This window comes from Acidimicrobiales bacterium (genome assembly GCA_034521975.1).
Lineage (GTDB): Bacteria > Actinomycetota > Acidimicrobiia > Acidimicrobiales > SKKL01 > SKKL01.
In genome coordinates this window covers 56,388-111,211 of record JAXHLR010000010.1, presented here as the reverse complement: position 1 = coordinate 111,211, position 54,824 = coordinate 56,388, and the positions used below count along the sequence as shown (strand labels likewise).

Annotated in this window: 64 protein-coding genes (2 of these 64 cut by a window edge); 28 read left to right on the top strand and 36 right to left on the bottom strand. The window is 70.2% G+C overall.

Annotation, left to right across the window (positions count from 1 at the left end):
- Positions 1–4 carry the 3' portion of a hypothetical protein gene (locus U5K29_15625; protein ID MDZ7679969.1) on the top strand. 1,091 nt of this gene lie to the left of the window's left edge, so only the last 4 of its 1,095 coding nucleotides appear in the window; its start codon lies beyond the left edge, outside the window; its stop codon occupies positions 2–4.
- 20 nt (positions 5–24) lie between these two features.
- Here U5K29_15625 and U5K29_15620 read toward each other — a convergent pair whose 3' ends face one another.
- Together U5K29_15620 and U5K29_15615 are read right to left on the bottom strand one after the other, a co-directional pair.
- Positions 25–627 (bottom strand): class I SAM-dependent methyltransferase, encoded by a 603-nt coding sequence (locus U5K29_15620; GenBank protein MDZ7679968.1) that lies wholly within the window; start codon positions 625–627, stop codon positions 25–27.
- Between the two features lie 40 nt (positions 628–667).
- Positions 668–1,150, bottom strand: coding sequence for a GtrA family protein (locus U5K29_15615; protein ID MDZ7679967.1), 483 nt, complete (start codon positions 1,148–1,150; stop codon positions 668–670).
- A gap of 76 nt (positions 1,151–1,226) precedes the next feature.
- Here U5K29_15615 and U5K29_15610 point away from each other — a divergent pair, with 76 nt between their 5' ends.
- Positions 1,227–2,087 (top strand): acyl-CoA thioesterase II, encoded by an 861-nt coding sequence (locus U5K29_15610; protein ID MDZ7679966.1) that lies wholly within the window; start codon positions 1,227–1,229, stop codon positions 2,085–2,087.
- Positions 2,084–3,367: a PQQ-dependent sugar dehydrogenase gene (locus tag U5K29_15605; GenBank protein ID MDZ7679965.1), complete on the top strand. Its 1,284-nt coding sequence runs from the start codon at positions 2,084–2,086 to the stop codon at positions 3,365–3,367. Before U5K29_15610 ends, U5K29_15605 begins: the two co-directional genes overlap by 4 nt.
- A gap of 12 nt (positions 3,368–3,379) precedes the next feature.
- Here U5K29_15605 and U5K29_15600 read toward each other — a convergent pair whose 3' ends face one another.
- Positions 3,380–3,709 carry a DUF952 domain-containing protein gene (locus U5K29_15600; GenBank protein ID MDZ7679964.1) on the bottom strand — a complete coding sequence of 110 codons (330 nt, stop codon included), beginning with the start codon at positions 3,707–3,709 and terminating at the stop codon, positions 3,380–3,382.
- Between the two features lie 48 nt (positions 3,710–3,757).
- Between U5K29_15600 and U5K29_15595 the strand changes: the two genes are divergently transcribed.
- Together U5K29_15595 and U5K29_15590 are read left to right on the top strand one after the other, a co-directional pair.
- Complete coding sequence (locus U5K29_15595) at positions 3,758–4,672, top strand: TIGR03564 family F420-dependent LLM class oxidoreductase (protein ID MDZ7679963.1); 915 nt, start codon at positions 3,758–3,760, stop codon at positions 4,670–4,672.
- A 1-nt stretch (position 4,673) separates the two neighbouring features.
- Positions 4,674–5,903, top strand: a complete 1,230-nt coding sequence (locus tag U5K29_15590) for a PQQ-dependent sugar dehydrogenase (GenBank protein MDZ7679962.1) — start codon at positions 4,674–4,676, stop codon at positions 5,901–5,903.
- Positions 5,904–5,943: 40 nt separating this feature from the next.
- On the opposite strand, the gene U5K29_15585 is transcribed toward U5K29_15590, so the two are convergent.
- The 3 genes from U5K29_15585 to U5K29_15575 all read right to left on the bottom strand — a co-directional run bounded on the left by U5K29_15585 (position 5,944) and on the right by U5K29_15575 (position 8,792).
- Positions 5,944–7,248, bottom strand: a complete 1,305-nt coding sequence (locus U5K29_15585; protein ID MDZ7679961.1) for an acyl-CoA dehydrogenase family protein — start codon at positions 7,246–7,248, stop codon at positions 5,944–5,946.
- A gap of 152 nt (positions 7,249–7,400) precedes the next feature.
- Entirely contained in the window at positions 7,401–7,739 is a 339-nt protein-coding gene (locus tag U5K29_15580; GenBank protein MDZ7679960.1) for a hypothetical protein, read from the bottom strand.
- A gap of 78 nt (positions 7,740–7,817) precedes the next feature.
- Positions 7,818–8,792, bottom strand: coding sequence for a 2-dehydropantoate 2-reductase N-terminal domain-containing protein (locus tag U5K29_15575; protein ID MDZ7679959.1), 975 nt, complete (start codon positions 8,790–8,792; stop codon positions 7,818–7,820).
- A 39-nt stretch (positions 8,793–8,831) separates the two neighbouring features.
- Between U5K29_15575 and U5K29_15570 the strand changes: the two genes are divergently transcribed.
- Positions 8,832–9,344, top strand: a complete 513-nt coding sequence (locus U5K29_15570) for a carbonic anhydrase (GenBank protein MDZ7679958.1) — start codon at positions 8,832–8,834, stop codon at positions 9,342–9,344.
- A gap of 16 nt (positions 9,345–9,360) precedes the next feature.
- On the opposite strand, the gene U5K29_15565 is transcribed toward U5K29_15570, so the two are convergent.
- Positions 9,361–10,398: an LLM class F420-dependent oxidoreductase gene (locus tag U5K29_15565; protein ID MDZ7679957.1), complete on the bottom strand. Its 1,038-nt coding sequence runs from the start codon at positions 10,396–10,398 to the stop codon at positions 9,361–9,363.
- A 161-nt stretch (positions 10,399–10,559) separates the two neighbouring features.
- Here U5K29_15565 and U5K29_15560 point away from each other — a divergent pair, with 161 nt between their 5' ends.
- The gene (locus U5K29_15560; protein ID MDZ7679956.1) at positions 10,560–11,894 is read left to right on the top strand and encodes a DUF4349 domain-containing protein; all 1,335 of its coding nucleotides are present in this window, start codon (positions 10,560–10,562) and stop codon (positions 11,892–11,894) included.
- 15 nt (positions 11,895–11,909) lie between these two features.
- Here the strand turns inward: U5K29_15560 and U5K29_15555 are convergent, their stop codons facing one another.
- Positions 11,910–13,097, bottom strand: a complete 1,188-nt coding sequence (locus U5K29_15555) for a nucleotidyltransferase family protein (protein ID MDZ7679955.1) — start codon at positions 13,095–13,097, stop codon at positions 11,910–11,912.
- Between the two features lie 105 nt (positions 13,098–13,202).
- Here U5K29_15555 and U5K29_15550 point away from each other — a divergent pair, with 105 nt between their 5' ends.
- Positions 13,203–14,111: a hypothetical protein gene (locus U5K29_15550; GenBank protein ID MDZ7679954.1), complete on the top strand. Its 909-nt coding sequence runs from the start codon at positions 13,203–13,205 to the stop codon at positions 14,109–14,111.
- Between the two features lie 10 nt (positions 14,112–14,121).
- Positions 14,122–14,397, top strand: coding sequence for a PqqD family protein (locus U5K29_15545; GenBank protein MDZ7679953.1), 276 nt, complete (start codon positions 14,122–14,124; stop codon positions 14,395–14,397).
- Here the strand turns inward: U5K29_15545 and U5K29_15540 are convergent.
- Positions 14,384–15,460 (bottom strand): hypothetical protein, encoded by a 1,077-nt coding sequence (locus U5K29_15540; GenBank protein MDZ7679952.1) that lies wholly within the window; start codon positions 15,458–15,460, stop codon positions 14,384–14,386. The two genes, U5K29_15545 and U5K29_15540, sit on opposite strands and share 14 nt — an antisense overlap.
- A gap of 94 nt (positions 15,461–15,554) precedes the next feature.
- Here U5K29_15540 and U5K29_15535 point away from each other — a divergent pair, with 94 nt between their 5' ends.
- The 10 genes from U5K29_15535 (at position 15,555) to U5K29_15490 (ending at position 21,691) form a co-directional block, all read left to right on the top strand.
- Positions 15,555–15,683, top strand: coding sequence for a hypothetical protein (locus tag U5K29_15535; protein MDZ7679951.1), 129 nt, complete (start codon positions 15,555–15,557; stop codon positions 15,681–15,683).
- 10 nt (positions 15,684–15,693) lie between these two features.
- On the top strand, positions 15,694–15,834 hold the full coding sequence (locus tag U5K29_15530; protein ID MDZ7679950.1) for a hypothetical protein: 141 nt from the start codon (positions 15,694–15,696) through the stop codon (positions 15,832–15,834).
- An 8-nt stretch (positions 15,835–15,842) separates the two neighbouring features.
- Entirely contained in the window at positions 15,843–15,983 is a 141-nt protein-coding gene (locus U5K29_15525) for a hypothetical protein (protein MDZ7679949.1), read from the top strand.
- 173 nt (positions 15,984–16,156) lie between these two features.
- Entirely contained in the window at positions 16,157–16,984 is an 828-nt protein-coding gene (locus tag U5K29_15520) for an enoyl-CoA hydratase-related protein (protein ID MDZ7679948.1), read from the top strand.
- A 45-nt stretch (positions 16,985–17,029) separates the two neighbouring features.
- A complete protein-coding gene (locus U5K29_15515; GenBank protein MDZ7679947.1) occupies positions 17,030–18,223 on the top strand; it encodes a hypothetical protein in 1,194 nt (397 codons plus the stop codon).
- Positions 18,224–18,318: 95 nt separating this feature from the next.
- Positions 18,319–19,485 (top strand): ATP-binding protein, encoded by a 1,167-nt coding sequence (locus U5K29_15510; GenBank protein MDZ7679946.1) that lies wholly within the window; start codon positions 18,319–18,321, stop codon positions 19,483–19,485.
- A 5-nt stretch (positions 19,486–19,490) separates the two neighbouring features.
- The gene (locus tag U5K29_15505; GenBank protein MDZ7679945.1) at positions 19,491–19,808 is read left to right on the top strand and encodes an HNH endonuclease; all 318 of its coding nucleotides are present in this window, start codon (positions 19,491–19,493) and stop codon (positions 19,806–19,808) included.
- A gap of 68 nt (positions 19,809–19,876) precedes the next feature.
- Positions 19,877–20,911 (top strand): pirin family protein, encoded by a 1,035-nt coding sequence (locus tag U5K29_15500; protein MDZ7679944.1) that lies wholly within the window; start codon positions 19,877–19,879, stop codon positions 20,909–20,911.
- Positions 20,908–21,399: a DUF427 domain-containing protein gene (locus U5K29_15495; protein ID MDZ7679943.1), complete on the top strand. Its 492-nt coding sequence runs from the start codon at positions 20,908–20,910 to the stop codon at positions 21,397–21,399. Before U5K29_15500 ends, U5K29_15495 begins: the two co-directional genes overlap by 4 nt.
- A 4-nt stretch (positions 21,400–21,403) precedes the next feature.
- The gene (locus U5K29_15490; GenBank protein MDZ7679942.1) at positions 21,404–21,691 is read left to right on the top strand and encodes a hypothetical protein; all 288 of its coding nucleotides are present in this window, start codon (positions 21,404–21,406) and stop codon (positions 21,689–21,691) included.
- 41 nt (positions 21,692–21,732) lie between these two features.
- On the opposite strand, the gene U5K29_15485 is transcribed toward U5K29_15490, so the two are convergent.
- The 3 genes from U5K29_15485 to U5K29_15475 all read right to left on the bottom strand — a co-directional run bounded on the left by U5K29_15485 (position 21,733) and on the right by U5K29_15475 (position 25,703).
- Positions 21,733–22,197 carry a GNAT family N-acetyltransferase gene (locus U5K29_15485; GenBank protein ID MDZ7679941.1) on the bottom strand — a complete coding sequence of 155 codons (465 nt, stop codon included), beginning with the start codon at positions 22,195–22,197 and terminating at the stop codon, positions 21,733–21,735.
- 27 nt (positions 22,198–22,224) lie between these two features.
- Complete coding sequence (locus tag U5K29_15480) at positions 22,225–22,911, bottom strand: M15 family metallopeptidase (protein MDZ7679940.1); 687 nt, start codon at positions 22,909–22,911, stop codon at positions 22,225–22,227.
- Between the two features lie 236 nt (positions 22,912–23,147).
- Positions 23,148–25,703 (bottom strand): FtsX-like permease family protein, encoded by a 2,556-nt coding sequence (locus tag U5K29_15475; GenBank protein ID MDZ7679939.1) that lies wholly within the window; start codon positions 25,701–25,703, stop codon positions 23,148–23,150.
- A gap of 140 nt (positions 25,704–25,843) precedes the next feature.
- On the opposite strand from U5K29_15475, the gene U5K29_15470 reads away from it, so the two are divergent.
- Complete coding sequence (locus U5K29_15470; protein ID MDZ7679938.1) at positions 25,844–26,893, top strand: TauD/TfdA family dioxygenase; 1,050 nt, start codon at positions 25,844–25,846, stop codon at positions 26,891–26,893.
- A gap of 282 nt (positions 26,894–27,175) precedes the next feature.
- On the opposite strand, the gene U5K29_15465 is transcribed toward U5K29_15470, so the two are convergent.
- The 5 genes from U5K29_15465 to U5K29_15445 all read right to left on the bottom strand — a co-directional run bounded on the left by U5K29_15465 (position 27,176) and on the right by U5K29_15445 (position 31,860).
- Positions 27,176–28,303: a CoA transferase gene (locus U5K29_15465; GenBank protein MDZ7679937.1), complete on the bottom strand. Its 1,128-nt coding sequence runs from the start codon at positions 28,301–28,303 to the stop codon at positions 27,176–27,178.
- A complete protein-coding gene (locus U5K29_15460; protein MDZ7679936.1) occupies positions 28,300–29,304 on the bottom strand; it encodes a metallophosphoesterase in 1,005 nt (334 codons plus the stop codon). The genes U5K29_15465 and U5K29_15460 overlap by 4 nt, the downstream gene beginning before the upstream one ends.
- Before the next feature lie 19 nt (positions 29,305–29,323).
- Positions 29,324–29,524, bottom strand: coding sequence for an acyl-CoA carboxylase epsilon subunit (locus tag U5K29_15455; protein MDZ7679935.1), 201 nt, complete (start codon positions 29,522–29,524; stop codon positions 29,324–29,326).
- Positions 29,521–31,077 carry an acyl-CoA carboxylase subunit beta gene (locus U5K29_15450; GenBank protein ID MDZ7679934.1) on the bottom strand — a complete coding sequence of 519 codons (1,557 nt, stop codon included), beginning with the start codon at positions 31,075–31,077 and terminating at the stop codon, positions 29,521–29,523. The genes U5K29_15455 and U5K29_15450 overlap by 4 nt, the downstream gene beginning before the upstream one ends.
- Before the next feature lie 66 nt (positions 31,078–31,143).
- Complete coding sequence (locus U5K29_15445) at positions 31,144–31,860, bottom strand: dienelactone hydrolase family protein (GenBank protein MDZ7679933.1); 717 nt, start codon at positions 31,858–31,860, stop codon at positions 31,144–31,146.
- Between the two features lie 41 nt (positions 31,861–31,901).
- On the opposite strand from U5K29_15445, the gene U5K29_15440 reads away from it, so the two are divergent.
- Positions 31,902–32,966 carry an ATP-dependent DNA ligase gene (locus U5K29_15440; protein ID MDZ7679932.1) on the top strand — a complete coding sequence of 355 codons (1,065 nt, stop codon included), beginning with the start codon at positions 31,902–31,904 and terminating at the stop codon, positions 32,964–32,966.
- Between the two features lie 139 nt (positions 32,967–33,105).
- Here U5K29_15440 and U5K29_15435 read toward each other — a convergent pair whose 3' ends face one another.
- Together U5K29_15435 and U5K29_15430 are read right to left on the bottom strand one after the other, a co-directional pair.
- On the bottom strand, positions 33,106–33,846 hold the full coding sequence (locus tag U5K29_15435) for a GAF and ANTAR domain-containing protein (GenBank protein ID MDZ7679931.1): 741 nt from the start codon (positions 33,844–33,846) through the stop codon (positions 33,106–33,108).
- Positions 33,847–33,940: 94 nt separating this feature from the next.
- A complete protein-coding gene (locus U5K29_15430; GenBank protein ID MDZ7679930.1) occupies positions 33,941–34,672 on the bottom strand; it encodes a GAF and ANTAR domain-containing protein in 732 nt (243 codons plus the stop codon).
- 316 nt (positions 34,673–34,988) lie between these two features.
- Between U5K29_15430 and U5K29_15425 the strand changes: the two genes are divergently transcribed.
- Positions 34,989–36,710, top strand: a complete 1,722-nt coding sequence (locus U5K29_15425) for an EAL domain-containing protein (protein MDZ7679929.1) — start codon at positions 34,989–34,991, stop codon at positions 36,708–36,710.
- An 801-nt stretch (positions 36,711–37,511) separates the two neighbouring features.
- On the opposite strand, the gene U5K29_15420 is transcribed toward U5K29_15425, so the two are convergent.
- On the bottom strand, positions 37,512–38,390 hold the full coding sequence (locus U5K29_15420) for a 5'-3' exonuclease H3TH domain-containing protein (protein ID MDZ7679928.1): 879 nt from the start codon (positions 38,388–38,390) through the stop codon (positions 37,512–37,514).
- A 55-nt stretch (positions 38,391–38,445) separates the two neighbouring features.
- Between U5K29_15420 and U5K29_15415 the strand changes: the two genes are divergently transcribed.
- The 6 genes from U5K29_15415 to U5K29_15390 all read left to right on the top strand — a co-directional run bounded on the left by U5K29_15415 (position 38,446) and on the right by U5K29_15390 (position 42,503).
- Positions 38,446–39,372: an XdhC family protein gene (locus tag U5K29_15415; GenBank protein ID MDZ7679927.1), complete on the top strand. Its 927-nt coding sequence runs from the start codon at positions 38,446–38,448 to the stop codon at positions 39,370–39,372.
- A gap of 75 nt (positions 39,373–39,447) precedes the next feature.
- Complete coding sequence (locus tag U5K29_15410; GenBank protein MDZ7679926.1) at positions 39,448–39,708, top strand: hypothetical protein; 261 nt, start codon at positions 39,448–39,450, stop codon at positions 39,706–39,708.
- A gap of 30 nt (positions 39,709–39,738) precedes the next feature.
- A complete protein-coding gene (locus U5K29_15405) occupies positions 39,739–40,632 on the top strand; it encodes a MoxR family ATPase (GenBank protein MDZ7679925.1) in 894 nt (297 codons plus the stop codon).
- Entirely contained in the window at positions 40,625–41,752 is a 1,128-nt protein-coding gene (locus U5K29_15400) for a VWA domain-containing protein (GenBank protein MDZ7679924.1), read from the top strand. Before U5K29_15405 ends, U5K29_15400 begins: the two co-directional genes overlap by 8 nt.
- 5 nt (positions 41,753–41,757) lie before the next feature.
- Complete coding sequence (locus U5K29_15395; GenBank protein MDZ7679923.1) at positions 41,758–42,060, top strand: hypothetical protein; 303 nt, start codon at positions 41,758–41,760, stop codon at positions 42,058–42,060.
- Complete coding sequence (locus tag U5K29_15390; GenBank protein ID MDZ7679922.1) at positions 42,057–42,503, top strand: hypothetical protein; 447 nt, start codon at positions 42,057–42,059, stop codon at positions 42,501–42,503. The genes U5K29_15395 and U5K29_15390 overlap by 4 nt, the downstream gene beginning before the upstream one ends.
- Before the next feature lie 59 nt (positions 42,504–42,562).
- Here the strand turns inward: U5K29_15390 and U5K29_15385 are convergent, their stop codons facing one another.
- The 16 genes from U5K29_15385 to U5K29_15310 all read right to left on the bottom strand — a co-directional run.
- Positions 42,563–42,940, bottom strand: a complete 378-nt coding sequence (locus U5K29_15385; GenBank protein ID MDZ7679921.1) for a hypothetical protein — start codon at positions 42,938–42,940, stop codon at positions 42,563–42,565.
- Positions 42,937–43,227: a hypothetical protein gene (locus U5K29_15380; protein MDZ7679920.1), complete on the bottom strand. Its 291-nt coding sequence runs from the start codon at positions 43,225–43,227 to the stop codon at positions 42,937–42,939. The genes U5K29_15385 and U5K29_15380 overlap by 4 nt, the downstream gene beginning before the upstream one ends.
- Positions 43,228–43,229: 2 nt before the next feature.
- Entirely contained in the window at positions 43,230–43,499 is a 270-nt protein-coding gene (locus tag U5K29_15375; protein MDZ7679919.1) for a hypothetical protein, read from the bottom strand.
- A gap of 11 nt (positions 43,500–43,510) precedes the next feature.
- A complete protein-coding gene (locus U5K29_15370) occupies positions 43,511–43,738 on the bottom strand; it encodes a hypothetical protein (GenBank protein MDZ7679918.1) in 228 nt (75 codons plus the stop codon).
- Between the two features lie 3 nt (positions 43,739–43,741).
- Complete coding sequence (locus U5K29_15365) at positions 43,742–44,008, bottom strand: hypothetical protein (GenBank protein ID MDZ7679917.1); 267 nt, start codon at positions 44,006–44,008, stop codon at positions 43,742–43,744.
- A gap of 12 nt (positions 44,009–44,020) precedes the next feature.
- Positions 44,021–44,614, bottom strand: coding sequence for an SRPBCC family protein (locus tag U5K29_15360; GenBank protein MDZ7679916.1), 594 nt, complete (start codon positions 44,612–44,614; stop codon positions 44,021–44,023).
- Entirely contained in the window at positions 44,608–45,561 is a 954-nt protein-coding gene (locus tag U5K29_15355; GenBank protein ID MDZ7679915.1) for an XdhC family protein, read from the bottom strand. Before U5K29_15355 ends, U5K29_15360 begins: the two co-directional genes overlap by 7 nt.
- Complete coding sequence (locus tag U5K29_15350; protein ID MDZ7679914.1) at positions 45,558–47,942, bottom strand: aerobic carbon-monoxide dehydrogenase large subunit; 2,385 nt, start codon at positions 47,940–47,942, stop codon at positions 45,558–45,560. The genes U5K29_15355 and U5K29_15350 overlap by 4 nt, the downstream gene beginning before the upstream one ends.
- Positions 47,939–48,502 (bottom strand): (2Fe-2S)-binding protein, encoded by a 564-nt coding sequence (locus U5K29_15345; protein MDZ7679913.1) that lies wholly within the window; start codon positions 48,500–48,502, stop codon positions 47,939–47,941. The genes U5K29_15350 and U5K29_15345 overlap by 4 nt, the downstream gene beginning before the upstream one ends.
- Positions 48,502–49,377 (bottom strand): xanthine dehydrogenase family protein subunit M, encoded by an 876-nt coding sequence (locus U5K29_15340; GenBank protein ID MDZ7679912.1) that lies wholly within the window; start codon positions 49,375–49,377, stop codon positions 48,502–48,504. Before U5K29_15340 ends, U5K29_15345 begins: the two co-directional genes overlap by 1 nt.
- A 27-nt stretch (positions 49,378–49,404) precedes the next feature.
- Positions 49,405–49,644, bottom strand: a complete 240-nt coding sequence (locus U5K29_15335; GenBank protein MDZ7679911.1) for a hypothetical protein — start codon at positions 49,642–49,644, stop codon at positions 49,405–49,407.
- A gap of 449 nt (positions 49,645–50,093) precedes the next feature.
- The gene (locus U5K29_15330; protein MDZ7679910.1) at positions 50,094–50,924 is read right to left on the bottom strand and encodes a phospholipid scramblase-related protein; all 831 of its coding nucleotides are present in this window, start codon (positions 50,922–50,924) and stop codon (positions 50,094–50,096) included.
- A gap of 81 nt (positions 50,925–51,005) precedes the next feature.
- Positions 51,006–52,151 carry a hypothetical protein gene (locus U5K29_15325; GenBank protein ID MDZ7679909.1) on the bottom strand — a complete coding sequence of 382 codons (1,146 nt, stop codon included), beginning with the start codon at positions 52,149–52,151 and terminating at the stop codon, positions 51,006–51,008.
- Positions 52,141–53,202 carry a hypothetical protein gene (locus U5K29_15320; GenBank protein MDZ7679908.1) on the bottom strand — a complete coding sequence of 354 codons (1,062 nt, stop codon included), beginning with the start codon at positions 53,200–53,202 and terminating at the stop codon, positions 52,141–52,143. Before U5K29_15320 ends, U5K29_15325 begins: the two co-directional genes overlap by 11 nt.
- A 65-nt stretch (positions 53,203–53,267) precedes the next feature.
- Positions 53,268–54,458, bottom strand: coding sequence for a hypothetical protein (locus tag U5K29_15315; GenBank protein ID MDZ7679907.1), 1,191 nt, complete (start codon positions 54,456–54,458; stop codon positions 53,268–53,270).
- A gap of 43 nt (positions 54,459–54,501) precedes the next feature.
- Positions 54,502–54,824: the 3' end of a family 10 glycosylhydrolase gene (locus tag U5K29_15310; protein ID MDZ7679906.1), read on the bottom strand. Its footprint extends 940 nt past the window's final position; 323 of the gene's 1,263 nt are visible here — the last part of the coding sequence; its start codon lies beyond the right edge, outside the window; it ends in the stop codon at positions 54,502–54,504.

Below are 54,824 nucleotides of genomic sequence, written 5' to 3'. Positions count from 1 at the left end.
CTGATCCGGGGTCCACGGCCGGCGTCAGCCGGTGCGGCGCAGCACCCGCAGCGAACCAGTGGCGCTCTCCTCGGTGAAGACCCCCGACTCGACCGCTCTCAGATAGATCTCATAGGGCGGACGGCCGCCGTCGGCAGGATCGGGGAACACGTCGTGGATGGCCAGGACCCCGCCCGCGACGACATGGGGTGCCCAGGTCTCATAGTCGCGGTGCGCGGGTTCGCGCCCGTGACCGCCGTCGATGAACAGCAGCCCCAGCGGCGTGGTCCAGTGCCGGCCCATCGTCGGCGAGTCGGCCACGACGGCGACGACGGTGCCCTCCAGGCCGGCGTCGTGGATCGTTCGGCGGAACACCGGCAGCGTGTCGATCACTCCCAGGTCGGGGTCGACGAGGTCGGGCTCGTGCCACTCCCACCCCGGTTGGTTCTCCTCCGAACCCCGATGGTGATCGACGGCGAAGAGGACCGTGTCGAGCCTGCTGGCGGCCGCGCCGAGATAGATCGCCGACTTGCCGCAGTAGCTGCCGACCTCGAGCAGCGGACCGTTCCCGGCCGACAGGCCCGCTCGGTGCAGCGCCAGACCCTCGTCGGGGGGCATGAAGCCCCGGGCGGCTTCGGCGGCTGCCACCAGATCCGGATCCATGCGGTCCTGCCCGCTCACCCGGCGGTCACGACCCACGGCGGGCCGTGGCGTCATCCTGCTCGTCGGCCTCGGTGCCTGCGTTGGGGCGGAACATCACCGCGTCGAGGAACACGTACTTGCCGATCCAGATCACCCCGAACGAGGCGATGTTGGTGCCGCTGACCGCCAGCTGGGTGTCCCAGTACCGGCTCACGTAGCCGACCGCCACCGTGGAGATCACCAAGCCCAGCAACGAGATCCCCCAGAACGGCAGGACCTCCTTGTGCACGCTGTGGGGCCCGCTCTTCTGCCACACCCACCGCCGATTGAGCAGGTAGGCCGGGATGGACGCACCGCTGACCGCCACGAAGTTCGACCAGGCGGCGGTCATGTCGATGAGCTGGTAGCAGATCACCAGCAGGACCTGGGTGACCACGACGCCGACCACCGACACCGACGCGTACTTCAACGCCCGAGCACCGTGTGCCCGCTGCAGGTCCCGAAGCCGGGCGAACGCTGAGGATCCCATCGGCGCGCATCGTATCGGCGGGCATCGGCGGCTCGCGAACCCGCCTGCTCACCGTCGGTCGTGCGACGATGGGGCGATGCCAGCCCAAGCGACCCTCGACGAGCTCATCGCCCTGCTCGACCTCGAACCGGTCGAGGTCAACATCTTCCGCGGGGTCAGCCCCGACGAGGACCGCCAACGGGTGTTCGGTGGTCAGGTGGCCGCCCAGGCCCTGATGGCGGCGGCCCGCACCGTCGACACCGGCGCCGTCCACTCCCTGCACGCCTACTTCCTGCGCCCGGGCGATCCGACGGTCCCGATCCTCTACGAGGTCGACCGCATCCGCGACGGGCGCTCGTTCACCACCCGCAGGGTCGTGGCCATCCAGCACGGCCGGGCGATCTTCAACCTGGCGGCGTCGTTCCACATCCACGAGGAGGGTCTCGAGCACGCCTTCGAGATGCCCGAGGTGCCCGAGCCCGAGACCCTGCCCGACTTCAAGACCCGGATGGCCCCCTACGCCGAGCAGATGGGGCCGTGGCTCGACCGGCCACGACCGGTCGACATCCGCTATGTCGAGGAGTCACCGCACCAGCAGGGCACCCCGCGGCCGCCCTTCGCCAACGTGTGGGTCCGGGCCGACGGCGTGCTCCCCGACGACCCGATCCTGCACACCTGCGTGCTCACCTACCTGTCCGACATGACCCTCCTGGACACGACCCTGCTCCCCCACGGCTTGGCCGGCTGGGGCGGCGAGCAGCTGATGATGGCCAGCCTCGACCACGCCATGTGGTTCCACCGACCGTTCCGGGCCGACGAATGGATGCTCTACTGCCAGGACACGCCGTCGACCTCCAACGCACGTGGCCTCGCCCGGGGCACGATCTACACTCACGACGGACGGCTGGCGGTCTCGGTGGTGCAGGAGGGACTCATCCGATTGGTCGACGACACATGACCCCGACGCGTGCGCTGCTGATCAGTCTCGCGGCCCTGACGCTGGTCGCCGGCGCCTGCGGCGACGACGAGGAAGCGGCAGAGCCCACCACCACGACCACCAGCACCCCCGACGATCCCGGCCCCACCACCACCGACGGCGACTCGGGACCGACCACCACCGAAGCACCGCCGGACGAGGAGCCCGTCGAGTCGGTGGCCGACCTCTCCGATGCCGGTGTCGCCCTCACACCGGTGGCCGAGCTCGAACGTCCCACCGCGCTGGCCACCCGAGCGGGGTCACCCGACCTCTACGTCGGCGAACGGGGCGGCCGGGTGGTGGTGGTCGAGCGGTCCCCCGACGGTCCGGGCACCGTCACCGACACGCTGGTCGACATCAGCGACGACACCACCACCGACGGCGAGCGTGGTCTGTTGGGGCTCGCCTTCGGTCCCGACGGTCAGCGCCTCTACCTGAGCTACACCGACCTGTCGGGCCACACCCGCGTCGACGAGTGGACCATGGACGGCGACGCGGTCGACGGGAGCAGCCGGCGCGCCGTCTACACCCTCGAACAGCCCTTCGCCAACCACAACGGCGGACACATCGGCTTCGGTCCCGACGGGTTCCTGTACCTGGGGCTGGGCGACGGTGGCGGCGCCGGCGATCCGCTCGACGCGGGCCAGGATCCGACCACACCGCTCGGCTCACTGGTCCGGATCGATCCGACTCCCGACGGCGATCAGCCCTACACCGTCCCGCCCGACAACCCCTTCGTCGACGGCGGTGGGGAACCCGAGATCTGGTCGACCGGCTTGCGGAACCCGTGGCGGTTCTCGTGGGACCGGGCGACCGGCGACCTGTGGGTCGCCGACGTCGGCCAGAACGAGATCGAGGAGATCGACTTCGTGCCCGCCCCCGACGACGGGTCACCTCCTGGGCAGGGAGCGAACTTCGGTTGGGCGATCCTCGAGGGTGGCCAACCCTTCGACGGCGGCCCCGAGCCCGAGAACTACGTGCCGCCGCTGCACACCTACTCCCACGGTCCCGGGTGCTCGATCACCGGTGGGTACGTGTCCCGCAGCGAGGCCCTGCCGGGCCTCACCGGGGTCTACCTCTACTCCGACTTCTGCGACCCCCGCATCCACCTGGTGCTCCAGGACGATGGCGAGGTCATCGAGACCCGCTCGCTCGACGTGTCGGTGCCCGGCGCACAGGTGCTCTCCTTCGGCGAGGGCCCCGACGGTGAGCTCTATGTCATGTCGCTGGCGGGCGGGCTGTTCCGCATCGACCCGGCGTGAGTCCGGTCGAGGTCAGGTGGGGGCCTGACCGGCGCTGAGGTCGATCGCCTCGGTCACGGCATCGACGTTGAGCGGGCCGTAGATGTGGGGGTAGGTCTCATCGGTGCCCGGGACCGGCTCCTCGCGGATCTCGGCCTCCACCCGGTCGGGGTCGATCACCAGCAGGTACAGCGGCGAGCGCAGACCCCGGTAGTGGCGCCTGATCACCTCGGTCACCTGGTGGCGGTGGCTGGCGTGGATGAACCCCTCCTCGTCGAGGGTCCGGCCCAGCGTGGAGGTGGTGTACTCCCCGGTTTGCTGCGCCGCGTGCCAGTCGTCGTGCAGCGCGATGTGAAAGATCATGTCCGGCATGGTCGCTCACGCCGACGCCACCGTCGATAGGGTTCGGGCATGAAGATCGGATTGAGCGGGGGAGCGGCCAGCGCGGAGCGCATGGTCGAACAGGCCAAACGGGCAGAGGCGGCCGGATACTCGTCCATGTGGTATCCCAGCGCCATCGGCATCGATCCACTGGCCGCCATGGCCATAGCCGGTGCCGCCACCTCGACCATCGAGCTCGGCACCTCGATCCTGCCGACCTATCCGTGCCACCCCTCGCTCATGGCTCAACGGGCCCTGGCGACCAGCCTGGCCATGAACCGGTTCGGGTTCACCCTCGGCGTCGGTCCGTCGCACCAGCCGGTGGTCGAGGGGATGCTCGGGATGTCCTATGACCGTCCCGGCACCCACACCGAGGAGTACCTGCAGGTGCTGGCTTCCCTGTTGCGGGGCGAGGCGGTGTCGTTCTCGGGCGAGGAGCACCGGGTGAACGTGCCCGCCCGGGGCGAGCCGCCCCACCGGATTCCGCTGCTGCTCGCCGCGCTCGGGCCCCGCCTGCTGCGGGTCGCGGGCGAACAGGCCGACGGGACGATCCTGTGGATGGGCAACGCCCGGGCCATCGAGACCCACGTGGCACCCCGCATCCGGTCCGCCGCCGAGGCGGCCGGTCGGTCCGAGCCGCGCATCGTGGCCGGACTGCCCGTCGCCGTCCACGACGACGCCGACGAGGCCCGCCAGGCCGCGGGGGAGATGTTCGCCAACTACGGCGCGCTGCCCAACTACCAACGGCTGCTCGCCCACGGCGGCGTCGACGGCCCGGCCGAGGCCGCCATCGTCGGCGACGAGCAAGCAGTGGCGACCCAGATCCAGGCGCTGTTCGATGCCGGCGCCACCGAGTTCTGGGCCGCGATCTTCCCGGTGGGAGAGGACCGGTCCGGCTCACGTGCCCGCACCCGGGCGCTGCTCGACTCCCTCGTAGCCGGCTGAGGTGCGGCAGGTACTGATCGGCCTCGTCGCGCTCGCGCTGCTCGCCGGAGCGTGCGGCGACGACGGCGACGGCCAGAGCACCACCGAGCCCGCCGGGTCCGACGCCGTCCCCACGACCACCGGACCCACCGACGATGACGAGGGCGGTGGGGTGGCGGACCTGTCAGACGCCGCCGTCTCGCTCACCCCCGTCGTCGAGCTCGACTGGCCGACCGCCCTCGCCACCCGCGCCGGCTCAGACCATCTCTACGTCGCGGAGCGGGCGGGTCGGGTGGTGGTGGTCGAGCGCTCCGAGCGCGGTCTCGGGACCATCGGCGATGAGCTGATCGACATCCGCGACGAGACCACCATCGATGGCGAGCGAGGCCTGCTCGGCCTCACCTTCGATCCCACCGGCGAGCGGCTCTACCTCAGCTACACCGACCTCGCGGGCGACACCCGCCTCGACGAGTGGACCATGGACGGCGACGAGCCCGACGAGACCACGCGGCGCACGATCTTCACGCTCGAGCAACCGACCGAGTTCCACAACGGCGGGCAGGTGTCGTTCGGACCCGACGACCTCCTCTACCTGGGCCTCGGCGACGGCGCCAGGGGCGACGACCCGAGCCAGAACCCCGACACACCGCTCGGTTCGTTGCTTCGGATCGACCCCTCGGAGGCGGGAGACGAGCCCTACACCATCCCCGACGACAACCCGTTCGCCGACGGTGGCGGTGCTCCCGAGATCTGGGCGATGGGGCTGCGGAACCCGTGGCGCTACTCGTGGGATCGGGCCACCGGCGATCTGTGGATCGCCGACGTCGGCCAGGACCGCATCGAGGAGGTCAACGTCGTGCCCGCCCCCGACGACGGCTCGCCCGCCGGTCGTGCCGCCAACTTCGGATGGGCGATCTTCGAAGGCAACGAGCCCTTCGACGGCGGACCCGAACCCGAGAACTACGTGCCTCCGATCGAGACCTACCCCCGCGACCCGGGTTGCTCGGTCATCGGCGGCTACGTCTCGCGCGGCGACGCGCTCCCCGATCTCATGGGTGTCTACGTCTACACCGATCTCTGCGATGCGCGCCTGCGGCTGCTGCTGCAACGCGACGGCGAACCGGTCGAGACCAGGACGCTCGACGACGTCACCGTGCCCGGCGGACAGCCGGTGTCCTTCGGCGAGGGACCCGACGCCGAGCTGTACGTCATGTCGCTTGTTGGCGGTGTGTTCCGCCTCGATCCGGCCTGACCGCCACGCCCGGCCTTCGGCGTGCGCGAGCGATTCGGGGTCAGTTGCGGCCGACGTCGACGTGCTCGCTCGCCACGTCGTAGGGCTGGTAGCGAGCGATCTCGGCCCGGCCCACCACCATGTGGTGCACCTCGTCGGGACCGTCGGCCAACCGCAGCGTGCGCTGGGCGTGGTAGATGTCGGGCAGCGGCGTCCACTGCGACACGCCGGTGGCTCCGTGCATCTGGATCGCCTGGTCGACGATCTGGCACACCCGTTCGGGCACCATCGCCTTCACCGCGCTGACCCACACCCGGGCCTCGGCGTTGCCCATGAGGTCCATGGCCTTGGCCGCCCGCAGGACCATCATGCGCATGGCCTCGATCTCGATGCGGGCCCGGGAGATGATCTCGGTGTTGCCACCGAGGGCCACGAGCGGCTTGCCGAACGCCTCGCGGGCGAGACCCCGCTGGACCATCAGCTCGAGGGCCCGTTCGGCGGCACCGATCGAGCGCATGCAGTGGTGGATACGGCCCGGGCCGAGGCGCAGCTGGGAGATCTCGAAGCCGCGGCCCTCGCCGAGCAGCACGTTGTCCTTCGGGACCCGCACGTCGGTGAACCGCAGGTGCATGTGGCCGTGCGGGGCGTCGTCGTTGCCGAACACGTGCATCGGGCCGACGATCTCGACACCGGGGGTGTCCATGGGGACGAGAATCTGCGACTGCTGCTGGTGCGGGGCCGCGTCGGGGTTGGTGCGCACCATCACGATCATGATCTTGCAGCGAGGATCACCGGCACCCGAGATGTAGTACTTCTCGCCGTTGATGACCCACTCGTCGCCGTCGAGCACGGCCCGGGTGGCGACGTTGCGGGCGTCGGACGAGGCTTGGTCGGGCTCGGTCATGGCGAACGCCGAGCGGATCTCGCCGTTGAGCAGCGGTTCGAGCCACTGCTCCTTCTGCTCGGGAGTGCCGACCCGTTCGAGTACCTCCATGTTGCCGGTGTCGGGCGCCGAGCAGTTGAGGCACTCCGATGCCAGCGGGTTCTTCCCCAGCTCGACGGCGATGTAGGCGTAGTCGAGGTTCTTGAGGCCCTGGCCGGTCTCGGCGTCGGGAAGGAAGAAGTTCCACAGGCCGTTGGCCTTGGCCTTGGCCTTCACGCCATCGAGCAACTCGAGCTGTCCGGGCGCGTAGCTCCACCGGTCCTCGCGGTCGGCGCCCAGCCGATGGTACTCCTCGGTGATCGGCTCGACCTCCTCGGCGATGAAGGTCTTCACCGCGTCGAGCAGCGGCCGGGCCGCCTCGGACATGGCCAGGTTGTAGAGCTCGCCGCCGAAGTCGTCGGTGTTCAACGGGTTCGCGGGCATATGGTCCCCTTCGCGTCTCGGTGGATGTCCCCGGTCGCATCATGCCCGAATTCGCTGGCGAGGCCCCAACGCGCCCTCCACCTCCGACCGCGGCGGCGACCTCACGATCCAGCGACGCTGACCGCCACCGGAGCAGGGCGGGCGGTGCCAGCTCAGCGAGGAGCGGCGTCGGGCGGGGGCCGGCGGGGCGGGTAGTCGGCTGAGTTCCGAGACTCGGACACCACCCGCTGGGGGGCCTCGGTGGTGCGAGGCTGGGTCGGCTGTTCGACGCGGGTTCGCTCGACCACGTGGGTGCGGTTCGAGCCGTTGCCCATGGTGAGTGCCCACAGCAGGGCCCCCAAGGCAACGGTGAGCCCGACGATCATGAGGATCGCCCCGGCTGCCTTGAGGTCGAAACCGCTCACGGTGGCGGTGACGGCGAAGTACAGGATCGCCCCCACGGTGGCGAGGAACGCTCCGGTGGTCATGCCACTGATGGCTCGTTGATCCATCTCGGGCTTCTACCCACCGAATGGTTGCAGTCAAACGTCGAGCGCTCGCTGAGCGCAGCGGCAAGGCCGCAGGCGGCTCTAGGCGCCCTCGAGCTCGGCGAGGAACTCGCGGGGATCATGGCTGGCCACCTCGGCACCGCCAGCGACCGCCCGAGCCATCCAGCGCTGGAGCAACGCGTTGCACGGGGTGGCCACGCCGTGGAGACGGCCGAGGAGCACGATCTCGCCGTTGAGGTAGTCGGTCTCGACGCTCCCCTGCCCTCGGGCCAGGCTCTGCCAGGTGGACCCGCCGGGGCGGGACTCGACGTCGCCGATGGCGCCGATCTGGAGGATGTCACCCCGACGCTCGCGATCCTGCTCGCCCGAGACCACGTCGATGCCTGCCGCCTCGAACACCGCGCGGGCCTCGCGGCGGGCCGCCGAACCGATGGTCGTCGCCTCCTCGTCGCGACCGAACAGCGCCTGGACCGCGTTGGCCAGGTTCATGATCAGCTTGCGGTGCTTCCACGCCATGATGTCGTCGCGGGGCTCCGAGACCATGGCTGACGACGAGATCGCGTCCGCCACCGACCGGGCGGTGTCGTCGACACCGTTGGGGTAGCGACCCAGATCGAGGATGGCCGCCACCGGATGGGCCCACGCCTGGACCACGCCGGGCTCCAAGTGCCCGGTCGGCGCCATCACCGTCACCCCGTAGACGTGCCCGAAGAACCGCAACGTCTCACGCTCGTTCACCACCCCGTTCTGCAGGCAGACGACCGCGATCGACGGCGGTGCCGCATCGCGCAGCTCGCGCAGGGCGGGCACCGTGTCCTGGCTCTTCATCCCCAGCATCACGACCTCGTCGCCACGCCAGTCGACCTCCGACGGCGAACCCACCGCTGGCACCTCGACGGTGACCGATCCTCTCGGCGAGTCGATCCGCAGACCGCTCGCCTTGACGGCATCCAGGTGTGCACCCCGGGCGATGAGGGTCACGTCGTGGCCGTGCTCGGCCAAGCGACCACCGACGACCCCGCCCACCGCACCTGCCCCGTAGACGACGAATCGCATGGGTCGAGTTTGTCACGGCTTCCTGCAAGAATCCTGGCCATGCCGATGTATGGACAGATCCTGCGCTCCGCCGAGAGGTGGCAGGAGCAGTTCGAAGCTCAGCATCTCGATGCGGTCCCCACACGCCAGCTCGTCGTGCTCGCCTGCATGGACGCCCGTCTCGACCTGTTCCGGTTCCTCGGCCTCGAGATCGGCCACTCCCACATCCTCCGCAACGCCGGCGGGCGGGCGAGCGACGACGCCCTCCGGTCGATGATCGTGTCGGCCGAGGTGCTCGGCACCCGCGAGGTGGTGATCATCCACCACACCCGCTGCGGGATGCACGGGGCGACGAACGATGCGCTGCGCGACCGCGTGCGCGAGTCGTCGGGACACGACCCGGTCGACATCGACTTCATGCCCTTCGCCGACGAGGAGCAGTCGGTGCGCGAGGACGTCGCCCGGGTGCGGAACTGCCCCTACTTCCCCGAGCCGATGACGGTGTGGGGCTGCATCTACGACGTCGACACCGGCGAGCTGCGGGTGACGGTCAAGCCCGACGACGAGACGTGAACCTCGCCGCCACCTCTCACTCGGCCCAGGCCTTCACCTTCTCGATGAGGCTGAGGGGGTCGTCGCCCGCCGGCTGCACACGCAGCTGGGTGACCCCCGAGTCGACATAGGCCCGCACCCGTTCTCGCACGAAACCTTCGTCACCGGCCATGACCGTGGCCTTGAGGTACTCCTCGGGGATGGCGGCCGCGGCCTCGTCCTTCTTGCCCGACAGGAACAGGTCCTGGATCTCGTCGGCTTCGGCCTCGTAGCCGTACTTGCGGAACGTGTTGTTGTAGAAGTTCCGGTTCCGTGCGCCCATGCCGCCGATGTAGAGCGCGAGGCCGGGGCGGGCACGGTCGCGAAGCTTCTGGGCGGTGTGCTCGTCGCAGATGGCGACGGTGCCACCGACCGCGACCTCGAGCGGCGGCAGCGAGGGGTCGCGGATGGCCAACCCGGCGTCGAGGTCGGGGCCCCACACGTCACGGGCCTTGTCGGGGTGGTAGATGGTCGGGAGCCACCCGTCGGCGATCTCGGCGGTCATGGCCACGTTCTTCGGCCCGAGGCTCGCGAGGTAGATGGGGATCGAGTCGCGCACCGGATGGTTGATGATCTTGAGCGGCTTGCCCAACCCGGTGCCCTGATCGGGTGGGAGGGGCAGCTCGTAGACCTCGCCGTGGTGCTCGACGACCTCGCGGCGCCACACCTTGCGGCAGATCTCGATGACGTCGCGGGTGGCGGCGAGGGGCTTGGTGTAGGGCACCCCGTGCCAGCCTTCGATGACCTGGGGTCCCGACGCTCCCAGCCCCAACACGAACCGGCCACCGGACACGGCGTCGAGGCCGGCCGCGGTCATGCCGATGAGGGTGGGGCTGCGCGAGTACAGCGGCATGATGCCCGACGCCAGCTCGACCGTCTCGGTCCTGGCGGCCAGGTAGCCGAGGATGCTCACCAGATCGAAGCTGTAGAGCTCGGCGGCCCACAGCATGTCGACCCCGGCCCGCTCCAGGTCGGCGGCACGATCGCCAGCGACCTTCGGATCGCCCGTGTAGCTGATACCCATCCCGATCTTCATGCCCCGAGCCTGACACAGCGGTGCCACGTCGCGCCGGTTCGGGAACCAGGCTGAGGTGAGCGTCGTCCCAACTACACCAACTCGACCAAGGAGGCGGGCACGTGCGCTCGATGAACGCTCGGCAGGACCAGCGAACCCGATCGACGGGCGGGGGACCGAGGATGGCGGCGGCGCTCGTCGCCTTGGTGCTGCTCGTCGCCGGCTGCACCAGTGGCGGCGACGACGACTCGATGGACTCCGCAGATGCCCCCACCGGCGGCGACGCCGGTGAAGAGATGCCGGCCGGTGAGGCGCCGGGAGACACGGCGGGCGACGACGGCGCCGAAGCACCGGCCGAGGACGCCGACCGCGGCGAGCAGGGCGGCGGGGATGCCGCCGGCCCGGGCACCGCGGCGGCGCCGGTGGTGCTCCCGTCGACCGAGCTGGGGCGTTCGATCATCTACACCGCCACCGTCGACATCGAGGTCGACGACGTGAGCGGCGCCAGCCGCCAGGCCCAGCAGGCCGTGGCCGCGGTGGGAGGCCTGGTGTTCTCCCAGACCACCACCAGCGACCCCCGGCCGCGCACGACCCTGGTGTTCAAGGTGCCACCGGAGAGCTTCGACGACGCGATGGAACGGCTCGAGGGCATCGGCACGATGGTCAACCAGGACATCAGCGCCGACGACGTCACCGACCGGGTCGTCGACCTCCAGAGCCGGATCCGCACCGCCGAAGTGAGCGTCGAACGCCTCCGGAGCCTGCTCGAACAGGCCGAGACCATCGAAGCGGTCGCCTCGATCGAGTCCCAGCTGCTCGAGCGCGAGACCAGCCTCGAGCAGCTGCGAGGGCAGCTGCGCACCGTCCAGTCCCAGGTGAACCTGGCGACGATCACCGTGACCATCACCGAGGAGGGGGCACAGCCCGAGATCGAGGTCACCACGACCGCCTATGCCGGCGACGACCAGGGGGATCGCTGCCCCGGCGAGCCGCGGCTCGAGACCGAGGAGGGCGAGCCGGTGATCGTGTGCGTCGCCGTCGACAACACCGGCAACGTCGACCTCGCCGACATCGAGGTCCGTGACCTGGGCCTGGACCTGCGTCGCGAGGACTTCGCGCTGATCGACTTCGGCGACGACGACGTACTCGCACCGGAGGAGACCGTGATCGCCTGGGCCCGCTTCGAGGCGTCGCCCGGCGACCGCCCCCGACCCGACGTCACCACGGTGCCCGTCGACGGCGAAGGGGAGCCGATCCGCCAGTCCACCATGGTCCACGACGACCCGCTCACCCTCGAGGTCGCCGAGGACGACTCGCTGCCCGGACTGGGCGACTCGCTCGGCTACGGGCTGACTGCGCTGCAACGGGTGTTCGGTGTGGTGCTCGTCGCCGTCGGTGCCGCCGCCCCGTTCGTCGTGATCGCCGCCATCCCCGCGGGGATCTACCTCTGGTGGCGCAGGCGGGACCAGGCCGGCGTGGTGGACGCGCAGGCGGGCACGACCTCGACCACCGACTGACGCGCCGCGGTCACCTCAGGAGCGCTCGCCACGCCGCCGGGCGCGGGTGAGGATCCGTCGAGGCCGCTGGGCCAGGGCGTCGACCCACCACAGCGATGGCCTCGCCTGCGACCTGGCGAGCGAGTCGGGGGTGACCAACAGGTTCGCCACGATCGCTGCCGTCGAGGCGACGCCGGGCGTCACCGAGCACCGGCGGCGGAGGTAGGGGACCCACCCGTCGGGAGGCGGCCCTCCCCCGACCGGGAGCTCGGCACGGCCCTCGATCCCGTCCAGCCATCGGCGTCGGGGGGTCGGCTGTGCCAAGGGCCGACGTGGGCGACTCGCTCGGTCCGCCACAAGATCGGTCGCTCCGCACAGCACCTCGACGCCGAGTCGAGCCTCGGCGATCGCGGGACTGTCCGCCGCCAGCTCACGGGCGCGTTCCCAGCCCGCCCCGGCGACGGTGACCAGCAGATGGGCGTCGACGGTGGATCGCAGACTGAGCCAGTAGTCCTTGGCGCCGTGCAGCACCGTGTGGGCCAGCGCGGCGTCGGGATCGAGGGTCGCGACCGGGGTTCCGCCGACGTCGACGGTCACCGCGTCGTCCATGACGGCCTCGGCCGCCAGGCCGGGCAGGTGGCCAGGGGTGAGCCGCCAGTGCAGATCGGCGTGGGCGCCCTGCCGCGAGTAACTGCGCTCGTAGGCGCTCCAGCGGAGGAACCGGCTGCGCTGGTCGTCGCCGAGGGGCGGGCAGGTGCGTTCGTTCGCCCGGTAGCCGGCCGCCGCCAGGACCTGGTCGGCTGCCAGCAGGTCGTCGGGTCGGACCAGCAGGTCGACGTCGACGCCGTGGCGCTCCGCCGGCTCGCGGCCGGTCTGGGCCCCCAAGGCGACCCCCTTGACCACCAGGACCGGGATCCCCGCCCGATCGAACAGCTCCACCAGCTGCCTGGTGGTGACCAGGGCGCGGAGGCCACCGAGTGCCTGGGAGCGCGACAGGTCGGCGACCGTCCGGGCGGTCTCCTCGTCGGCGGTGCCCAGCATCCGAGCCGCGGCCACCACCGGAGCCGCGACCCCCTGGCGCGCCGCACGCCGGACGAGCCCGAGCGACACCGGAGCATCGGTTCCGGACGGGTCGAGACCGAGTCCGACACGGACCGCGTCGAGGAGGTGCCGGGTCTCACCGCTCAGCGCCGAGGGAGGCTCCTGCGGGCCCGTGTCCGTCATGGTCTCCGCCCGGTGGTCGGCATCGGGCCCGAGCGTAGGGCATCATCTCGGTGTGCTGATCCCGACGACGGCCCCCGAGACCGGCTCCGAAGCCGGCAACGCGCCATGACGACCTCGACTCCCGAGCTTCCCGACGAGGTGCTGGGCGCCACGGTCCGGTACGCACCGGTCGACCCACCTTCGGCCGACGCGGTCGCCATCGGGACCCAGGCGTGGGCGACCCCCGACACGGTCTGGGCCGACCTGCTCGACCTGAGGGTGATGATCCGCGGCACCGACGAGATCGTCGTCGAGATCCCCGACGACGTGGACCGCTCCCTGGTCGCGCCGCTGCTCTACGGCTGGGCGACCAGGATTCTGATGCTGCACGCCGGCACCTTCAACCTGCACGGGTCGCTGGTTCGCATCGGCGACGAGCACGTGGTGATCGGCGGCCACAGCGGCGCCGGCAAGAGCACGACGGTGGCGACGCTCGCCCACGAGCGGGGTGCGACCCTGCTCATCGACGACGTCGTCCACGTCGACCTGGTCGACGGACGGCCCACGGCTCGTCCCTTCCCCCGGCCGGTGCACCTGAGCCACGAGGCGGTGGCCAGGCTCGGCATCGTCGACCCGGGCGAGGAGTTGGGCGAGGGCCCCTTCAGCAAGTTCGCCGTCGACCTGGCCGAAGCGAGCGGTCCGGTGCCGATCGACCGCCTCGTCACCCTGATCTGCCACGACCCCGACCCACCCGACGAGTGGCCGAACCCGATCGTCCCCGAGGTGGCCCCAACAGCCGAACGGCCTGTCGTCGTCCGCGACATCACCGGCGCCGAACGGTTGCGATGGGTGGTCCGGCTGGCCAACAACTCGGGACTCTCGTCCTTCGGTCCCCGATCGGGAGCCTTCTTCGAGTGGTCGACCTCGGTGGCATCGGCACTTCCCACGGTGGAGATCACCCGCCTGAGCGGCGCAGACACGCTCGACGCGGTGTGCGACCTGGTCACCGCCGCCCGGACCGGACCGGTTGGATAGGCTCCACGCCGTGTCCGATGCCGAGCCCACCTATCGACGAGCGCCGAGTGCGGCCAGTGCCGAGGTCGACGGTGAGACCGTGGTGCTCTCACCGTCGGACATGCGCTACCACTCGCTGAACGTCACCGCCGCCGCGATCTGGGACGCGCTGGCCGAGCCCAAGACCACCGATCAGGTGGTGGACGCGCTGCTCGAGCAGTTCGAGGTCGACGAGGACACCTGCCGCGGCGAGGTCGAGGCCTGCCTCGCCCAGCTCACCGACATCGGCGCGGTCACCCCCCAGTAGCGGCCGCGGCGGCGGTCTCCTCGTCGAGGGTCACCACCATCTCGTCGGGATCGGCGGCGGAGAACAGCGACAGCTCCGGACGACCGGCGGCGAGGGCCGCGGCGAAGCGGGGGTCGCGTGCCGGCACCCGCCGACGGCGGTGGTAGTAGCCGGCGAACGATCCGGCCCGGAGCGAGAACACGAGGAACAGCCGGTCGCGCCCGGTCGGGCGGGTGGCGCGGTGCAGACCGGTCGAGTCGCTGATGAAGGTGGTGCCCGCAGGACCGGTGATCGATCGCCGCTCGACCAGACCCAGGGCGTCGAGCGCGGACTCGGACGCGGTGCCGTCGTCGGCGTGGCGCAGCTCGTGGGTGCGCAGGGCCCCGGGACGATGGCTGCCGACCACGTACTGCATCGGTGCGGCACTGGCGTCGACGTCGGTGAGGTAGAGGTGCAGGCGCAGCCCGCCGACGCCGTCGTAGTCCCAGTGGAAGTTGCGGGCGAGGTTCGGGGCGAGGGTCTCGTTGTCGGGCGCAGCGGCGCACGACCAGTAGATCTGGGGTGGCTGAACGACGGGGACAAGCCCGAAGTAGGCCCGGGCCAGGTCCCAGAGCCGCTCGTCGGCCAGGATCCGCTGCACCTCGGGACGTGCCCAGGCGAAGGTGCCGTCGAGGAACACGGCGCTGGCGGATCCCGCCAGGTCTCGATAGGTCCCCGCCTGCATCGTTCCGGAGGGGAGCCTGCCCCGGGCCGGCCCTCGCTGGGCGAAGTCGACCAGGCTCGCCACCTCGTCGGGCGCCAGGACCGGTTCGAGCATCGCCATGCCGTCGCGCCGCAGGTCGGCCAGCGAGCGGGCGCCGGCGTCGTCGAGGCGGGGTCGATCGAGCGGCGCAAGGCGGTCGGGGGACCCGGGAGCCTTCTGCAGGAGCTGTCGGGCGGCGACGCTCGACCAGCCGGCGGTGAGCCGGTGGGCGCGCCGCATGGCGATGTAGGTGTTGCCAGTCGAGGGGCGGCCTCGGCGCCACCCACGCAGATCCCGAGCCGCTGCGGCGGCGAGCTCGACATATCGACGTGGCGTTGGCATGGCGCTCCTCGGGTACCGCACAACAAGGCCGTGACAGCCGGCACGGATGAGGATAGTGTGATCGCCGATCACCTTGACGAAGGAGTGCCACTCGATGCCGAACACCACGAGGCGGACCTGGGTCCGGCCGAGCGCCACCCCGCTCACCAACCCCGACAGCCGCTCCGACACCCCCGACGTCAACGCCCGCAACGGCATCTCGGGCGAGCCCAACGTTAAATAGAGAGAATCCGATGACACACGCACCAAAGCGGACCTGGGTCCGGCCCAGCGTCACCCCGCTCACCAACCCCGACAGCCGCTCCGACACCCCCGACGTCGCCGCCCGCAACGGCAACGACAACGGCGTGGTCTTGAGCCCAGTCGACACGTAGAGGTTTCGATGACACATGCACCCAAGCGGGTCTGGGCCCGGCCCAGCGTCACCCCGCTCACCAACCCCGACAGCCGCTCCGACGCCCCCGACGTCGCCGCCCGCAACGGCAACCTTTCGCTCAGCGAGCCCCCCGACGGCCCGGCCTAGAACCACACGGGAGCTGCTCTGCCTACCGCACCCGGCTTCGGCCGGGTGCGTGTCGCGTCCGACCAGGCGCCGACCGGGGGACGGGCGACGCCTGCCCGATGCCGACCCGATTGCGCGACCACTCCTGACGGTGGACACTGGGTCGGCTGCACCGACCGACCACTGGGGGGATCATGACCGAGGTCGCGCACGACTACGAGACCCTGCTCGTCGACGACGACGAGGGGGTTCGCACGATCACGCTGCACCGGCCGCCACGCAACGAGTTCACCTGGCAACTCGGCGGCGAGCTGAACCAGGCGTTCGCCGCGGCCGAGGCCGACGACTCGGTACGGGTCGTGATCGTCACCGGTTCGGGCGACTTCTTCTGCGCGGGTGCCGCGCTGGGACGCCAGCGTGACGGATCGGGCGCGTCCGCCGCGGGCCAGCGCCCGAGCGCCGACGCGCCACGGATCAAGCCGTGGGAGATGTCGACACCGATCATCGGTGCGATCAACGGTCCCGCGGTCGGGGTGGGCCTGACGCTCCCGCTGCAGTGGGACATCCGCATCGCGGCCGAGGACGCCAAGATGGGCCTGGTCTTCATCCGCCGAGGGTGGATCCCTGAACTGGGGGCGCACTGGCTGCTCCCGCGGCTGGTCGGCATGTCGAACGCGATGGACCTGCTGTTGACCGGCCGCATCTTCACCGGCGCTGAGGCGGCGGAGATGGGGCTCGTGTCCCAGGCGCTTCCCGCCGCCGACGTGCTTCCGGCCGCGCTCGACAAGGCCCACCAGATCGCCGGGAAGTGCGCCCCGGTCTCGGTCGCGCTGTCGAAGCGACTGGCATGGCAGATGCTCGAGGAGACCGACCATGCTGCCGCCCAGGCCACCGACGGCGAGCTCTACCGCTGGACGACCCAGCAACCCGACTCCCGCGAGGGGGTGTCGTCGTTCCTCGAGAAGCGCACGCCGCAGTGGACGATGTCGAAGACCGGAGACCTACCGCCCGATTTCGGCTGAGCTGCTGATTGTGTCGTCGCTGCCCGTGAGGGGTACACCTGTTCCATGACCGCGCCGCGGCAACCAGAGGCCCGGCCACCCGACGACGACCTCGACCCGAGCCAGTCGTCCACGGTGACGACCGTGCTGGCCACCCTCGCGGTGGTCGCCATCGTGGCGGTGGCCATCGGCACCCTGCTCGCCGCTGCCGGTGACGACGGCGAGGGCGAGGGCGACGTCGCCGGCACCGCCGGGGGACCCCCGGACCCGCCTCCGACCGAAACGACCCCCGAGACCACCAGCGAGCCACCGCCGATCTCCGACACGACCACGACCAGCACCACGGCCACGACCGAGGCGCCGATCCCGACCGTGCCCGGACCGGCGATCGCCGTGGGCCCGCTGGCCGACACCCGACCGGACCCACCAGAGGTGTTCGCGGCTGCGACCGCCGGCGGTGGCCTGATCCTGGGCGAGACCTCCTCGGGCGAGACCCTGACCGAGCTGGCCGACGCCCCCGGAGCCGACGCCACCGACCCGGCCACGATCGGTGGCATCGCCCTGTCCCACGACCGCCGGCGCCTCTGGTACTCGATCTGTTGCGAGCCACCACCCGGAACGCTCCACGAGCTGCCCATCGAGCCGGTGGGCGACGCGGCTCTGGTCGCCAACTCCACCAGGCCCGTGATCGGCACCAGCCCGAACTGGGTCACCAGCGTCGGCCTTCTGGCGCGGCTCGACAGCACCCGTGACTCCAGATCACACATCTGGGAGCCCGCGACGGCCACGAGCCTCGGTCGAGCCACCCTGTCCCCCGACGGCGAGCTGCTGGCGGTGACGACCGCATCCTCGGATCCCGACGCAACCGGTCGCCGGCTGTCGTTGGTGACCACGGCGACGGTGGAGGAGACCGGCACCGGTGTCAGCGAGATCGTCGACCCGGCGCCGGTCGTCGTACCCGACAGCCACTGGACCCTCCCGGTGTTCCGACGTGATGGGTCGCTTGTGGCGGCCCGGCAACCGGAGGCGGACGGGCCCTGGTCCGCGTGGTCGATCGATCCCGAGACGCTCTCGATCGCGCCGGTCGAGCAGATCGACTACCCCGGCATCCCGATCGATCAGGATGTCGATGCCACCGGCGAGTGGCTGCTGGTGGTCGCGGCCGAGTCCGCCGGCGCGACCACCGGCTCGCTGCACTGGTTCGGCCCCGACGGCGAGTCGGGCACGATCCCCGGTGCGTTCTCCCACGCCGCGTGGTGACACCACCACCAACACGCCGGGCGGTCCGCGCCTTGGCCGACGCTTGAACCTGACCGATCTGCCCTCGCTTTCGAGATCGACGCTAAACTCCCGGCATGTCGGGAGAACGCTACGACCCGGTCGCCAACCCCTACGCCCCCGGCGCCGGGACCCCGCCACCGGCGCTGGTCGGCAGGGACGGCACCATCGAGCTGGCCGAGATCAGTCTGCGCCGCCTGGCCGCCGGACGGTCGACCCAGCACCTGTTGCTCACCGGCCTCCGAGGGGTCGGCAAGACCGTGCTGCTCGGCAAGCTGGCCGCGGTCGGCGAGAACGTCGGCTTCCGGGTCGTGCGGCTCGAGGCCGTCGGTGGCGACGATGCCGTCGTCTCGTTGTTGCGCCAGACCCGACGCATCATCGAGGACCTCGATCGCAGCGCCAAGGTCACCCGGGCCCTGCGCTCGATCGAAGCGGTGTCGCTCAGCCTCGGCGGCACCGGTGTGCGGGTCAGGAAGAACCCCGCCCGCACCCCCGACCGCGAAGCCCTCGCGGACGTGCTCGTCGACGTGGCCACCGCCGCCGCCGAGCACGAGCTCGGGGTGATGCTCGCCCTCGACGAGGCCCAGATGCTCGACAACGACGACCTCCGCCGCGTGCTCGCCGGCGTGCACCGCTGTGGACAGGATGCACTGCCCTTGTGGTGCCTGCTCGCCGGCCTCCCCAACCTGGTCGGCATCGCCGCCAAGGCCTCGACCTACGCCGAACGCATGTTCACCGTCGACCAGCTCGGCCCGCTGTCACCCGACCAGGTTCGAGATGCGGTCGCCGCCCCGGCCAAGGAGCTGGCGGTCACCTGGTCTCCCCAGGCGATCGACACCGTGGTCGACCGCTCCGACGGGTTCCCGTTCTTCGTGCAGGTGTGGGCGTACCACACGTGGAACGCCGCGATCGACGAGCCGATCTCGGCCGACGACGTCGAGCGGGCCACACCGGCCGCCCGCCTGGCCCTCGACGCCTCGTTCTTCGCCGCCCGCCTCGCCCGCATCCCCGAGTCCGAGGTCGCCTACGTCCGAGCCCTGGCGTCGCTCGGCGGTGGTCCGCACCGCTCGGGCGAGGTCGCCGCCGCGATGGGACGCACGACACCCGAGGTGGCTGCGTTCCGCGACCGCCTCATCCGCGAGGGGCTCGTCTTCTCACCCCGATACGGGTGGATCGAGTTCGCCATCCCCCACATCGACGCCCACGTCCGTCGAACCCTGCCTCCCCTCGACGAGGTGACCTGAGCGCCGTGTTCGCCTGGTTGCGCTCGATGCTGCAGCGGCGGGCCGAACGGCGCCACGCCGATGCCGAGGCCCGGCACAACCGCGACCGGGGCACGCACTGCTTCTACTGCGGGTCCGCGTTCTCGGCCGAACCGGGGCTCGACCGCACCGTCGATCACCGCCTGCCACGCAGCCACGGCGGGACCGACGCCCTGGTGAACATGGTGTTCGCCTGCCGGGCCTGCAACGAGCGCAAGGCTGACCGCGACGAGGCCGAGTTCCTCGCCTCGGAGTGGCTCGCCGAGCGTCGTCGAGCCCTGGGCCCCAATGACGGCCGGCACTGAAGGCGATCGTGCCTGCCGATTCAAGATTGAACCGAGTGAGTCGCGGCAGGCCTCCCTAGCCTGGAACCATGAGCACCAGCCCCGTTCTGGAGACCGTCCCGCTCGGCCTGCACTGGCCGACCCTCGACCCGTTCCTCTTCTGCGCCCACCACGACGACGAGTACCCGGCGGGCGACGAGTCGATGGCCCCCGCGGTTCCCGTCGACGACCGCGACCTCGGCATGGACTTCTCGGGCAAGGACGGCTGGTCGATGTATCACGGCGACTCGGTCCCCGGGTTCCCCGGCCACCCCCACCGCGGGTTCGAGACCGTCACCTACGTGCGCAACGGGCTCATCGACCACTCCGACTCGCTCGGCGCCGCCGCCCGCTTCGGACGGGGCGACGTCCAGTGGGTCACCGCCGGCAGCGGCATCGTCCACAGCGAGATGTTCCCCCTGGTGCATCCCGACCAGCCCAACCCCCTCGAGCTGTTCCAGATCTGGTTGAACCTGCCGGCCGACGACAAGATGGTCGACCCCTACTTCACCATGCTGTGGGACCACGACATCCCCCGCGCCCAGGTCACCGACGACCAGGGCAACAACACCGAGGTCACCGTCATCGCCGGTCGTCTCGGCGTGGTGGCCGCAGCGTTGCCTCCCCCCAGCTCGTGGGCGGCCCGCGACGACTCCCACGTCGCCATCTGGCACATCCGACTCGACGCGGGCGCCACCTGGTCCGTTCCCGCCACCCTCGACGCGGAGATCAACCGGGTGCTCTATCTCTTCGAAGGCGACACGGCCCGCATCGCCGACACCGACGTCGACAGCGACACCGGGGTGGTGCTGAGGCCCGACGTCGAGGTCGAGATCACCGCCGGCGACGAACCGGTCGAGGCCCTACTGCTCCAAGGCCGTCCCATCGGTGAGCCCGTCGCCCAGTACGGTCCGTTCGTGATGAACACCCGCGCCGAGATCCAACAGGCCATGGCCGACTTCCAGACCACCGGGTTCGGAGGCTGGCCGTGGGACGACCAGGCCCCCACCCATGGGCGCGACCGGGGACGCTTCGCCCGCCACGTCGACGGCCGGGTCGAGGAGCTCTCGGACACCGGCGCATGAACCCCGACCGGATCGAACCCGGCCCCGGCCAGGAGTCGGTCTGGGACTACCCGCGCCCGCCCCGCATCGAGCCCACCGACGCCCACATCCGGGTCGGCCTCGGCGGTGAGACCGTCGCCGACACGCGCCGAGCGGTGCGGGTGCTGGAGACGAGCCAGCCTCCCGCCTTCTACCTGCCGCCCGACGACGTCCGCACCGACCTCCTGGTGCCGACCACGACCCGCACCTTCTGTGAGTGGAAGGGCCAGGCCATCTACTACACGGTGCGCGCCGGAGGGGTCGAGGCACAGGACGCGGCGTGGACCTATGCGACCCCTGTCGACGCCTTCGCTCCCATCGCCGGCTGGTTCGCCTTCTACGCCCAGCAACTCGACTGCTCCGTCGACGACGAGCACGTGACGGCCAACGAGGGCTCCTACTACGGCGGTTGGATCACCTCGGCGGTCGTCGGCCCGTTCAAGGGCGGCACCGGGACCTCGCACTGGTGAGGCGATGAGGATCCGGGCGCTGTCGGTGTTCGAAGGGGTGATCTACCACAGCGTGGTGGTCGACGACACCAGCCCCTGCCGCCCAACCCTCGAGGTCGACGCCGTGGTTCGAGCCGGCGACATCGACTCCGGGCCCCTGCACCTCCCCCTCGCCGAGTACCTGGTGATGGCAGGGGACGCCGGTCGATCCTGCCTCCCCGAGCTCCGACGCAAGGGGCGCGTCGTCGATCACCTCGACGTCCCCCACCTGGTGTTCAGCACCTGGACGCCGGTCGCGGTCCACCAGCGTTGATCCAGCTCGGCCGGCACCACCCGACCGGGACCGGCGAGCCGCTACTCGTCGGGCTGCAGCGCCAGCCGGTAGACGTTGGTGTCGCGGGGGACGAAGCCGAGTCCTCGGTAGAGGCGGTTCGCCGCTTCGCGGGACGGGCGGGAGGTGAGATCGACCGTCCTGGCACCCAGGTCGCGGGCGAGGTCGAGCGCGAAGCGGTTGAGGGCCGCGCCGACGCCGGCGCCCCGAGCGGTTTCGTCGACCACGACGTCTTCGATCCACGCCCGCCGACCGGTGGGGATGAGGAACACCACGAGGGTGAGGCTGCCGACGACTCGGCCGTCGGGGTCGCGGGCAACCAGCAGGTGGCTGGCCGCGGAGTCGACGATCGCCGAGAGCTCACGCTCCGACGGAGGCGGGTTCGACGACGAGAGCTGGGGCACCAGGCGCTCGAACGCCTCGACCAGCTCGTCGGTGACCTCGGTGACCTCGGTGATCTCCATGAGCCGCGATCCTACCGACCCCACGGATCGGGCTCGCCGGTCAGAAACCGGTCATCGCCCGGTGGCCGAGAAGTGCATGTGGTCGGGCGACGACCAGCTGCCACCCCAGTGCCAGCCGATGGCCGCGAACGACTCGGTGACCACGTCTCCGGGCTGGATCATCCCCGGCCGGTCCCAACCACGGTCGAGGTAGGCGCTGGCCAGCTCGGGAAGTACGACCTCGCCGCGCTGGTAGGGGTTGTGGAACGGGTTGATGTCCACTGCGAGCCCCCGAGCGTGCTCGGACCACGATGATGCCCCCCGCACCTCCCGGCACACGAACGACGCGGTGTTGTTTCCGTCGCCGGTGGGGGGAGCCTCGAGGTCGGCGGTGGTGATGATCCGCATCTCCTCGATCGGGAAGCGCTCGGCGTGGAGCCGCTCGAACACCCACGCCACGTCGTCGACCACGTCGCGGTGCAGGATCAGCTCGCCGGTGTGGTGGCCGCCGTCGAACCCCCAGAAGCTGACGGTGAGGTGGCGCAGCTCGTCGAGCGGTGTGGGACAGCCCGGCTCCCACGTGGCCCCCATGCGCTCGACGACGGTGTCGTCGAGCGGCGCGACCGTGGACTCGAACTGCTCGGTGGGAGGGGGCGGCAACACGCTCATGGTCGACAGACGACGATCCACGAGCACGTCCGGGGTGGGCAGGATCCGACCGAAACCGTCGGCCCGCAGGGGCAAGGGCTCGTCACCCACGGTCCACGCCGGCTCAGCCTCCGTCCCGGGTGCGGCCATCCCCCACGAGCGACCAGGGGTCGAGGCAGACGCCGGGGTCGGATCGAGAGCGGTGGACGAGGTCGTGGTCGACTCGGCCGTCGCGCCAACCCTCTCTTCGCCGGGCGCGCACGCTCCCAGCGCCAGGAGACAGACGAGAAGCGACCAACCGACACGCACGACCCACCAGTCTGGCCGCCAGGGCGGCGGTCGAGCGGTCAGACCGTGGCGATGGCCGCGAGCACATCGGTGCGCGCCGCACGACGGGCCGGGACGACGGCGGCGAGCACCCCGGCCAGCCCCGCGAGCACCACGATCGCCAACATCGGTCCGACCGGGACCACGAAGCGGCTGATGCGCTCGCCGGCCAGGGCGGTGACCATCGCCCACCCGAGGAACACACCGATCACCAACCCCAGCACTGCGCCGAACACGGCGATGATGACCGACTCCCATCGGACCGTGGCCCGCACCTGGGCGCGGGTCATCCCCACGGCGCGGAGAAGCCCGAGCTCCCTGGTCCGCTCGAGGATCGACAAGGCCAGGGTGTTGGCGATGCCCAGCAAGGCGATGAGCACGGCAAGGAGCAGGAGCACATAGACCAGCCCGAGCAGCTGGTTGAACGACGACGCCTGGGTCTGCTTGTACTCGGTCTGGTCGAGCACCGAGGCGGTCGGATACCTGTCGGTGAGCTCCTCGATGGCCGAACGTGCCTCAGCAGGGGGAACTCCGGGCGCGGCGGCCACGAAGATCGACGTGTCGAGCTGCACGAGGAGGTTCGCGTCGAAGGCGGGGATCCCCATGGCATAGGTCGTGCCCACCAACTCACGGTTGTCGAACAGCACGGCGATGCGGAAGTCCTGCGCACCCGTCTCGGCGAACCGGACCGTCAGCGTGTCACCTACCTCCCATCCCTCCTCGACCGCCTTCTCGTCCCACACCGCGATGCCTTCGGCATCGAGCGCGTCGAGCGATCCCGCCACCACACCGACGTCGAAGACGGCGTCGATCACCAAGGGATCGACGGCGAGGAGGTGCACGACGGACCCGTCGACCTCGGCGGGGGCGACCCGGGCACCGGACGCGGCCGCGACCTCGTCGAGCGACCGGAGATCCTCGGTCAGGCCCGGGTCGAACCCCCCGGCCCCGAGGGTGCCGGAGTCGATGATGAAGTCACCACGGAACGAACGGTCGATCATGTCGTCGAGCGACGCCCGGGCCGAGGAGGCGAAGATGGTGATGAACCCCACCAGGGCCACGCCGACCATCAGCGCCGACGCCGTCGAGGCCGTTCGCTTCGGACTGCGGAGTGCGTTCTCGCGGGCGAGCCTCCCCGTCACCCCTGTGAAGCGGGCCAGCGGGGCTGCGAGCACCCGGGCCGCGGGACCCACGATCAGCGGCCCCAGCACGGCGACCCCGACGAAGAGTGCTGCCGCGCCGAGCCCGACCGTCACCGCCTCGTTGTCGTCCAGCACGAAGAGCCCGAGAGAGACGAGCCCGACGCCGGCAGCCACCCCACCCGATCCGACGACCGTCCGCAACCGGACCCTGGTGCCCCTGCTGGCACCGACGTCGGTCATCGCCGCGACGGGCGGGATCCGCGACGCCCGGCGGGCAGGGATGATGGCGGCGGCCACGCTCACCACCAGACCGGCGAAGACCGCCGCGGCGACGGTTCCTCCGGTGACCACGACACCCCCGGCGGGAACCTCCATGCCGAGCCCCGCGAGCAGTGCCTGGAGCAGACCGGCGACACCGATGCCGGCGACCAGCCCCAGCACCGACGCGATGGCACCCACCACCGCTGCTTCGAGCAACAGGGCGCCGAGCACCTGATGCCGGGACGCCCCGAGGGCCCGAAGGAGCGCCATCTCGCGGTTCCGCTGGGCCACCAGGATCGAAAAGGTGTTGTAGATGATGAAGGAGCCGACGAACAGGGCGACGATGGCGAAGGTGAGCATGAAGGTGCCGAAGAACGAGATCAGCTCGCGGATCTCGCCCTGCTCCTCGGCGACGATCTCGGCACCGGTCACGACCTCCAGGTCGTCGGGGACGATCCTCGCGACCCGGTCCCGGAGCTCCTCCTCGGAGATGCCCGCCGCGGCGACGACCTGCACCTGGTTCACCCGTCCCGGCGAGGCCAGGAGCTCCTGGGCGTAGGCCGGGGTGAAGGCGGTGATCGACGCACCGAGGGGACTGTCGGCGTCTCCCCACCTGGCGACACCCACGATGGTGATGGGTGAAGGGCCGGCCGCGGTGAGCACGATCGTGGTGTCGCCGACCGACAGGTCTCCGGCGTCGGCGCTGCCCTTGTCGATGACCGCCTCATCGCCCGACCGGGGCCCGCGCCCGTCGATCACGGTCAGCGGGTTGAACAGGGCGTTCTCGGGCCAGGCCACACCGAAGGTCGGTGCCGCCATCCCCGGATCGCCGAGCGGTCGGCCGTCCGCTCCGACGATCTGGGCGTAGCCCTCGACCAGCCCGAAGGTCGCGACCACACCGTCGACTGCTGCCACCTCGTCGACCAGCGACTCGTCGACCAGGGGACGAGACGGCGCACCGAAGGGATCGGGGCTGTCGAAGGCTCGCTCACCCCTGACCACTGCGCTCGTGTCGGCGTAGACCTCCTCGACCAACTCGTCGAAGCTGCGACCCATCGTGTCGCTCAACACCATGGTTCCCGCCATGAACGCCACACCGAGCAACACCGCGAGGCTGGTGGCCAGCACACGGAGCTTGCGGGCGCGCAGGTTCGTGAGGGTGGTCCGCAGCATCGCCGTGGCAGCTTACGGTGACGCAGGGGCGCTGTGACCAAGCCCGACGCCAACGATCCGTCGACCCCACCGGCCTGCTCGCCGCAGCGACGGCCCGCGATCCCCACTAGCGTCGGAGGCGGTACCAAGGGGGGAACGACATGTCGACCACACCTGCAGTCGAGGATCCGGTCCCGCTCGAGACGCACTGCGAGTGGGCCACCGACGAACTGGGCGAACGCTACGTCCGGCCATGGACCGACGATGAACTCGCCGAGCTGGAAGCAGCGGTCGACCACGCCTCTCGAGCGTGTGACGACGTCCTCGACGTCGCCATCTCGGACTTCCCGCTACCCACGCTCGGCCCTCGGCTGGCGGCCTGTGCCGACGAGCTGATCAACGGGCGGGGTGTGGTGCTGTTCAGGGGCTGGCCGGTCGAGCGCTTCACCCGCGAACAGAACGAGATCGCCTACTGGGGCGTCGGCACCCACCTGGGCGAGCCGTGGCCCCAGAACGCGCGCGGTCACCTCCTCGGCGATGTCACCGACCAGGGGAAGGACCCCAACGATCCGAACAGTCGCGGCTACGAGGTCGGCGGGGTCGGGCTGCCCTTCCACTCCGACGGCTCCGATCTGGTCGGCCTGTTCTGCCTCGATCCCGGCAACGAGGGCGGGCGTAGCCTCGTCGCCAACGCCGTCGCGGCCCACAACGAGATGGTGCGGGAAGCCCCGGAGCTTGCGGTAGAGCTGTACCAGCCCCTGCCGTACGACTACCGCGGCGAACAACGCGAGGGAGGGAAGGCCTGGTACATGGTTCCGGTGTTCCAGCGCTGGGGCGACCGGTTGTTCGTGCGCTACATCCGCCCTTTCATCGATTCCTCACAGCGCCATCCCGACGCGCCGCGACTCTCGAACCGGGCGATCGAGGCGATGAACCGGTTCGAAGCCCTGTGTGCCGACGGCCACCGCACCGCGGCCATGCAACTGCAGCGAGGCGACATGCAGTTCATCGACAATTACCACGTCGTGCACGGTCGTGAGCGCTACTCCGACGCGCCGGACGAGGGTCGGGTCCGGCATCTCAAGCGGCTGTGGCTCGAGACCCGGGTCCTCACCGACGACGACAAGCCCGAGCGGTTCCGGATGGCGCGGTCGGCGTCGCACTGGTGGAAGGGTCGCCAGAAGGACACCTTCGCCGCCCAGCGCGACTAACGACCGACTCCCTCACCACGGTCGGGCGGTCGGGCCGGCAGTTGATCTCCACCGCAGTCGAGTAGGTGTCGCACGCGGCGATGGTGAGCCGGGGCGAGTGATCGGTGACGACCAGATACTCGCGACCGAGCGCCCGGGCGGTGACGGCCATGTCGCGCAGCGAGACGCCGCCGTCGGACCAGGTCGTGCGGAGTGCAGCCCCGCCGGTTGCTCGAGTCGAGCAGATCACGATCGCCGGGCGACACGGTGTTGGCGGCCTCGACGGGGCTCATCGCGAAAAGGCTACTGCTCGAGCTCGCCCAACACGTCGTCGGTGTCGGCCCCGAGGTCCCGTGCCGGTCGGTCGAGATGGCCCGGCGTGGCCGAGAGGCGGGCGATCAGACCCTGCATGGGGACACCGCCGACCTCGGTGAAGGTGCGACGTGCCCGGTAGTGGGGATCGGCGGCGATGTCGGCCATCGTGTAGACGGGTGCCGCCGCGGCTTCTGCGCCCTCGAAGGCGGTGAGGATTTCGTCGAGGGATCGGTCGGCGATCCAGGCGCCGACCACCTCGTCCACCTCGTCGCGATGGGCGACCCGGCCCTCGAAGGTGTCGAAGCGCGGGTCGTCTCCGGCGCCGACCAGCTTCATCACCCGGCGGGCCACCGACTCCGCCGAGGTGCTGATGGCCACCCACTTGCCGTCCGCGGTGCGATAGGTGCTGCGGGGGACCGTGTAGGGGATGCCCGAGCCGAGGCGGACGGGCAGCTCGCCGGTGGTGGCATAGACCGAGAACAGCGGGCCCATGAGCGAGAACATGCTCTCGAGCAGGTTCACGTCGACCACCTGTCCCTGCCCCGAGTGCACCGCGACCATGGTGGCGAAGGCGGCGACCAGTGCGGCGACCTCGTCGGTGAGGGCGATCGGGGGGAGGAGCGGGCCACCGTCGGGCTCGCCGTTGATGGCGGCGAACCCCGACATGGCCTCGGCGAGGGTGGCGAACCCGGGGCGCTGCGCGTACGGCCCGTCCTGGCCGAACCCCGACACCCGGGTGACGACCAGCTTCGGGTTGCGCGAGATCAGCTCGTCGGGATCGAACCCGAGAGCCTCGAGCTTGCCGGGCCGGAAGTTCTCGATGAGCACGTCGGCGCTGTCGATCAGGGCGTGGAGGGCCTCGCGGCCCGAGTCCGACTTGAGGTCGAGCACCACGCTGCGCTTGCCCCGCCCGCACAGCTTCCACCAGAAGGCGACGTCGTCGGCGGGATCACGCCAACCCATCGAGCGGGTGGTGTCGCCACCGTCGGGTCGCTCGACCTTGATCACGTCGGCCCCGAAGTCGGCCAGGTAGCGGGCACAGCCGGGACCGGCGATCACCGTGGCCAGGTCGATGACCCGCAGGTCGGCGAGAGGTCCCCGGCCGTCGCCGCTCACGCGCGGGGCCAGATCGCGAAGCAGCGGTCGGACAGCTCGCCGAGCGCGTAGGACGGGTAGTCGATCAACCCCTCGTAGAGGCCCCGACAGGTCTCGGACCACTCCAGCGCCTCCGGTGCCGAGATCCGGCGGTGCACCTGGAGCACCCCGCCCTCGAACACCCGGTACTCGGCCCACGACCCGGGGAAGTCCTTCACACAGGCCACCTCGACCCACGGGAGGTCGCCGGTGGCCGAGAACTGGCGCACCCGGTTGCGGTGGGTGTGGCCGGCGAAGTAGCCCGCGATCTCGGGGCGGTGGGCGACGACCTCGACCAGCGCCTCGGACGAGTCGGGGTCGATCCCGAAGTAGTCGTGGGGACGCTGGGCGGAGTCGGGCGACCAGGGGTGATGGTGCCCGAACACCAGCACCGGCACCTCGCTGCCCGCAGCGTTGTCGTCGAGCCACTCGAGGTGTGCGGGGTCGATGGAGCCGCCGGCGTGGTGGGGCCGGGTGGTGTCGATCATCAGCAACCGGACACCGGGGAGATCGACCCGGAACGGTCCTTCGGGCATGAAGTCCTGGCCGAGGTAGGCGTCGTGGTTCCCCCGGATGTGCACGAGCCGATCGCCGAAGGTGTCGCCGTAGCACTCGAGGAACTCGCCGTACTCGTCTCGGGTGCCCTCGTCGGTGAGATCGCCCTTCACCAGCACGACCTTCGGGTCGATCGCCTCGATCTCGGCGACCGCGGCGCGGTTCATCGTCTCGGGGTAGGGCGGGGCGCCGTCGGGACCGGTGAAAACCGCGGTCTCGACACCGGCGATGACACCGGCCTCGGTCTCGCCGAAGTGCACGTCGTTGACGGTGGCGAACCGGCACAGCAGCTCGCCGGGCCTGGGGAGGGTCCGGAACGACACGCCGCGTAGCTCGTGATCGGTGTCGGGGGCGAGCCCGGCGTGGACGTGGACCGTCGTGGCGTCGTGGAACACCGCTTCGTCGTCGGCGACCGTGGTCAGATCCATGCGGTCCAGGATGGCCCGACTAGAAGGCAGACGGGCGGTCGCGGCGCGAGGGGATCGGCTTGGACCACCAGCGCCCCGAGAACCGCCAGCGCGGTGGGGCAGGGGGCGGAGCGGAAGCGGGCGCCGGCTGGGCGGTGGCGACCTCGACCGCGGCCACGATGGCCGCCAGCTCTTCGGAGTCGGGAGCGGGCCCGCGGGTGACGACGATGTCGGGACTCACAGCGGGACGTTCCCGTGCTTGCGCTTGGGAAGCTCCTCGCGCTTGGAGCGCAACATCTCGAACCCGGCGATGAGCTTGCTGCGAGTCTCGGCCGGTTCGATCACGTCGTCGACGTAGCCGCGTTCGGCGGCCACGTACGGGTTGGCGTAGCGCTCGACGTACTCGTCGACCAGTTCGGCCCGGCGCGCCTCGGGGTCGGCGGCGGTCTGCAGCTCGCGCCGGTAGACGATCTCGACCGCGCCCTGGGGTCCCATCACCGCCAGCTCGGCTGACGGCCAGGCGAAGGCCAGGTCGGCACCGATCGACTTGGAGCTCATGACCACGTAGGCGCCACCGTAGGCCTTGCGGGTGACGACCTGGATCATCGGGACGGTGGCCTCGCAGTAGGCGTAGAGCAGCTTGGCACCGTGACGGATGATGCCGCCGTACTCCTGGTCGACACCGGGCAGGAACCCGGGGACGTCGACGAAGGTGAGGATGGGGATGTTGAACGCATCGCAGGTGCGGACGAAGCGGGCGGCCTTCTCGGCCGATTCGATGTCGAGCACCCCGGCGAGGACCATGGGCTGATTGCCGACGACGCCCACCGGGCGGCCGTCGAGGCGAGTGAAGCCGCAGACGATGCTGCGGGCCCAGTGGGGGAAGTACTCGAAGAACTCGCCGTCGTCGACGACCGACTTGATGACCGACGTCATGTCATAGGGCAGGTTGGGGCTGGCCGGCATGAGGTCGACCAGATCGTCGCAGAGACGGTCGGCGTCGTCGGTCGGCTCGAAGGCCGGGGGCTCTTCGAGGTTGTTGGACGGCAGGTAGCTCAACAGGAACCGCACCTCGTCCAGGCACTCCTTCTCGCTGTCGGCGACGAAGGTGGCGACACCGGACTTGGAGGCGTGGCTCTGGGCGCCGCCCAGCTCCTCGAGGGTGACCTCCTCGCCGGTCACCGTCTTCACCACGTCGGGCCCGGTGATGAACATGTGCGACGACTCGCGGACCATGAAGATGAAGTCGGTCATGGCGGGGCTGTACACGGCGCCACCGGCACACGGGCCGAGCACGACCGAGATCTGGGGCACCACCCCCGACGCCTGCACGTTGCGCCAGAAGATACCGCCGTAGCTGTCGAGGGAGACCACGCCCTCCTGGATGCGCGCGCCGGCACCGTCGTTGAGCCCGACGACCGGCGCACCGACCGACACCGCCATGTCCATCATCTTGTGGATCTTCTCGGCGAAGACCTCACCCAGCGCGCCGCCGAACACGGTGAAGTCCTGGGAGAACACGAACACCTTGCGGCCGTCGACCGTTCCCCACCCGGTGATCACCCCGTCGGTGTAGGGGCGCTCCTCGAGCCCACTGGTGTGCGCCCGGTGACGGGCGAGCATGTCGAGCTCGTGGAACGACCCCTCGTCGAGGAAGTACTCGATGCGCTCGCGAGCGAGCATCTTGCCCTTCTCGCGCTGGCGTTCGACCGCTCGTTCCGAACCGGCGTTGCGGGCGTCTTCCTTGTGCTTGCGCAGCTGCTCGATGCGTTCGCTGAGGGGAATCTCGGCCATGCCAGCAGGCTACCCCGAGTACCGATCGGCCCAGAAAGCCGGTAGTGAGATGTCACGGCAGCGGCGTCAGCGCACCGGTGGAAGGTGCTCGGCGAGGAACCCCGCGGTCCGGGTCCAGGCCTGGGCGGCGGCGTCGGGGTTCCAGAAGTTCTCCGACAGGTGGTTGTCGAAGGCGTGACCGGCGTCGGGTTGCACCAGCATCTCGACGTTGGGCATCGACGCCGTGGCGGATCGGATGGTCTCGATGTCGTCGGCCGGGAGGAACGGGTCGTTGCCACCGAAGTGGAACAGCAGCGGGCACGAGATGTCCTCCGCCCGGTCGATCGACGCCGCGACGCCGCTGCCGTAGTAGGACACGGCGACGTCGAGGTCGTACTCGGCCGCCATCAGGAACGCTTGGGTACCACCGAAGCAGAACCCGAGCACGCCGACCCCGCCGATGACCTCGGGGAGCTCGCGGAGGTGCTCCAGCGCGGAGCCGAAGTCGGCGAGTCCCTGCTCCTGGTCGAACTGACCCGCCACCTCCATGCACGTGGCGAGGTTGGCCTCGGTGAAGGCCTCGACGGTGAAGTTCGGCTGCACCCGCCAGAAGGCGTCGGGCGCCAGCACCACATAGCCCAGCTCGGCGAGGCGTTCGGCCACCGCCCGGATGTAGCCGTTGACCCCACCGACCTCTTGGATGAGCAGGATGCCGGGACCGGACCCCGACGCGGGGAGGGCGACGTGACCGTCGAACTGGTCGCCGTCGCGGGCGGTGATGTGCTCGGTGCGCGTGCTGACCATTCCCCAACGCTAGCGATCGGGCCGGCTTCTAGCCTGGGATCGTGGAACTGCCCGTCATGCCTCCGGTGTCGCCGATGCTGGCCAAGGCGATCGTGGCCATCCCCAACCGCGACGACCTGTGGTTCGAACCCAAGTGGGACGGGTTCCGCTGCATCGTGTTCCGCGACGGCGACGAGGTCGAGCTCGGCAGTCGCAACGAGCGGCCACTCACCCGCTACTTCCCCGAGCTCCTCGACCCGCTGCGGGCCGCCCTCCCCGATCGGTGCGTGATCGATGGCGAGATCGTCGTTCCTGGGGGCGACGGGCTCGACTTCGAGGCGTTGCTCCAGCGGATCCACCCCGCCGACTCGCGTGTCCAGCGGCTGGCCACCGAGACCCCGGCGTCGTTCGTGGGCTTCGACCTGCTCGCGCTCGACGACGAGGACTGGCGCCGACGGCCCTTCGGTGAGCGACACCTGGCGCTCGCCGAGGCGTTGGGCGACGCGACCCCGCCGATCCACCTCACCCCCGGCACCACCGATCGAGGCACCGCCGAGGACTGGTTCGACCGGTTCGAAGGAGCGGGGCTCGACGGGGTGATCGCCAAACCGGTCGGCGATCCCTACGTCGAGGGCAAGCGGACCCAGTTCAAGATCAAGCACAAGCGCACCGCCGAGTGCGTGGTCGCCGCCTACCGCGTGCACAAGAGCGGCGACGGTGTCGGGTCGTTGCTGCTCGGCCTCTACGACGACACCGGCACCCTGCAGTTCGTGGGCGGGGCGTCGGCGTTCAAGGCAAAGGAGCGCCCCGAGCTGGCGGCCAGGCTCGCCCCCTACGTCGACCATGATCCGGTCGATCACCCGTGGGTCGGCGAGGCCGCCACCGGCGAGGGCGGCCAGCGTCGGCCGGGGGCGGAGAACCGTTGGAACGCGGCCAAGGACAAGACGTTCGTGCCGCTCGAGCCCGAGCTGGTGGCCGAGGTGGCCTACGACCAGCTCCAGGGCGGACGGTTCCGCCACTCCACCCACCTCCTCCGCTGGCGCGACGACCGCGACCCCACAAGCTGCACCTACGACCAGCTCGAGGTCCCCGTGCCCTCCGAGCTCCACGAGGTCTTCGGCGCCTGACCGGCCGCACGCGTCACGGCCACCACATCCGCACGATCACGCCCGACGGCGGCTGATCGCTCGCCCCCACAGATCAGCGAATCAGGAGAGCCTCGGGTGGTGGGGTGACGACCGGCTCGCGCGTGCGCGGCCTCCCGATTCAGTCGGCCGCGCCAGCAGGTGGTCGATCGAGCTCGGAGCCCCGCAGGGCACCGCTGACCACGTCTGTGGCCACGTCGACCAGGCGCAGGTTGTGGTTCCGGGCGTGGTTGCGCAGCCGGGCGAACGCCTGCTGCAGGTCGAGGTCCTCGCGCTCGGCGATCATGCCCTTGGCCTGCTCGATGGCGATGCGACTGTTCAGCGCATGGTTCAACTGATCGTTCAGCACCTGGGCTTCGAGCGCGGACCGGTGCTGGAGGATGGCGATGGTGGCCACGTCGGCGAACGCCTGGGCCGCCGAGACATCAGCGATGGTCATCGGTCCCGGCTCGACGTTGAACAGGTTGAGCGCTCCGATCACGCTGCCGCGCAGGCGCATGGGCAACGCCTGCACCGACCGGAACCCCGCCGCCAGGGTCTCGGCCGAGAAGCGGGGCCATCCACCAGTCGATTCGGCCAGGTCGGGGTTCTCCACCGGCACGCCGGAGTGGAAGCAGTCGAGGCACGGCCCTTCCTGGGCTTGGATCTCGAAGAGCTCGAGCACCCTCATGGCGTCGCTGGAGGACGCCATGGACCGCAAGCCTCCGTCGGGGGCAGCCAGCATGATCCCCGCCGCACCGATGTCGAGCACCTCGACACAACGACCGGTCAAGAGGGTGAGGAGCTCGACAACATCGAAATCGGCGACGAGTGAGTCGGCCAGTTCGACCAAGGTCGATGCAAGCGCCGCTTCTCTGGTCATGTGAGCTCCAGTCGTCGGCATCGGCCGCGGTCGTCCCGAACGCCGGTGGCGATCGGACAGGAACCAGATACTGGTGGCAATATTAGCGGAGACCTCATGGCGTGGGCTTCGCCTCGCCGCTGGCCGGGTCGAAGCGCAACATGCGGGCGACGACGTCCCGTCCCACATCGTCGACATGACGATCGGCGCCGAAGGCGTGCGCCCGAAGTCGGATGTGGGCGTCGGCGACCGAGGTGTCGAGCTGAGCGGCAACCATGCCGGCGGCCTGGTGCACCACGTACTGGAAGTCGGCTCCGGCTTCGAGCTCGGCCGCCACCATCCCCTCCGGTGCCTTCGCCTGCAGGAGCAGCACCGACTGGGCAGCGACCTCCGCCATGACCAGCGCGTCGGCGTGTTGCTCGTCGGTCAGCGGGCCGGACCGGTCGCAGTAGAGATTGAGCGCACCCAGACGAACGGCACCGACCCGTAGCGGGAAGCCGAACACGGCACGGGCTCCCGCAGCTGTCGCCGGTGGCGTGAAGGCCAGCCAACGTGGTGTCACGGGATCGGCCAGATCGGGCTCGAGCACCGGCAGATCGAGCTGGTAGGCGTCGACGCACGGTCCCTCGCCCAGGTCGTACTGCAACTGCTCGATGAGGTGGCTGACACCATCGGTGGTACACACCGACCCTCGAGGAACATCGCCCGACATCAGCATGATCCCGGCGCCGGTCATCACCGTGGCCTCGGCACACACCCGGCACAGCCGCTGGCTCGCGCCGTCGTCGGGGTCGCCCTCCGCGAGGCGCCCCAGGATCCGGAGGCGCCGCTCTCCACCGCTGCTCACGGCCCTGGGTCCGGGACAGAGGTGGGGAACACGGCCCCGATGGGCCTGAGGAGGTCGCGACACCCGTTGCTGGTGGCAGCGGGACCCGAGTCGATGTGAGCCATGAGACCTTCCTGGTTCGGCGAGCAGGTCGCGCTACCAGGGTCTGGAGCACCGCTTCCGGGCCAACGGTCCGCTGGCCCGACACCTCAGGGCTGGCGTGTCACTCCCTACCGTACACCTGTGCATCGACTGCGAGTCGGCTAGCCTCTCGCGAAACCAAGCTCGCGTTGCTCCAGACCCTGGTGGCGCCTCACCGGTGCAGAGGAGCAACGCCGTGACGTCGACGCCCCCGGAGACGACCACCGAGCACGCGTTCCACCGTCTCGTGGCAGACGGCGCTCGCGACCTGCACGTGGTCACAGCGGCGGATGCGACCGTGAGGTTCGCCTCCGCCGCGAGCCGGCGGCTGTTCGGATGGGAACCGGCTGAGATCGTGGGATCACCACAAGCCCTTCTGGTGCATCCCGACGACACGGCCGTGGTGGGCAACGCTCACCGCCAGGTGCTGTTCGGGCCGACCGACTCGGTGACCTCGGTGTGGCGATTCCGATGCGCCAACGGGACCTACCTCTGGACCGAGGTCGTGTCGAGGGCTGTCCTCGACAACGGTGAGCCACTGGTGGTCTCGACCATCCGTGACATCAGCGACCGTCACCAGACCGAGCTCGAGCTTCGCCGGCTCGCCACGACCGATCCGCTCACCGGCACCGCCAACCGGACCGTCTTCATGGATCGCCTCGAGCATGCCTTGAGCCAGCTCGAACGCCGCGTGGGTGTGGTCGCGGTCTTCTTCGTGGATCTCGATCAGTTCAAGGCGATCAACGACACGGTCGGCCACCTGGTCGGCGACGCCGTGCTGCTCCAGACCGCCGAACGGCTCCGGAGCCTGCTGCGGCCGCACGACACCTTGGCCCGACTCGGTGGCGACGAGTTCGCGATCGTTGTCGAGAACCTGTCCTCGCCCGATGAGGTCGCCGCCCTCGGCGAGCGGATCGTCGCCGCCGGACGTGCACCGTTCACCATTGGCAACGAGGGGATCCAGTGCACGATCAGCGTTGGCACCTCGGCGACCGCCGACGCCCGGCACGGGGCAGAGGCGTTGCTCGAGGAAGCCGACTTGGCGCTGTACCGGGCCAAAGGCCACGGGCGGGATCGCTGCGACCAGTTCGACGACGCCCTGCGCACCCGTGCGGTCGGTCGACTCGGGATCGAGCGCATGCTCCGCCATGCCATCGACGAGGACCGCCAGCGCGTGGTCTACCAGCCGATCATCGACCTGCAGACCGGCGCGCCCGTCGCGGCCGAGGCGCTGATCCGGATCTGGGATGCCGAGCGCTCCACGCTCATCGACGCAGAGGCGTTCATCGATGTCGCCGAGCAAGCGGGTCTGTTGGTCCCACTGGACGGGTGGGTGTTGGCCGAGGCGATCGGCCAGGCCGCCAGATGGTGCGTCGACTTCGAAGGTCGCGAGTTCGAGGGAGTGGCAGTGAACCTCACGTCTCGGCACCTGTCCGACACGGGATTCGCCGAGTCCGTGCTCGAACAGCTCGCCGCATCGGGACTGCCGACCAGTGCGCTGCAGATCGAGGTCACCGAGCGGGTGGTGCTGGAGTCGTCGAACTCGGCGCTGTCTGGCCTGTCGGCACTTCGCGACCAGGGCGTGAAGGTCGGGCTGGACGACTTCGGGACGGGCTACTCGTCACTGTCGCATCTGCGACTGTTCCCGCTCGACTTCGTGAAGATCGACCGCACGTTCGTGCACGCGCTGGATCGGGGCGGCATCGAGCCGGCGATCGTCAAGGCGATCATCGACATCGGCCATGCCCTCGACATGACCGTGACCGGCGAAGGGGTCGAGACCCAGCGCCAGCTCGACCAGCTGGCGTCTCTGGGTTGCGATCGCGCCCAAGGGTTCCATCTCGCGCGCCCGGGCCCGGCGATGGCGGTCGAGGACAGCATGCTCAGGCCGGGCCTGCTGGGTTCGGCCATCAGCTGATCGTCGCGACGAGTCCGCGCCCCGAGGTGTGGCACCAGCCGGTGGGAGGCCGTCAGTCCTGTTTGCGGCGGCTCGGTTGCACCCGGCGAGGCTCGGTGGGCTGCTTGGCGAAGTTCGGAGGCCAGGGCGCGTCGCCCAGGCCGCCCTCCTCGTCCCAGGCGACGGGGCACGACACCTGGGCGTTGGGGGTGTCGCGCGCCGAGTAGGCCGAGGCAGGCCCTCCGGACCTCGAGGAAGTCCCACCTCGCGCCGACACGGACGTTGATGTGGATGCCCCGCGAGCCCGACGTCTTGGCGAAGCCGACCAGGTCGTGCTCGGCGAGGACGTCGCGCACGAGCAGCGCCACGTCTCGCACCGCCGAGAAGGGAACCTCGGGTTGGGGGTCGAGGTCGATGCGCAGTTCGTCGGGGTGGTCGAGATCCCACCGGCGCACGGCCCACGGGTTGAGGTCGAGGCAGCCGAGGTTCACCGCCCAGAGGATGTGGGCGACGTCGGTGGGGCACAGCTCGGTGGCGGTACGGCCACTGGGGAAGGCGACGGTCGCGGTCGAGAGCCAGTCGGGGCGCGAGTCGGGCACCCGCTTCTGGAAGAACGGTTCGGTGCCCTGCCCGTCCGGGTAGCGCTTGAGCACCGTGGGACGGGCCTTGACGCCCCGGAGCGCCCCCGCCCCGACGGTCCAGGTAGTACTTCGACCAGGTCCATCTTGGTGACGCCGGCGGCGGCAAAGAACACCTTGTCGGGGTTCGAGACCCGTACCTCGTGGCCGTCGACGGTGACCGTGGCGGAGGGAGTGGCCACGGTCAATCCCTACGTTCGGCCAGCTGCTCGGCCCGTTCGGCCAAGCCAGGCGCATCGAGCGCGGCGGCCACCTCGGCGAACCCGGAGCGTGGACCGGCCCATCGCAGCTCGTCGACCGAGCCGACGAGATCGAGGTCGTCGACGAGGGTGGCGAGGCGCCGGAACAGCAGGGCGTTCTCGCGGTGCTCGGCGAGGGTGGTGGCCAGCCGGGCGGCGCCCCGAACCGTGACGTCCCACTCGGCGGGGTCGTCCGGGATGGCCTCGACGTGGCCCCACCGGGCCAGCACCGTGGCCGCCGACTTGGCGCCCCACCCCGGCACGCCGGGGAAGCCGTCGGCGGTGTCGCCGACCAGGGCGAGCCAGTCGGGGATCGACTCGGGAGGCACGCCGAACTTGTCGATCACCTCGGCCACCCCACTGATGGTGCCCTTGCGGCGGTCGTACTGGACGATACGGTCGTCGACCACGCACTGGGCCAGGTCCTTGTCGGGAGTGGCGACGAGGACCCGGTCGACCTGGGGGTCTGCCGCAGCGGTCTTCGCCAGGGAGGCGAGGGCGTCGTCGGCTTCGTGGTCGACCATGGCGTACACCGCGAACCCGGCGGAGGTGAGGGTGTCCTCGAGCAGTCGGAACTGCGACAGCAGTACCGGGTCGACACCGGAGCCGTCCTTGTAGGTGGGCCACAGGTCGTTGCGGAACGACTCGATGACCTTGTCCGTGGCGACGGCCACGTGGGTGGCGCCGTCCTCGAGCAGCATGAGCATCGAACCGACCACCGCCCGGACCGCACCCACCTCACGGCCGTCGCCGGTGACGTGCGATGGCACGGCGTAGAAGTGACGGAACAGCTCGTAGGTGCCGTCGATCAGGTGGACCTGCATTCGTTCATTCTCGCCCACCGATCAAGACGAAGGCAGGCTCGATAGGCTCGGGCACGTGTACGACATCGCGCTGAGCGTGGCGGCCTGCCGGCGGGCCGACACCCGCGTCGATGTGGCCTGGATCGTCGACACCGAGCAGCTGGGGGCCGTCGATCCCACCGGCGCCTTGGCCCTGACACCGGGCGGCGGCCGCATCGGCTCCCTGCTCGACGGTGCGCTCGACAGCCAGCTGGCCGAGCTCGCCGGACTCCAGCCCAGCACCGGCCGCCTGCACGACCTGGATGTGAGCGCGATCGACGCCGCGGTCGCCGGGCTTCCTGCCGGAGGCCGGGCCCGTTGCGTACTGACACCAGCCTCGGAGCTACCCGACGAGCTGTGGCAGGTGCTCATCGACCGTCAGCCGGCATGTCTGGTCAGCCGACTCGACGGCGACCGGATCACCTCCACCACGCTCTACACCGGAGCCACGATCGACGACGCCGACGACCAGGTGGCCGAGCGGTTCCGTTCCGGTGCGGCCAGCGTGAGCGTCGACGGCGACACGCTGGTGACGGTGCTGGCCCCGACCACCAAGCTCGTCCTCGTCGGTGGTGGGCCGATGGTCGAGGCGCTGGTGGCAGCGGGTGCCCTGCTCGGCTGGCAGACCGCGGTCGCGGCCGACGCCTCGACCGCGACCGGGCTGATCGCCGGTCTCTCGGCGGGCGACTGCGTGGTCGTCGCCCACCACGACCTCGAGGTCGCCGGTGCCGCGCTGGACGCGGCGCTCGACACCGACGCCGGATACATCGGCGCCCTCGGCTCGCGGAGGATGCAACAGGCCCGGGCCGACTGGCTCGCCTACCGGGGCGTGACCGACCTCGACCGGGTCCACGGCCCCGCCGGGCTCGACATCGGCGCCAACAGCCCGCCCGAGGTGGCGGTGGCGGTCCTGGCCGAGGCGCTGGGCGCGCTCTACCGATCGACTCCCCCGTCTGGGACCTGATCGTCCAAGGCGCAACCACTCCGGTCCACTGGTAGCGTGAAGCCGACGGGACCCATGGGGAAAGGAGCTGCCGCCATGACCCACGAGACCGACGAAACCCGCGACGTGCTCCGCGCCGTGTGGGCGGCCCAGGGCGAGGTCGCCCTGCCGGTCGACGAGGACTGCAGCCCCACCAAGCAGTGCAAGAACACCCGCGAGATCACCTTCGACGGCTTGGCCGAACCCGGAACCGACCTCGGTGAGGCCTGGCGCGACCGGTTGGCCCGCGAGGGCAAGCTCAACACCTCCGGCGGCACCGTGGGCGACCTCGTGTTCGGCCAGTCCGATTCCCGCTGACATCGGCGCACGGGGCGATCCGGTCGGTCGATGACGAACCCGGGCACCAGCGAGCCGCCAGGTAGCGTCGCCGAGCTCACCGACACCCTGCGGCGCGGTGGCTACCTCGCCGACCGCGGTCTCGCCACCGCGATGTTCGTCGCCCTCGAGCTGGGGCGACCCCTGCTGCTCGAAGGAGAGGTCGGCGTCGGCAAGACCGAGCTGGCCAAGGTGCTGGCCACGGTGTCGGGCCGGCGACTCGTGCGCCTGCAGTGCTACGAGGGGATCGACACCAACCAGGCGCTCTACGAGTGGGACTACGCCCGCCAGATGCTGCAGATCCGGGCCCTGTCCGAGCACCAGGTCGCCGACGACGAGGCGGTCGACAAGCTGTTCAGCCCCAAGTTCCTCCTCGAGCGGCCGCTGCTCGATGCCTTGCGAGCCGGCGACGGGTGTGTGTTGCTCATCGACGAGATCGACCGGGCCGACGACGAGTTCGAGGCCTTCCTCCTCGAGCTGCTGTCCGACTACCAGATCACCGTGCCCGAGGTCGGCACCATCGCCGCCGAGACCCGGCCGGTGGTGATCCTCACCTCCAACCGCACCCGCGAGCTGCACGACGCCCTCAAGCGCCGGTGCCTCTACCACTGGATCGGCTATCCCACCGTCGAGCGCGAGCTCGAGATCCTCCAGGTCCGCGCCCCCGGGGTGCCCGAGGCGTTGGCGCACAAGGTGGTCGCCGCGGTGCACCGCCTGCGCGAGCTCGACCTGGCCAAACCCCCAGGGGTGGCCGAGACCCTCGACTGGGTGGCGTCGCTCGATGTGATCGGCGCGACCGACCTCGACCCGACGAGCGCGGACGACACCCTCGGGTCGGTGATCAAGGACCGCGACGACCTCGACCTCGTGCGCGACGACCTGGCCGACGTCATCGGTGATGGCTGAGCTCGCCGTCTCCGATCTGCTCGTCGAGTTCGGCCACGAGCTGCGCGAGGCCGGCATGGCGATCGGTTCGGGCGACGTGGTGACCTACTGCACCGCGGTTGCCGCCCTCGACCCCACCGACCTGGTCGACCTCTACTGGGCGGGGCGCACCACCCTGGTGACCCGCCGCGACCAGATCACGGTCTATGACCGGGTGTTCCGCCACTTCTTCCTCGGCGAGGACGCCCCAGGGGCCGATGTGCTCCAGACCCCCACGGACAGCGTGAGCGGCCGGGAGGCGGTGCTGCAGATCCCCGACTCCGAACCGGGCGACGAGTCCTCCGAGGAGGACGAAGCACAGCTCGGCCTCGTGGCCTCCGGCTCCGAGGTGTGGAGGAACAAGGCCTTCTCGGCCTGCACCCCTGAGGAGCTGGCTGCGCTGCGGCGCATCATGGCCCGGACCCGGCTGCGGCCACCCCAGCGCAGAACCCGGCGCAGCGCGCCCACCCGCTCCGGTCGACGCCTCGACGCCCGCCGCATGGCGCGCGAGACCATGCGGATGCACGGCGAGCCGGGCGACCTCCTGTGGCTTCGCCGCAAGCTCCGCATCCGCCCGGTCGTGTTGATCCTCGACGTGTCGGGGTCGATGTCGGACTACTCGCGCAACCTCTTGCAGTTCGCCCACTCGGCCCGACGGGCATCGGACCGCGTCGAGGTCTTCTGCTTCGGCACCCGACTCACCCGCATCACCAAGGCGCTCGACCGGCGGCGCGCCGACGACGCCATGGCCCGCGCCGCCGACGAGGTGTTCGACTGGGACGGCGGCACCCGCATCGGCGACTCGCTCGACGAGTTCGTGCGCCGGTGGGGGCGGCGAGGCACCAGCAGGGGCGCGATCGTCGTCATCTGCTCCGACGGGCTCGATCGGGGCGACCCTGCGGTGCTGGCGGGGGCCATGGAGCGCCTCCACCGGCTCAGCCACCGGGTCGTGTGGATGAACCCCCACAAGGGCGACGACCCCGAGTTCCGGCCCACATCGCTCGCGATGATGGTCGCTGCTCCCCACATCGACATCATCGTCTCCGGCCACAACCTGCGCAGCCTCGAGGAGTTCGCCACGATGCTGCCCGAGCTGAGGTGAGCGCGATGGAGACGATGAGGTGGAGCGTGTCGGTGGTGGCCGAGGGCGACCGGGTGGTGACCCACGACGAGGTCGTTGCGCTGGCCGACGCCGTCGCCCCCATGGGCGGCATCGCCAGCGGCATCGGCACCATGAGCTACGGCGCGCAGGTCATCGTCGAGGCGGCGACGGCCGACGAGGCGGTCGAGGTCGCCGTGCCCGCGTTCCTCCGGGCGGCCGAACAGGCCGGGTTACCGGATTGGCCCGCCACCAGGGCCGAGGTCATCGGCGAGCTCGACGACCTGGTCGACCCCGAGGAGCCGGGATGATCCGGCTCGGGTCGCTCGCCGGCTACCCCTTCGAAGGGCCCCGGGTGCTCGCCGGCTGGACACCGCCCGCGTCGCCTGGGGTGTACGGCATCCTCACCCGGCCCGATCCCGAGTCCAAGCCCCAGCGGTTCGCGGTGATCTACGTCGGTCACGGCGACGACCTGTCGCGCGAGCGGTTCCCGTTCAAGCACCCGCAAGCCTCCTGCTGGACCAAGCGGGCCGGCGACCGGTTCAACCTGCACGTCTGCACCTACGAGGTGCCTGGCGGCCTGCCCGCACACCGCGAGCAGATCGTCCGCGAGCTCATCGCCATGTACCAGCCGAGCTGCAACCCCGAGCAGTACGACCCGGCCTGGCGGGACGAGTGGATCGGCAGCTACGAGGCCCCCACCACCGGACCCCTCACCACCGGGCGCGACCCCTCGGGACACGACGGCAGCTGAGATCGATAGGTGAGCTCCCGGTTTGGGGGGAGCTGTCGGGCAAGCGCTCCGCGCTGACGCTATGAGCTGCCCGCGCCGTCGGGTCGGTAGCCGACGGCCTCGGTGAGACGGCTGCGGCGGGTGCCCATGGCGGGTCGGGCCGGGGGTCGCTGTGCCGACTCGGGTGTCGGTTCGTAGGTGGCGCCGGTGACGATCCCCTCGGCCATGTTGAACAGCAGGGGAAGCGCGCCGGCGACGACACCGCCGGTGTGGTTGATGTGTGCGACACCGGGTGCGATCGGCTCGGCGTTGGCCTTGATGGTCCACACCGTCTCGGCGCACTCCTCGAGCTTGCCGGCGACGCGGGTGAGCTGGGAGCCGACGATGAACAGGTAGGCCGCCAACACGGCGACGAGCGCCACGATGACGACGACCGAGAGGACGACGAGCGTGGTCATGAGCGCACCTTCTCGAGGACCCGGCCGAGGAACAGGTGGTGCTCGAGCCCTTCGTTGAGCACCGCCTCGACCCGCTGGGCGGTCTCGGCGATGAGCGCTGTGTCGGCGGTGTTCTCCGCCGCCTGGTCGAGCGTGGAGCGGATGAGATCGACCCGCTGCTCGATCGAGCGGACGAGCATCACCAGGATCGTGAGCAACGCCGCAACGGCGATCACCACGACCGCCCCGGCGATGATCGCTCCCCACCACAGGTTCTCCTGCGTAGACGTCAGTGCCAGTACGACCATCCTCAGCCTCCCAACCGGGTGCGTCCGCGCCGGAGGCCGGCGACGATGGCCTCGGCGGACTCGTTCGTCGTCTTGAGCTCGGCGAGGGCCGCGGTGTTGTGCACCGCAGCACCCAGCCCGTCGTTGATGCGGGTGGCGTCGGTGCCGATCGACCGGGCCAGCAGCAGGATCGGTACCACCAGCGCCACCACCACCAACACCACCACCCCACCGATGACATAGCCGACCACCCATCCGGTGATCGACTCGGACGCCAGCACCAGGCTCGACATCGAGACCCCCATCAGATCGACTCGCTGAAGTCGCGGACCGGCTTCAGGCTCTCGTTGACCGATGCCACGACGGTCGGCACGGTGCTGGTCTTGTCGGCGATCACCTGCACACCCCCGACGACCTGGCCGAGGGTGGCGTGGATCGCCCGCAAGTGGAAGATGACCCGGATGAGACCGAGCGCGGCGGTGGCGATGATCAGGGTGGCGAGCACCAGGGTCACGATGGCGGCGGCGGGCACGATTCAGTCCTCCTTCGGTGGCAGGAGCTTGGCGACCGAGCCGGCGTAGCGAACGGCGCCGACCGATACGTCGTGGATGGTGGCGTCGGTGGTGGCCAGCAGCTCGGGTGTGTCGTCGAGCTCGCCGATGAGGGCGACCCCACCGGCGAGGATGTCGTCGGAGGCGGCCCGGATCCGTTCGAGCGCAGCCAGCACTCGGTTGAGCAGCGCCACCAGCACCGGCACCACCGCCAGAAGCAGGATCAGGTTTCCGAGTCCCCACAGGGTCATGACAGCTCCTCGTCAGGCGTTGGTGGCGGCGGGTGGACGGTACGGAAGGAAGAACCGCCCCAAGACCCGGGCCAGGGCCATGCGCGCCGCGCGGAACGCGATCACCAGACCACCGGCCGGCTTGACCGTGTCGATCTGATCGGGCGAGACGCCACGGCGGATGGCATCGACGCGGTTCGTCATGTTGGTGGCGAAGTCGTCCATCAGCACCGAGGTGACGTCGGAGACCATGCCCCGCCCGTACTGGGCGGCCGCACCCGACAGCGTCAGGTCGATGCTCACCTCGACCCGCGAACCGCTCGACGTGTTGGCGACCGTGGCGGTCAGCAGCATCGCCGCCTGGCCCCGGCCCTTCACGTCGGCCCCGGAGGCGTCGACGACGATGCGGCGGTTGGCGTCGTCGCGCTCGGTGATGGTGGCGGTGCCGCCGAACTCGAGCCGGACCGGACCGAGCCGGATGGCGACCCCGCCCTCGAAGCTGTTCTCGCTGGTCTGGTCGCTGAGCTCGGCGCCGGGCAGGCATGCCGCGACCTGCGGGATGTCGTCGAAGAACCGCCAGACGTCGTCGGCGGGCTCGGCGACCTCGAAGTCGTTGGTGATCAGCATCGGGCCCCCGGGGTGAAGTGGGCTTCGGGATCCTTCTCGAACGCCGCCCGGCAGCCGGGACAGCAGAAGTAGTAGGTGGTGCCCTGGTACTCGAAGGGCCGGCCCGAGGCGTCGGCGGTGACGGTCATGCCACACACCGGGTCGATGGCCTCGGCCGGGCGAACCACGGCAGCGGCACCAGCGTCGGCGGGCGTGAGCTCGCCTGCTGCTCGCAGCTGCACGATCTCGGCGAGCACGGCGACCGCCATCTCGCGGTGGCTGGTGTGACCGAGGTCGAGGCCGACCGGCACCCGGACCTGTTCGAGCACGTCGGAGGGGACGCCGCGGTCGGCGAGGTAGCCGAGCACGGCCTCGCCCCGGCGGTGCGAGGCGACCAGCCCCACGTAGGCGGGATCGGCGGCGACGACCTGTTCCAGCACCTCTTCGTCGCCGTGGCCCTGGGTGGCGACGACCACCATCGAGCGCTGATCGACCGTCGAGGGTGAGAAGTCGGGGGCGTCGACGATGTCGACCGACCAGTCGAGCACCCCGGCCATGTCGGCCAGGGTGTGAGCCATCGGGGATCGTCCCACCACCACGAGGTGGGGTGCGGGTTGCACCGGTTCGATGTGGATCTGCATCGCTCCCTCGCTCTGACAGGCCATGGCGATCGACGTCATCCCCTCGGGAACATCGCCGAACTGGTCCGGGGCTCCGAGCACCAGCAGCCGGGGTTCTCGATCGGCCAGCGACCGCTGTGCCTCGCGGATGAGGACCGGCTCGGAGCAGGCTCCACCGATCCAGCCGTGGAGCTCGCCCGAGCGGGTCACGATGGCCCGCGAGCCGTGCTGGCCCGACGTCGGTGCCTGGCGCCACACGACGGTGGCCAGCGCGAACTCCTCGCCACGGCGAGCCAGCTCGACCGCCCGTTCGACGATGCCCCAGCCGTCGGACCGCTGCTCGTTCACGACTCGTCCGTCTTCACTGGAGGTGCCCCGGAGACATCCCGGCCGGTGCTGAGGGCCTCGTAGACACGGTCGGGCAGCAGCGGCATGTCGATGTTGCGCACGCCGGTGTGGCTGATCGCGTCCATGACCGCGTTGACGAAGGCAGCCGGACCGCCCACGGTGGCGCACTCGCCGACCCCCTTCGCTCCGATGGGGTGGTGCGGACACGGGGTGACCACCTCGTGCAGCTCGAAGCCGGGGGTCTCCCAGGCGGTGGGCAACAGGTAGTCCATGTAGTTGGAGCCAACGCAGTTGCCGTCGGCGTCGAAGGTGATGAACTGCATGCTGGCCATGGCAAAGGCCTCGGTGAGCCCACCCATGATCTGGCCCTCGACGATCATCGGGTTGATCCGCACGCCGCAGTCGTCGACCGCGACCAGGTTCAACACGTCCCACACCCCGGTCTCGGGATCGACCTCGACGGTGGCGATGTAGCAGGCGAAGGGCCAGGTGAGGTTGGGCGGGTCGTAGTAGGCCGTGTTCTCGAGACCGGGCTCCATGCCGTCGGGCACGTTGGTGTAGGCCGCCATCGCGCACTCCTGGATGGTGACGCCACGGTCGGGTGCGCTGCGCACGTAGAACCGGCCGAGCTCCCACTCGATGTCCTCCTCGGACACCTCGAGCAGGTGGGCCGCCAGCTTGCGGGCCTTGGCCCGGATCTTGCGGGCCACCATCGACACGGCGGCGCCGGCGACCGGGGTGCTGCGCGACGCGTAGGTGCCCATCCCGAACGGAGCGGTGTCGGTGTCGCCCTCCTCGACGATGATGTCCTCTGCCGGGATGCCGAGCTCGTGGGCGACGATCTGGCCCCAGGTGGTCTCGTGCCCTTGGCCCTGGGTCTTGGCGCCGGTGCGGAGGATGGCCTTGCCGCTCGTGTGGACCCGCAGCTCGGCCGAGTCGAACATCTTGATGCCCAGGATGTCGTACTCGCGGCTGTTGCCGGCACCGAGCGGCTCGGTCATGGTGGAGATGCCGATGCCGAGGAGGCGACCGCGCCGGCGGGCTTCTTCCTTCTGGCGCGCGAAGTCGGCGTAGCCCACCGCCTCGAGCCCCACCTCGAGGCACTTGCCGTACTGACCCGAGTCGGTGAGGAATCCGAACGGGGTGCGGTGGGGGAAGTCGTCGTCGCGCACGAAGTTCATGCGGCGGATCTCGGCCTGGTCGATGCCCAACTCGTCGGCCGCGGCTTGCACCATGCGCTCCTGGAAGAACATGGCCTCGGTGACCCGGAACGAACAGCGGTAGGCGACCCCTCCGGGGGCCTTGTTGGTGTAGACGCCCCTGGCGGTGAGATGGGCGGCACCGACGTCGTAGCAGGCGAAGGTCGAGTGCATGAGCCCGATCTTGAACTTGCTGGGCTGGGCGTCGGCGAAGAAGGCCCCGTGGTCGGAGTCGGTGTGCATCCGGACCCCGAGGATCTTGCCGTCCTTGCGCAGGGCCAGCTCGCCCTTGAGGTAGACGTCGCGACCGAAGCCGGTGGAGATGAGGTTGCCCGACTTGTCCTCGATCCACTTGACGGGCCGTTCGAGCAGGATCGAGGCGAGGATCGACGCCACATAGCCGGGATAGACCGGCACCTTGTTGCCGAAGCCGCCGCCCAGGTCGGGCGAGATGATGCGGATCATGTGCTCGGGCAGCTCGGCCACCAGGGCCACCGCGGCGCGAATGATGTGGGGCGCCTGGGTGGTCATGTAGACGGTGAGCTTGGAGGTCGACCGGTCGAAGTCGGCGATCGACCCGCAGGCCTCGATCGGCGACGGGTGCGATCGGGGGTAGTGGAGGTCGAGGGTCGACACGTGGTCGGCCTCGGCGAAGGCCCGCTCGGTGGCCTCGCGGTCGCCGACCTCCCAATCGAAGATGACGTTGTCGGCCTGACCCTCCTTGTCGTCGCGGATCAGGGGGGCGTCGGGTGCCAGCGCCTGTTCGGGGTTGACGATCGGGGCAAGGGGCTCGTAGTCGACGACGATGGCCTCGCACGCGTCCTTGGCGGTGTACGGATCGTCGGCGATGACACAGGCCACCTCCTGGCCCTGGAACCGCACCTTGTCGGTGGCCAGCACCGCCTGGGTGTCATAGGAGAGCGTCGGCATCCACGCCAGGTTGCGGGCGGCCATCATCTCGCCGGTGAGCACCAGGTGGACGCCGGGGATCTCCCACGCCTTGCTGGTGTCGATCGAGGTGATGCGGGCATGGGCGAGGGGGCTGCGGAGGATCTCCATGTGGAGCATGTCCGGCAGCACGATGTCATCGACGTAGTTCCCCGTGCCGCGGATGAAGCGGTTGTCCTCGACCCGCTTTCGGCTGGCCCCCAAGCCGCCGATCTTGACCTCGTCGAGCGTCATGGCTGCTCCTCGTCGTGTCGGTCGCCTCCACCGCCGGTGTCGGGTCCGCGCATCTTGTCCGCCGCCCACAGCACCGACTTGACGATGTTCTGGTAGCCGGTGCAACGACAGAGGTTGCCCGACAGCGCCCAGCGCACCTCGTCCTCGGTGGGGTCGGGGTTGCGGTCGAGCAACGCCTTGGCGGCCAGCATCATCCCGGGGGTGCAGAACCCGCACTGGAGGCCGTGCTCGTCGCGGAAGCCCTCCTGGACGGGGTGCAGCTCGCTGGCCCCGGCCAGCCCTTCCACCGTGGTCACCTCGTGACCGTCGGCCTGGACGGCCAGCATCGTGCAGCTCTTGACCGGTTGACCGTCGTACAACACGGTGCACGCACCGCAGTTGGTGGTGTCGCAGCCGGTGTGGGTGCCGGTGAGGCGGAAGGCCTGACGGAGCAGGTGGGCGAGCAGCAACCGCGGCTCGACATCGGCGCTGCGGCGTTGACCGTTGACAGTGACGGTGATGCGCCGGACCGGGACATCGGCCGCGGGTTCGGGGGAGATCTCCGAGAAGAGACTCGTCATCAGGCTGCCCTCTCGTCGGATTCGAGCACGTTGGTGAGGATGCGCACCACGAAGGTGCGCACGACCTGTCGCTTGTAGGAGGCGCTGCCGCGGTGGTCGCTGCGGGGCTGGGCCGCCTCGGCCGCGAGGTCGGCGGCACGGTTGATCGCGTCGGGCGACAGTGCCGCCCCGACCAGCGCCTGCGCGGCGTCGGTCGCGGCGATGGTGGAGCTGCCGACACCGGTGAGGCCGACACCTGCCCGGGACACCGACCCGTTCACGAGGTCGAGGGCCACCGCGACACCGGCGGTGGCGAAGTCGCCGATGCGGCGTTCGAGCTTGAGGTACCCGCCCGCCGGGGTGCCGGCGGGGGCGGGGACGACGGCCTCGACCGCCACCTCGTCGTGGGCGAGCACGTTCTGGAACGGTCCGGCGACGAAGTCGGCGACGGGGATCGAGCGACGACCCTGCGGGCCCTGGGCCACGACCTGGCCGTCGAGGGCCACCATGGCCGACGCCCAGTCGCCCTGGGGGTCGGCGTGGCAGAGCGAGCCCACGAGGGTGCCCCGGGTGCGCACGATGGGGTCGGCCACCAACGGCGCAACCGCCGCCAGGACCGGCTGTGCGTCGGCCAACGTCGTCGACTGCTCGAGGTCGACGTGGCGGCACAGCGCACCGATGTGAATCGACCCGTCGGGGTCGACCCGGTGGTAGTCGAGGCCGGGGATGTGGTTGATGTCGACGAGCAGCTCGGGTGAAGCGAACCGCAGCTTCATCATCGGGATGAGACTCTGGCCACCCGCCAGGACCTTGGCCTCGCCGCCGCCCCGGTGCAACAGGTCGATCGCCGCCTCGACGGTTGTGGGTGCTTCATACTGGAATCGTGACGGGTACACGGCGCTCCTCTTCGTCGTCGGCGCCGGTCAGGCGCCGGAGCCGTGCGGGTCGGGGATCGCCACGGGCAGCGACTCGTCATCGGGGTCGGGCCGGCGCTGCTGGTGTGGTGGCCATGGCCCCTGAACCGGTTGACCCGCCACCTTGAAGTGGTCGATCAGCTGGGGCCAGGCCCACACCGTCGGGCTCTTGCCCGTCTTCGGGGTCTGTTCGATCAGCTCGTACAGCCGCGGGTTCCCGCCGCTGTGGCCATCGGATTCGATCGGCACGTGAGCGCCCCCATTCTTCCTTCTCCCGGTGACGGCTCCCTCCCCCCAAGCGAGCCGTCGCGTCTCGGTTCAACGTAGCACTAGTCCGGTGGACGCGCTCGGGCGTGGGAGCACACGCCAGAGACCGAGGGCCGAGGTTCAGGTTGGAGCCGCCTCGCCGAAGGGCTCGCCGACCTCGATGCGGTCGTCCCACCAGGCAAGGCGGCAACGCCCCGCCTTCTTGGCTGCACAAAGGGTCTCGTCCGCAACCGAGAGCAACGCCGCTGCGTTCGCGACGTCATCGCCCGGCGCGCAGATCCACCCGTTCGGTGTAGCGGCGAGCGGCGTTCACTCATCCACACCCCGGACAGACAGACCAAGCCACCACCGATGAACATGGCGACGCTCACGCGACCCATCAGACCCTGCTGAGGCTCGGGACCGCTCAGGTGGGGTCGTCGCCGGACGGGCTACTCGTCCATGTGCAGCGCGGTGTCGATGCAGACGCCGGCGGCGACCACCAGCTGGCGGAGCGGATCCTCGAGCGGCTTGTGCATCGCCACCACGAACGAGTCGCCTCCCATCAGCGCCTGGGCGATCCCTTCGAAGCTCTTGGTGACCCGACCGATCTCCTCGTCGGCGGGGTCGTAGATCACAAAGTTCCAGTCGCGCCAGTTCGTCCCCCGGATCTGGCCGATGCTGGTGTCGTTCACCTGCAGGTCGAAGCGGATCTTGCGAAACGCGTTCTCCTGGACGACCTTGCCGATCTCGTTGCCGGAGCCGTCCGAGATCGTGATCTTGGACTTCACCAGCTTCGCGGGGCGGTGGAGCGACAACACGACGTTGCCCTCGGCATCGAGCACCTCGAAGGTGTGGGACATGTGCTTGTCCCACTTGGTGAAAGCCCGCACGAGCTGTTTGGCCTGGCTCTGGCCCACCTGGCGGACCGACCCGAGCCGGGTCCCGTCGTGGCTCTCGATCTCGTAGTTCGCCGCAATCTCGGGACCGATCCTGCCCTGCTGCTTGACCACCAGGACCGGTTCGGTGAACAGGTGCCCGGTACCGGTCCATTGCGGGCGGTTCATGGTGAACTTGGAGGCGTTGGCGCCCGAGAGCAGGTAGTCGCCGAGACCCTCGGTCATCTTCTCGTCGGTACCGAACGGGTCGACCTGCTGCTCGCCCTTGGTGGAGATGTGCTCGGTCCAGCTCGATCCGTCGAAGTATCGAAGCTCGCCCCGGCCCATCGGGTCGGCGTACCAGCCGGCCTCATGCTCCCCGGATGAAGTGCTCTGATCGCTCATGACACCAGTGTCGCGGGTCTTGCCGCTCGGTGCAGGCCACGAGGGCGAGCACCTCGGGGACGGTGCCCGGGATCACCGGCGTCAGTGCTGGTGTTGGGTGCAGTCGCCACCGTGGCCTTCGAGCCCGGCGAAGGGACCGCACGGATGGGGCTCGAGCCACACGTGCATCATCGGCTGGCCCTCGCGGAACTCCCCGAACGGGCAGTTGCCGTCGGCGTCGACGGTGCCCACCACACGGTCGCCGAGCCAGCACAGGTCCTGGTGGTCGTGCCAGGTGGTGAGCGTGCCGGCGATGTCGGGGACATCGTCCATGGTCGAGCCCGGGGGCATGATGAACATCGCTGACACCAGGTCCTTGGTGCCATCGGGGTTGACCCGGAACACGATGGACTCGGGTCGACTCGGCTCGAGGGTGATCGGATCCTCGCGAAGCACCGGATGGCTGAAGTGCTCGTAGCCCGTCACGCCGTCGCCGATCGACACGTAGCCTTCGGCCTCCACCCTCGCCGGATCGCTGAAGCGCTCCATCTCGGCCCGCACGTCGTCGACCAAGGCCTGGGCCGCAGCCCGCTGGTCGGCGCTCAGGCGCGGATCGTCGAGCGAGACCACCGGATCGTCGTGGTCGTACGCGGTTCCGGCCACATCCTCGCCAGCGGCATCATGCCCATCGCCGTGATCGTGGGCCCCATCATCAGGGTGATCGTGGGCCTCCTCGTCGCCGTGATCGTGGGCCTCGCCCGCATGGTCGTGATCGTGGGCGTGATCGGCAGCGATGGCCGGAACCGCCAGGCCGAGCACCAACAGCGCGGCCAGGGGCGGGACCGGCGCGACGCGGAACCAGCGGGGTGACGCGATGCCGGCCGCGGCCACCGAGGCGGACCCCGCCGCGAGCAGGGCGAGGAGCACCGCTGCCGAATCCTGGACCCCGACGGTGCCGGGTTCGGTCATCGATTCGACCACCGGCCAGCCCACGGTGCGCGACATCAGCCAGGCCGCCACCGACACAGCGTGGAGCGCGGCGCCCGCGACCAGCGACCAGCGGCTGGGGTGGATCACCACCAACGCGGCCCACCCGGCCTGCAGCACGGCGACCAAGGCGAACAGCCTCACCATGGTGGGAAGGTCGGCGTGGGATCCGGCCGCGGCCGCGTGGACCAGCCCCGCAGCAGCCGACGACGCAGCGGCGACGAGCAGGAACGGCCCCCTCGCCATGGGTTCAGTGCTCATGGCCGCAACCTCCGCCATGTCCCTCGAGCCCGGCGAAGGGTCCGCAGGGGTGGGGCTCCAACCAGACGTGGATCATCGGAGCCGTCGGCCGGAACACGCCGCGTGGGCACGAGCCGTCCTCTCCGGTGGTCGCCACGACCCGGGCATCTTCCCAGCAGAGGTTCTGGTGGTCGTGCCAGGTGGTGAGCGCTCCGGCGATGTCGGGGACGTCGTCCATGGTGCTTCCCGGTGGCAGCAGGTACATCGCCGACACGATGTCGCGCGAGCCGTCGGGGTTGACCCGGGCGACGATCGACTCGATCCGGTCCGGGTCGAGGATGGCGTCGTCGGCCCGGTAACCGGGATGCACGAAGTGCTCGAACCCGGTGACGCCGTCGCCGATGGAGAGGTAGCCCTCGGCGATCACGCGATCGATGTCGGTGAACCGCTCCATGCCCGCCCGGGTGTCGTCGATGAGCTGACGGGCCGCGTGACGCTGTTCGGGGGTGACCCGTGGATCGTAGAGCGAGATGACCGGACCATCGGCGTGGGCCTGGTGGCCAGCATCGGCATCGTCGTCCACGGCATCGTCGTCCACGGCGGCGTCACCATCGGAGGAACCGGGAGCTCGACCGGCATCGGAGGGCTGTTCGGTGAAGGCGATGCCCTGGGCAGGCAGCTCGGTGTCGGCCGGCTCGCTCGCCTCATCCGCAGCCGCCACCGAGCCACCGTCTGGCTCGAGACCCACGACGATCGCGGGAGCCGCCAGCACCAGCACCAGCACCGCGGCAACCGGTGGGACCGACCGGTGATGGAGCCAGCCCGGTCCGGTCTCGGTGACCAGCCACCACAGCGCGAGCACGGCCCCGCCCACGAGGAGCCCCGCAGCCAGCGCCAACAGCACCGCAACGCTTCGCTGCCCGTCGTGGGCGCCGGCCACGGCCGCATGGATCAGCCCTGCGGCGCCCGCGACCACGGCCACCAACAGCATGGGTGTCGCCTTCTGCACCGGTGTCACCGGCGCGGACGGGATGGTCCCGCCGTCGGCTCCGCCGTCATCGATCGCCTGCATGATTCCCCCGTCTTGATCGTGGCACTCCCGAGCCTACGCGGGCCGATCGCCCCTCGCGACGCCGGTCACTCCGACCAGGGCACGACACACGCCCAGGTGTCGAGCAGCGCCTCCACCTCGCCGGGTTCCCGGTAGATCTCCCGGTCTCCCTCGAGACGGCACCGGAGATCGCGCAACCACGGCCCCTCGATCACCTCGAAGGTCAGGTGCCCGCCCGTCGCATCATCGGGCTGGTCGGGTTCGGCGACGTTGACGGTGACCACCCCCAACAGGATCTGGCCGGCGATCAACACGGCGAGACCCCGTCTGCCGAGCACCCGCGTGACACCCAGGACCAGCACCAGGCACAGCCATGCCGGGATGAGGTGGGCCAGCTTCCACGGGAAGCGCAGGAACAGCAGCTCGATGAGGACGAATCCGACGACCGCGAACCGCACCGTGGTCGAGGTGGCCCAGCGGCGGGGAAGCTCACGCCAGAGACGCGGGACGGCCCAGGCGAGCAGAGCGACCACGATCGGGCCGAGGAAGAACAGGTTCTTGATCCCGAAGCGCCCGACCTGGGCGTACCAGGGAGCGGTCTGTGGGGCGGAGCGGGCGATGTCGGACCCGAGCTCGAACAGTGGCGGGAGGTAGACGATCACGGTCAATCCGCCGACCGCAGCCACGACCGCGACCAACCGGCGACGCACCTGAGGGTCGCCCCAGGCGTCGGCCACGACGACCGCCGCGACCACCAGCAACGTGCTCACCCGGCACCCGGCGGCGAGCACGTAGCAGGCCACGGCCGGCACCAGATGGCGCGACAGCTGCAGGTTGGCCCCGACCAGCACGAACCCTGTCGCCCACAAGAAATCGACCATGGAGGTCCCCGCCACCCACACGAAGGGGTTCACCAGCACGGCCAGACCGAACCAGGCCGCGTGTGGGTGACCCTCCCGCTGGAGCAGGCGGGACACCGCCAGCGCGGTCACCGCGGCCATGAGCACCGACCCGAGGTTGACCAGCGTCGCTCCGCCCGCCGCGTGCAAGACGCCGGTGACCGCCTCGAACACCGGCGACCCAGGAGCGCGCGAGACCTGGTAGCCGCCGTCGAGGATCGACCGACCCGAGTGGTAGACGCCCCCGACGTCGAGGTCGGTGCCGGGACCCAGCAGGGTCAGCGGCAGATACCCGGCGATCAGCACCAGCACGCCGAGCGCGACGGCGCGACGGTCGAGCTCGGCGATCCAGCTGGACCGCAGGTCGGTCACGGTCATCGGCGGCGCGCAGCGTAGGCCAGGGGCCACCGACAGCAACAGGTCAGGAGCGACAGCACCGGTCCAGCACGGCACCATGGGGGCCATCGGCGCTGTCCTGCTGGTAGGAGTAGACGGCCACGTGTCCGGTGGCCTCACGCACCAGCTCGACCTGGGTCAGGGCGTCGTCCACCGAGTTGAGGTAGGCGCCGACACCGACCGCCACCCGGCCGGGGTGACGGTCGGCGAGCGATCCGGCGAAGCCGACCCACTGGCGGAACCACTCGGCCTGCTCGGGAACGGCTTCGCGGGTGTAGGCCATGGCCACGACGAAGTCGAGTCGATCGTCATCGAGCCACGCAGGCCAGTCCTGGAACATCCGGCGAG

Bases quoted from the DNA above. Each gene is read 5' to 3' on its own strand.
- U5K29_15520 (MDZ7679948.1), top strand. From the start codon at position 16,157: ATGACCGAGGTCGCGCACGACTACGAGACCCTGCTCGTCGACGACGAC.
- U5K29_15365 (MDZ7679917.1), bottom strand. From the start codon at position 44,008: ATGACCCTGTGGGGACTCGGAAACCTGATCCTGCTTCTGGCGGTGGTG.
- U5K29_15500 (MDZ7679944.1), top strand. From the start codon at position 19,877: ATGAGCACCAGCCCCGTTCTGGAGACCGTCCCGCTCGGCCTGCACTGG.
- U5K29_15420 (MDZ7679928.1), bottom strand. From the start codon at position 38,390: ATGCAGGTCCACCTGATCGACGGCACCTACGAGCTGTTCCGTCACTTC.
- U5K29_15325 (MDZ7679909.1), bottom strand. From the start codon at position 52,151: ATGAGCACTGAACCCATGGCGAGGGGGCCGTTCCTGCTCGTCGCCGCT.
- U5K29_15385 (MDZ7679921.1), bottom strand. From the start codon at position 42,940: ATGACCACGCTCGTCGTCCTCTCGGTCGTCGTCATCGTGGCGCTCGTC.
- U5K29_15380 (MDZ7679920.1), bottom strand. From the start codon at position 43,227: ATGGTCGTACTGGCACTGACGTCTACGCAGGAGAACCTGTGGTGGGGA.
- U5K29_15435 (MDZ7679931.1), bottom strand. From the start codon at position 33,846: ATGACCAGAGAAGCGGCGCTTGCATCGACCTTGGTCGAACTGGCCGAC.
- U5K29_15510 (MDZ7679946.1), top strand. From the start codon at position 18,319: ATGTCGGGAGAACGCTACGACCCGGTCGCCAACCCCTACGCCCCCGGC.
- U5K29_15375 (MDZ7679919.1), bottom strand. From the start codon at position 43,499: ATGTCGAGCCTGGTGCTGGCGTCCGAGTCGATCACCGGATGGGTGGTC.
- U5K29_15525 (MDZ7679949.1), top strand. From the start codon at position 15,843: ATGACACATGCACCCAAGCGGGTCTGGGCCCGGCCCAGCGTCACCCCG.
- U5K29_15395 (MDZ7679923.1), top strand. From the start codon at position 41,758: ATGGAGACGATGAGGTGGAGCGTGTCGGTGGTGGCCGAGGGCGACCGG.
- U5K29_15555 (MDZ7679955.1), bottom strand. From the start codon at position 13,097: ATGACGGACACGGGCCCGCAGGAGCCTCCCTCGGCGCTGAGCGGTGAG.
- U5K29_15360 (MDZ7679916.1), bottom strand. From the start codon at position 44,614: ATGCTGATCACCAACGACTTCGAGGTCGCCGAGCCCGCCGACGACGTC.
- U5K29_15540 (MDZ7679952.1), bottom strand. From the start codon at position 15,460: ATGCCAACGCCACGTCGATATGTCGAGCTCGCCGCCGCAGCGGCTCGG.
- U5K29_15515 (MDZ7679947.1), top strand. From the start codon at position 17,030: ATGACCGCGCCGCGGCAACCAGAGGCCCGGCCACCCGACGACGACCTC.
- U5K29_15330 (MDZ7679910.1), bottom strand. From the start codon at position 50,924: ATGAGCGATCAGAGCACTTCATCCGGGGAGCATGAGGCCGGCTGGTAC.
- U5K29_15575 (MDZ7679959.1), bottom strand. From the start codon at position 8,792: ATGCGATTCGTCGTCTACGGGGCAGGTGCGGTGGGCGGGGTCGTCGGT.
- U5K29_15405 (MDZ7679925.1), top strand. From the start codon at position 39,739: ATGACGAACCCGGGCACCAGCGAGCCGCCAGGTAGCGTCGCCGAGCTC.
- U5K29_15580 (MDZ7679960.1), bottom strand. From the start codon at position 7,739: ATGGATCAACGAGCCATCAGTGGCATGACCACCGGAGCGTTCCTCGCC.
- U5K29_15530 (MDZ7679950.1), top strand. From the start codon at position 15,694: ATGACACACGCACCAAAGCGGACCTGGGTCCGGCCCAGCGTCACCCCG.
- U5K29_15320 (MDZ7679908.1), bottom strand. From the start codon at position 53,202: ATGCAGGCGATCGATGACGGCGGAGCCGACGGCGGGACCATCCCGTCC.
- U5K29_15600 (MDZ7679964.1), bottom strand. From the start codon at position 3,709: ATGATCTTTCACATCGCGCTGCACGACGACTGGCACGCGGCGCAGCAA.
- U5K29_15550 (MDZ7679954.1), top strand. From the start codon at position 13,203: ATGACGACCTCGACTCCCGAGCTTCCCGACGAGGTGCTGGGCGCCACG.
- U5K29_15345 (MDZ7679913.1), bottom strand. From the start codon at position 48,502: ATGACGAGTCTCTTCTCGGAGATCTCCCCCGAACCCGCGGCCGATGTC.
- U5K29_15610 (MDZ7679966.1), top strand. From the start codon at position 1,227: ATGCCAGCCCAAGCGACCCTCGACGAGCTCATCGCCCTGCTCGACCTC.
- U5K29_15605 (MDZ7679965.1), top strand. From the start codon at position 2,084: ATGACCCCGACGCGTGCGCTGCTGATCAGTCTCGCGGCCCTGACGCTG.
- U5K29_15565 (MDZ7679957.1), bottom strand. From the start codon at position 10,398: ATGAAGATCGGGATGGGTATCAGCTACACGGGCGATCCGAAGGTCGCT.
- U5K29_15570 (MDZ7679958.1), top strand. From the start codon at position 8,832: ATGCCGATGTATGGACAGATCCTGCGCTCCGCCGAGAGGTGGCAGGAG.
- U5K29_15315 (MDZ7679907.1), bottom strand. From the start codon at position 54,458: ATGACCGTGACCGACCTGCGGTCCAGCTGGATCGCCGAGCTCGACCGT.
- U5K29_15560 (MDZ7679956.1), top strand. From the start codon at position 10,560: ATGGCGGCGGCGCTCGTCGCCTTGGTGCTGCTCGTCGCCGGCTGCACC.
- U5K29_15585 (MDZ7679961.1), bottom strand. From the start codon at position 7,248: ATGCCCGCGAACCCGTTGAACACCGACGACTTCGGCGGCGAGCTCTAC.
- U5K29_15595 (MDZ7679963.1), top strand. From the start codon at position 3,758: ATGAAGATCGGATTGAGCGGGGGAGCGGCCAGCGCGGAGCGCATGGTC.
- U5K29_15535 (MDZ7679951.1), top strand. From the start codon at position 15,555: ATGCCGAACACCACGAGGCGGACCTGGGTCCGGCCGAGCGCCACCCCG.
- U5K29_15490 (MDZ7679942.1), top strand. From the start codon at position 21,404: ATGAGGATCCGGGCGCTGTCGGTGTTCGAAGGGGTGATCTACCACAGC.
- U5K29_15410 (MDZ7679926.1), top strand. From the start codon at position 39,448: ATGACCCACGAGACCGACGAAACCCGCGACGTGCTCCGCGCCGTGTGG.
- U5K29_15615 (MDZ7679967.1), bottom strand. From the start codon at position 1,150: ATGGGATCCTCAGCGTTCGCCCGGCTTCGGGACCTGCAGCGGGCACAC.
- U5K29_15350 (MDZ7679914.1), bottom strand. From the start codon at position 47,942: ATGACGCTCGACGAGGTCAAGATCGGCGGCTTGGGGGCCAGCCGAAAG.
- U5K29_15400 (MDZ7679924.1), top strand. From the start codon at position 40,625: ATGGCTGAGCTCGCCGTCTCCGATCTGCTCGTCGAGTTCGGCCACGAG.
- U5K29_15450 (MDZ7679934.1), bottom strand. From the start codon at position 31,077: ATGGCCGAGATTCCCCTCAGCGAACGCATCGAGCAGCTGCGCAAGCAC.
- U5K29_15390 (MDZ7679922.1), top strand. From the start codon at position 42,057: ATGATCCGGCTCGGGTCGCTCGCCGGCTACCCCTTCGAAGGGCCCCGG.
- U5K29_15470 (MDZ7679938.1), top strand. From the start codon at position 25,844: ATGTCGACCACACCTGCAGTCGAGGATCCGGTCCCGCTCGAGACGCAC.
- U5K29_15460 (MDZ7679936.1), bottom strand. From the start codon at position 29,304: ATGGATCTGACCACGGTCGCCGACGACGAAGCGGTGTTCCACGACGCC.
- U5K29_15445 (MDZ7679933.1), bottom strand. From the start codon at position 31,860: ATGGTCAGCACGCGCACCGAGCACATCACCGCCCGCGACGGCGACCAG.
- U5K29_15475 (MDZ7679939.1), bottom strand. From the start codon at position 25,703: ATGCTGCGGACCACCCTCACGAACCTGCGCGCCCGCAAGCTCCGTGTG.
- U5K29_15495 (MDZ7679943.1), top strand. From the start codon at position 20,908: ATGAACCCCGACCGGATCGAACCCGGCCCCGGCCAGGAGTCGGTCTGG.